General features: G+C 70.4%; 54 protein-coding genes and 1 tRNA gene. 28 read left to right on the top strand and 27 right to left on the bottom strand.

The window, feature by feature from the left end; translation table 11 throughout:
• Positions 1-99: 99 nt before the first annotated feature.
• The 5 genes from IEY82_RS36035 to ligD (IEY82_RS36015) form a co-directional block, all read right to left on the bottom strand.
• On the bottom strand, positions 100-333 hold the full coding sequence (locus IEY82_RS36035; protein ID WP_263648873.1) for a DUF3107 domain-containing protein: 234 nt from the start codon (positions 331-333) through the stop codon (positions 100-102).
• 118 nt (positions 334-451) lie between these two features.
• Positions 452-1,072, bottom strand: a complete 621-nt coding sequence (locus tag IEY82_RS36030) for a TetR/AcrR family transcriptional regulator (protein ID WP_189128764.1) — start codon at positions 1,070-1,072, stop codon at positions 452-454.
• Positions 1,073-1,126: 54 nt separating this feature from the next.
• Entirely contained in the window at positions 1,127-1,333 is a 207-nt protein-coding gene (locus IEY82_RS36025) for a hypothetical protein (RefSeq protein WP_225264316.1), read from the bottom strand.
• Positions 1,334-1,368: 35 nt separating this feature from the next.
• Positions 1,369-2,247, bottom strand: a complete 879-nt coding sequence (gene ligD / locus IEY82_RS36020) for a non-homologous end-joining DNA ligase (protein ID WP_189128763.1) — start codon at positions 2,245-2,247, stop codon at positions 1,369-1,371.
• A 19-nt stretch (positions 2,248-2,266) separates the two neighbouring features.
• Positions 2,267-3,148, bottom strand: a complete 882-nt coding sequence (gene ligD, locus IEY82_RS36015) for a non-homologous end-joining DNA ligase (protein WP_225264314.1) — start codon at positions 3,146-3,148, stop codon at positions 2,267-2,269.
• Between the two features lie 83 nt (positions 3,149-3,231).
• Between ligD (IEY82_RS36015) and ku the strand changes: the two genes are divergently transcribed.
• A complete protein-coding gene (ku, locus tag IEY82_RS36010; RefSeq protein WP_189128761.1) occupies positions 3,232-4,116 on the top strand; it encodes a non-homologous end joining protein Ku in 885 nt (294 codons plus the stop codon).
• A gap of 424 nt (positions 4,117-4,540) precedes the next feature.
• Here ku and IEY82_RS36005 read toward each other — a convergent pair whose 3' ends face one another.
• The gene (locus tag IEY82_RS36005; protein ID WP_189128760.1) at positions 4,541-4,948 is read right to left on the bottom strand and encodes a hypothetical protein; all 408 of its coding nucleotides are present in this window, start codon (positions 4,946-4,948) and stop codon (positions 4,541-4,543) included.
• Positions 4,949-5,300: 352 nt separating this feature from the next.
• On the opposite strand from IEY82_RS36005, the gene IEY82_RS36000 reads away from it, so the two are divergent.
• From IEY82_RS36000 to IEY82_RS35965, 9 genes are all read left to right on the top strand, one after another.
• Positions 5,301-6,200 carry an alpha/beta fold hydrolase gene (locus IEY82_RS36000; protein ID WP_189128759.1) on the top strand — a complete coding sequence of 300 codons (900 nt, stop codon included), beginning with the start codon at positions 5,301-5,303 and terminating at the stop codon, positions 6,198-6,200.
• Positions 6,201-6,244: 44 nt separating this feature from the next.
• Positions 6,245-7,426, top strand: a complete 1,182-nt coding sequence (gene moeZ, locus IEY82_RS35995) for an adenylyltransferase/sulfurtransferase MoeZ (protein WP_189128758.1) — start codon at positions 6,245-6,247, stop codon at positions 7,424-7,426.
• A gap of 66 nt (positions 7,427-7,492) precedes the next feature.
• Positions 7,493-8,212 carry a hypothetical protein gene (locus IEY82_RS39650; RefSeq protein WP_225264312.1) on the top strand — a complete coding sequence of 240 codons (720 nt, stop codon included), beginning with the start codon at positions 7,493-7,495 and terminating at the stop codon, positions 8,210-8,212.
• The gene (locus IEY82_RS35990) at positions 8,200-9,417 is read left to right on the top strand and encodes a S8 family serine peptidase (protein WP_225264309.1); all 1,218 of its coding nucleotides are present in this window, start codon (positions 8,200-8,202) and stop codon (positions 9,415-9,417) included. Before IEY82_RS39650 ends, IEY82_RS35990 begins: the two co-directional genes overlap by 13 nt.
• Before the next feature lie 155 nt (positions 9,418-9,572).
• Positions 9,573-10,373 carry a hypothetical protein gene (locus IEY82_RS35985; RefSeq protein WP_225264307.1) on the top strand — a complete coding sequence of 267 codons (801 nt, stop codon included), beginning with the start codon at positions 9,573-9,575 and terminating at the stop codon, positions 10,371-10,373.
• Positions 10,367-11,530: a S8 family serine peptidase gene (locus IEY82_RS35980; protein WP_189128756.1), complete on the top strand. Its 1,164-nt coding sequence runs from the start codon at positions 10,367-10,369 to the stop codon at positions 11,528-11,530. Before IEY82_RS35985 ends, IEY82_RS35980 begins: the two co-directional genes overlap by 7 nt.
• Positions 11,531-11,553: 23 nt before the next feature.
• Positions 11,554-11,913 carry a hypothetical protein gene (locus IEY82_RS35975; protein ID WP_189128755.1) on the top strand — a complete coding sequence of 120 codons (360 nt, stop codon included), beginning with the start codon at positions 11,554-11,556 and terminating at the stop codon, positions 11,911-11,913.
• Complete coding sequence (locus tag IEY82_RS35970; protein ID WP_189128754.1) at positions 11,901-12,221, top strand: MGMT family protein; 321 nt, start codon at positions 11,901-11,903, stop codon at positions 12,219-12,221. The genes IEY82_RS35975 and IEY82_RS35970 overlap by 13 nt, the downstream gene beginning before the upstream one ends.
• A gap of 92 nt (positions 12,222-12,313) precedes the next feature.
• The gene (locus IEY82_RS35965) at positions 12,314-15,166 is read left to right on the top strand and encodes a CDP-glycerol glycerophosphotransferase family protein (RefSeq protein ID WP_225264305.1); all 2,853 of its coding nucleotides are present in this window, start codon (positions 12,314-12,316) and stop codon (positions 15,164-15,166) included.
• A gap of 9 nt (positions 15,167-15,175) precedes the next feature.
• On the opposite strand, the gene IEY82_RS35960 is transcribed toward IEY82_RS35965, so the two are convergent.
• On the bottom strand, positions 15,176-15,802 hold the full coding sequence (locus tag IEY82_RS35960; RefSeq protein WP_189128753.1) for a Uma2 family endonuclease: 627 nt from the start codon (positions 15,800-15,802) through the stop codon (positions 15,176-15,178).
• Positions 15,803-16,149: 347 nt separating this feature from the next.
• Here IEY82_RS35960 and IEY82_RS35955 point away from each other — a divergent pair, with 347 nt between their 5' ends.
• Positions 16,150-19,419 (top strand): ATP-dependent helicase, encoded by a 3,270-nt coding sequence (locus tag IEY82_RS35955; protein ID WP_189128752.1) that lies wholly within the window; start codon positions 16,150-16,152, stop codon positions 19,417-19,419.
• Positions 19,413-22,685, top strand: a complete 3,273-nt coding sequence (locus IEY82_RS35950) for an ATP-dependent helicase (RefSeq protein ID WP_189128751.1) — start codon at positions 19,413-19,415, stop codon at positions 22,683-22,685. Before IEY82_RS35955 ends, IEY82_RS35950 begins: the two co-directional genes overlap by 7 nt.
• Here the strand turns inward: IEY82_RS35950 and IEY82_RS35945 are convergent.
• From IEY82_RS35945 to IEY82_RS35930, 4 genes are read right to left on the bottom strand one after another with little or no spacing between them, the layout of a single operon-like run.
• Positions 22,676-23,743: a type III PLP-dependent enzyme domain-containing protein gene (locus IEY82_RS35945; protein ID WP_189128750.1), complete on the bottom strand. Its 1,068-nt coding sequence runs from the start codon at positions 23,741-23,743 to the stop codon at positions 22,676-22,678. The two genes, IEY82_RS35950 and IEY82_RS35945, sit on opposite strands and share 10 nt — an antisense overlap.
• Positions 23,740-25,299 (bottom strand): IucA/IucC family protein, encoded by a 1,560-nt coding sequence (locus IEY82_RS35940; protein ID WP_189128749.1) that lies wholly within the window; start codon positions 25,297-25,299, stop codon positions 23,740-23,742. Before IEY82_RS35940 ends, IEY82_RS35945 begins: the two co-directional genes overlap by 4 nt.
• A complete protein-coding gene (locus IEY82_RS35935) occupies positions 25,300-26,781 on the bottom strand; it encodes an IucA/IucC family protein (RefSeq protein ID WP_225264303.1) in 1,482 nt (493 codons plus the stop codon). It lies immediately after the preceding gene.
• The gene (locus IEY82_RS35930) at positions 26,778-27,914 is read right to left on the bottom strand and encodes an ATP-grasp domain-containing protein (RefSeq protein WP_189128748.1); all 1,137 of its coding nucleotides are present in this window, start codon (positions 27,912-27,914) and stop codon (positions 26,778-26,780) included. Before IEY82_RS35930 ends, IEY82_RS35935 begins: the two co-directional genes overlap by 4 nt.
• Positions 27,915-28,057: 143 nt before the next feature.
• On the opposite strand from IEY82_RS35930, the gene nudC reads away from it, so the two are divergent.
• Both nudC and IEY82_RS35920 read left to right on the top strand, forming a co-directional pair.
• The gene (gene nudC, locus IEY82_RS35925) at positions 28,058-29,032 is read left to right on the top strand and encodes an NAD(+) diphosphatase (protein WP_189128747.1); all 975 of its coding nucleotides are present in this window, start codon (positions 28,058-28,060) and stop codon (positions 29,030-29,032) included.
• 63 nt (positions 29,033-29,095) lie between these two features.
• Positions 29,096-29,473 carry a hypothetical protein gene (locus IEY82_RS35920; RefSeq protein ID WP_189128746.1) on the top strand — a complete coding sequence of 126 codons (378 nt, stop codon included), beginning with the start codon at positions 29,096-29,098 and terminating at the stop codon, positions 29,471-29,473.
• A gap of 98 nt (positions 29,474-29,571) precedes the next feature.
• Here the strand turns inward: IEY82_RS35920 and IEY82_RS35915 are convergent, their stop codons facing one another.
• Together IEY82_RS35915 and IEY82_RS35910 are read right to left on the bottom strand one after the other, a co-directional pair.
• Entirely contained in the window at positions 29,572-29,820 is a 249-nt protein-coding gene (locus IEY82_RS35915) for a glutaredoxin family protein (RefSeq protein ID WP_189128745.1), read from the bottom strand.
• 71 nt (positions 29,821-29,891) lie between these two features.
• Positions 29,892-30,794, bottom strand: coding sequence for an alpha/beta hydrolase (locus IEY82_RS35910; protein WP_225264301.1), 903 nt, complete (start codon positions 30,792-30,794; stop codon positions 29,892-29,894).
• 152 nt (positions 30,795-30,946) lie between these two features.
• On the opposite strand from IEY82_RS35910, the gene IEY82_RS35905 reads away from it, so the two are divergent.
• From IEY82_RS35905 to IEY82_RS35885, 5 genes are all read left to right on the top strand, one after another.
• The gene (locus tag IEY82_RS35905) at positions 30,947-32,989 is read left to right on the top strand and encodes an ATP-dependent DNA helicase UvrD2 (protein ID WP_308016022.1); all 2,043 of its coding nucleotides are present in this window, start codon (positions 30,947-30,949) and stop codon (positions 32,987-32,989) included.
• A 113-nt stretch (positions 32,990-33,102) separates the two neighbouring features.
• Positions 33,103-33,987 carry an acyl-CoA thioesterase gene (locus tag IEY82_RS35900; RefSeq protein WP_189128742.1) on the top strand — a complete coding sequence of 295 codons (885 nt, stop codon included), beginning with the start codon at positions 33,103-33,105 and terminating at the stop codon, positions 33,985-33,987.
• Between the two features lie 96 nt (positions 33,988-34,083).
• Positions 34,084-34,341, top strand: a complete 258-nt coding sequence (locus IEY82_RS35895; RefSeq protein ID WP_189128741.1) for a hypothetical protein — start codon at positions 34,084-34,086, stop codon at positions 34,339-34,341.
• Between the two features lie 128 nt (positions 34,342-34,469).
• Positions 34,470-34,739 carry a WhiB family transcriptional regulator gene (locus IEY82_RS35890; protein ID WP_189128740.1) on the top strand — a complete coding sequence of 90 codons (270 nt, stop codon included), beginning with the start codon at positions 34,470-34,472 and terminating at the stop codon, positions 34,737-34,739.
• Positions 34,740-34,773: 34 nt separating this feature from the next.
• Positions 34,774-34,968 carry a hypothetical protein gene (locus IEY82_RS35885; protein WP_189128772.1) on the top strand — a complete coding sequence of 65 codons (195 nt, stop codon included), beginning with the start codon at positions 34,774-34,776 and terminating at the stop codon, positions 34,966-34,968.
• Between the two features lie 149 nt (positions 34,969-35,117).
• Here IEY82_RS35885 and IEY82_RS35880 read toward each other — a convergent pair whose 3' ends face one another.
• The 4 genes from IEY82_RS35880 to IEY82_RS35865 are packed head-to-tail and all read right to left on the bottom strand — an operon-like array spanning position 35,118 to position 38,721.
• A complete protein-coding gene (locus IEY82_RS35880; RefSeq protein ID WP_189128739.1) occupies positions 35,118-35,723 on the bottom strand; it encodes a GTP-binding protein in 606 nt (201 codons plus the stop codon).
• Positions 35,704-36,054: a DUF742 domain-containing protein gene (locus tag IEY82_RS35875; RefSeq protein WP_189128738.1), complete on the bottom strand. Its 351-nt coding sequence runs from the start codon at positions 36,052-36,054 to the stop codon at positions 35,704-35,706. Before IEY82_RS35875 ends, IEY82_RS35880 begins: the two co-directional genes overlap by 20 nt.
• Positions 36,051-36,476, bottom strand: a complete 426-nt coding sequence (locus IEY82_RS35870; protein ID WP_189128737.1) for a roadblock/LC7 domain-containing protein — start codon at positions 36,474-36,476, stop codon at positions 36,051-36,053. Before IEY82_RS35870 ends, IEY82_RS35875 begins: the two co-directional genes overlap by 4 nt.
• On the bottom strand, positions 36,457-38,721 hold the full coding sequence (locus tag IEY82_RS35865; RefSeq protein ID WP_189128736.1) for a sensor histidine kinase: 2,265 nt from the start codon (positions 38,719-38,721) through the stop codon (positions 36,457-36,459). The genes IEY82_RS35870 and IEY82_RS35865 overlap by 20 nt, the downstream gene beginning before the upstream one ends.
• A gap of 272 nt (positions 38,722-38,993) precedes the next feature.
• On the opposite strand from IEY82_RS35865, the gene IEY82_RS35860 reads away from it, so the two are divergent.
• The 3 genes from IEY82_RS35860 to IEY82_RS35850 all read left to right on the top strand — a co-directional run bounded on the left by IEY82_RS35860 (position 38,994) and on the right by IEY82_RS35850 (position 40,396).
• A complete protein-coding gene (locus IEY82_RS35860; RefSeq protein WP_189128735.1) occupies positions 38,994-39,467 on the top strand; it encodes a hypothetical protein in 474 nt (157 codons plus the stop codon).
• Between the two features lie 84 nt (positions 39,468-39,551).
• The gene (locus IEY82_RS35855; protein WP_189128734.1) at positions 39,552-39,863 is read left to right on the top strand and encodes an EthD family reductase; all 312 of its coding nucleotides are present in this window, start codon (positions 39,552-39,554) and stop codon (positions 39,861-39,863) included.
• 74 nt (positions 39,864-39,937) lie between these two features.
• Positions 39,938-40,396: an SdpI family protein gene (locus tag IEY82_RS35850; RefSeq protein ID WP_225264318.1), complete on the top strand. Its 459-nt coding sequence runs from the start codon at positions 39,938-39,940 to the stop codon at positions 40,394-40,396.
• Between the two features lie 164 nt (positions 40,397-40,560).
• On the opposite strand, the gene IEY82_RS35845 is transcribed toward IEY82_RS35850, so the two are convergent.
• The 5 genes from IEY82_RS35845 to IEY82_RS35825 form a co-directional block, all read right to left on the bottom strand.
• Positions 40,561-40,634 (bottom strand) — tRNA-Met (locus tag IEY82_RS35845).
• 71 nt (positions 40,635-40,705) lie between these two features.
• The gene (locus tag IEY82_RS35840) at positions 40,706-43,687 is read right to left on the bottom strand and encodes a UPF0182 family membrane protein (RefSeq protein ID WP_189128732.1); all 2,982 of its coding nucleotides are present in this window, start codon (positions 43,685-43,687) and stop codon (positions 40,706-40,708) included.
• A gap of 129 nt (positions 43,688-43,816) precedes the next feature.
• Positions 43,817-44,863 carry a YlbL family protein gene (locus IEY82_RS35835; RefSeq protein ID WP_189128731.1) on the bottom strand — a complete coding sequence of 349 codons (1,047 nt, stop codon included), beginning with the start codon at positions 44,861-44,863 and terminating at the stop codon, positions 43,817-43,819.
• Between the two features lie 10 nt (positions 44,864-44,873).
• Positions 44,874-45,299 (bottom strand): molybdenum cofactor biosynthesis protein MoaE, encoded by a 426-nt coding sequence (locus IEY82_RS35830; protein ID WP_189128730.1) that lies wholly within the window; start codon positions 45,297-45,299, stop codon positions 44,874-44,876.
• Between the two features lie 38 nt (positions 45,300-45,337).
• A complete protein-coding gene (locus IEY82_RS35825; RefSeq protein ID WP_189128766.1) occupies positions 45,338-46,411 on the bottom strand; it encodes an NAD-dependent epimerase/dehydratase family protein in 1,074 nt (357 codons plus the stop codon).
• A 79-nt stretch (positions 46,412-46,490) separates the two neighbouring features.
• Between IEY82_RS35825 and IEY82_RS35820 the strand changes: the two genes are divergently transcribed.
• From IEY82_RS35820 to IEY82_RS35810, 3 genes are read left to right on the top strand one after another with little or no spacing between them, the layout of a single operon-like run.
• Positions 46,491-47,747, top strand: a complete 1,257-nt coding sequence (locus IEY82_RS35820; RefSeq protein ID WP_225264299.1) for a zinc-dependent metalloprotease — start codon at positions 46,491-46,493, stop codon at positions 47,745-47,747.
• The gene (locus IEY82_RS35815) at positions 47,744-48,304 is read left to right on the top strand and encodes an NUDIX hydrolase (RefSeq protein ID WP_189128729.1); all 561 of its coding nucleotides are present in this window, start codon (positions 47,744-47,746) and stop codon (positions 48,302-48,304) included. The genes IEY82_RS35820 and IEY82_RS35815 overlap by 4 nt, the downstream gene beginning before the upstream one ends.
• Before the next feature lie 28 nt (positions 48,305-48,332).
• The gene (locus tag IEY82_RS35810) at positions 48,333-49,331 is read left to right on the top strand and encodes an endonuclease/exonuclease/phosphatase family protein (protein ID WP_189128728.1); all 999 of its coding nucleotides are present in this window, start codon (positions 48,333-48,335) and stop codon (positions 49,329-49,331) included.
• Here the strand turns inward: IEY82_RS35810 and IEY82_RS35805 are convergent.
• From IEY82_RS35805 to IEY82_RS35795, 3 genes are all read right to left on the bottom strand, one after another.
• Positions 49,318-49,902 carry a glycosyltransferase family protein gene (locus IEY82_RS35805; RefSeq protein WP_189128727.1) on the bottom strand — a complete coding sequence of 195 codons (585 nt, stop codon included), beginning with the start codon at positions 49,900-49,902 and terminating at the stop codon, positions 49,318-49,320. The genes IEY82_RS35810 and IEY82_RS35805 overlap by 14 nt on opposite strands.
• Positions 49,899-50,414, bottom strand: coding sequence for a M48 metallopeptidase family protein (locus IEY82_RS35800; protein WP_189128726.1), 516 nt, complete (start codon positions 50,412-50,414; stop codon positions 49,899-49,901). Before IEY82_RS35800 ends, IEY82_RS35805 begins: the two co-directional genes overlap by 4 nt.
• Before the next feature lie 68 nt (positions 50,415-50,482).
• Positions 50,483-51,265 carry an enoyl-CoA hydratase/isomerase family protein gene (locus IEY82_RS35795; protein ID WP_189128725.1) on the bottom strand — a complete coding sequence of 261 codons (783 nt, stop codon included), beginning with the start codon at positions 51,263-51,265 and terminating at the stop codon, positions 50,483-50,485.
• Positions 51,266-51,371: 106 nt separating this feature from the next.
• Here IEY82_RS35795 and IEY82_RS35790 point away from each other — a divergent pair, with 106 nt between their 5' ends.
• Together IEY82_RS35790 and IEY82_RS35785 are read left to right on the top strand one after the other, a co-directional pair.
• Complete coding sequence (locus tag IEY82_RS35790) at positions 51,372-52,484, top strand: ThiF family adenylyltransferase (RefSeq protein WP_189128724.1); 1,113 nt, start codon at positions 51,372-51,374, stop codon at positions 52,482-52,484.
• A gap of 59 nt (positions 52,485-52,543) precedes the next feature.
• Positions 52,544-53,878 carry an ABC1 kinase family protein gene (locus IEY82_RS35785; protein ID WP_189128723.1) on the top strand — a complete coding sequence of 445 codons (1,335 nt, stop codon included), beginning with the start codon at positions 52,544-52,546 and terminating at the stop codon, positions 53,876-53,878.
• Between the two features lie 214 nt (positions 53,879-54,092).
• Here IEY82_RS35785 and IEY82_RS40040 read toward each other — a convergent pair whose 3' ends face one another.
• Positions 54,093-54,227: a hypothetical protein gene (locus IEY82_RS40040; protein ID WP_263648871.1), complete on the bottom strand. Its 135-nt coding sequence runs from the start codon at positions 54,225-54,227 to the stop codon at positions 54,093-54,095.
• Positions 54,228-55,099: 872 nt separating this feature from the next.
• On the opposite strand from IEY82_RS40040, the gene IEY82_RS39645 reads away from it, so the two are divergent.
• Entirely contained in the window at positions 55,100-55,303 is a 204-nt protein-coding gene (locus tag IEY82_RS39645; RefSeq protein WP_225264296.1) for a hypothetical protein, read from the top strand.
• Here IEY82_RS39645 and IEY82_RS35770 read toward each other — a convergent pair.
• Positions 55,300-55,698, bottom strand: a complete 399-nt coding sequence (locus IEY82_RS35770) for a hypothetical protein (RefSeq protein ID WP_189128721.1) — start codon at positions 55,696-55,698, stop codon at positions 55,300-55,302. The two genes, IEY82_RS39645 and IEY82_RS35770, sit on opposite strands and share 4 nt — an antisense overlap.
• Between the last annotated feature and the right edge of the window lie 395 nt (positions 55,699-56,093).

Raw genomic sequence — 56,093 nt, 5'->3', positions numbered from 1 at the left:
TACTTGGCTCTTCTTGGTCGTTGAACCAACTACCGGAGACCTCGTCGGTTATCGATCACCGCCACGCCGCAAGTTTCAAAGATCCTTTTGAAACGCGGCCTAGAGGGTGCCGCCGAAGCCGACGGGCCTGGACTCGTCCTCGCCGATCTCGACGAAGCCGAGGGAGGCGACGGGCACCAGCACGCGCCTGCCCTTGGTGTCGGTGAGGGTGAACACGCCACGATCGACGGCGAGTGAGTTGCGGATCTCCTCTTCGACCTGCTCGGCCGAGAGGTCGGTCTCGACGACGAGCTCGCGGTGCACGGATCGTACGCCGATCTTGACTTCCATCATGCTCCCTTTCGTGCCTGTGGACGCGGCGGCTACGGAGCTTCCGCTGGACGGCCGGACATACCCCATGGTCGTCGCTGGGGATGGGGAAAAGGTCGTTGATCGCCCCGAGCGAACGCTGTTATGCCGTACGCGGAAAACCGCTGATGCCGCGCCAGGCGAGCCGGGCCATGAGCTGCTCGGCCGCGTCCTTGGGGATGGAGCCGTGGGTGGTGACCCAGTAGCGGGCGCTCACCTCGGCCATGCCCACCAGGCCCACGCCCAGCAGGTGGGCCTCGTCGCTGGCGCAGCCGGTGTCCTCCTGGATCACCGCGCTGACCATCTCGGCGCACTCGCTGAGGGACCGCTCCACCCGCTGGCGGACGGGGGCCACGTTGCGCAGGTCTGACTCGAAGACCAGGCGGAAGGCCTCACCCTGGGTGGAGACGAAGTCGAAGAACGCGCTGAACGTCGCCTGAACCCGCAGTTTGTTCTCGTTGGTGGAGGCGAGCGCCTCGCGGCAGCGGTTGACCATGTCGTCGACGTGCAGGTCGAGCAGGGCCAGGTAGAGCTCCAGCTTGCCGGGGAAGTGCTGGTAGAGCACGGGCTTGCTGACCCCGGCCCGGTCGGCGATCTCGTCCATGGCGGCCGCGTGGTAGCCGTTCTCGACGAACACTTCCTGAGCGGCGCTGAGCAACTGCCGTCGGCGGGCGAGTCGGGGCAGCCGGGTGCCCCGGGGCTTGGCGTCCGGGGTAGCGGTCACGCGGGTCTCCAAGAGGTATGGCGGCGGGCCGGATGACATCCTACGTGCGCGACCTCAGCGATAGTCGTCATCGTCGAGCTCTACGACCCGCTCCTGGTCCGCCGCGTCGGCGGGGTCGGCCTCCAGCGGGAGAGACCAGTGCGGCTCGTCGCCCGCGTCGGCCTCACGACGCTGCTCGGCGACGTCGGCCTCCGGCGCCTCCACGGACAGCCCACTCTCGTCGAAGGGGCCGTCGTCCCCGCGTACGTCCATCTCCGACATGTGAAGTCCCCTTCCAAGGTGTGGACGGCACCAGCCTACGCCTGGCCGAAAAGATCACCGTGTTCTTCCACTCTGGCGAGTACGTCCGGCGCGGTGAAGATCAGATCGTCGGGGTGCTCACAGCTCTCGACCTCCTTCCACAGCAGCGGGGTGGACACCGTGGGGTGGTGCCGGGCCCGCAGTGAGTAGGGGGCGACGGTGGTCTTGGCCGGGTTGTTCTGGCTCCAGTCGATGAGCACCTTGCCGGGACGGGCCTTCTTGGCCATCACGCTGACGACCTGCTCGGGGTGCTCCTTCTCCAGCAACTGGGCGAGCCGCTTGGCGTACACCGACGCCTCCTCGCGGCCGTCCCACGCGGCGTACAGTTGCATGCCCTTGTTGCCGCTCGTCTTCGGCCGGGCGGTGAGCCCGTCGGCGCGCAGCACCTCGCGCAGCGTGACGGCGACGCGGCAGCACTCCACGACGGTGGCGGGAGCGCCCGGATCGAGGTCGAACACCAGCGTGTCGGGCGGCAGCGCCTCGCCGTCGGCGGAGACCCGCCACTGCGGCACGTGCAGCTCCAGGGCCGCCAGGTTGGCGTAGTAGACGAGGGTCGGCAGGTCGTCGACGACGGCGTAGTCGATGGTCTCGCGGTTCTTGGTGCTGCCCACCGCCGGGAGCCTGACTCTCCTGACCCAGTCCGGGGTGTGCTCGGGGGCGTTCTTCTCGAAGAAGGAGGGGCCGTCGACGCCGTCGGGGTAGCGCTTGACGGTCAGCGGCCGGCCGGCGAGGTACGGCAGCAGCACCGGCGCCACGCGGCTGTAGTAGTCGATGACCTCGGCCTTGGCGAAGCCGGCGGCCGGGTAGAGCACCTTGTCGAGGTTGCTCAGCACGAGCTCGCGCCCGTCGACTCTGACCGGGACCTTCTTCCTCATCTGCCGGGTTCCGGACACTTCACAGGACGACCTCCGCGGGGAGCTGGTCGGGGCGGAGCCCGCGCCACACGGGATGGCGCAGTCTCAGCTCGTCGGTCCACATCGTGTAGGCCACCTCCCCGACGAGATCGGGTCTAACCCAGCGGTTGCGCCAGGGCACGTCGTTGGCGAACGGGCTGCGGGGGATCTCCAGCGGGCTCAGCGCGGCGTACAGCTCGTCGAGCGTGGCGTCGGTGAAGCCGGTGCCCACGTGACCGACGTACGTCAGCCCGTCGCCGGTGAACACACCGACGACGAGCGACCCGATGCCGCCCGACCTGCGGCCCTTGCCGGGTTTCCAGCCGCCGATCACGACCTCTCTGGTGCTCAGGTTCTTGACCTTGACCCACCAGGGGGAGCGCGTGCCCGACCGGTAGGGGGAGTCGAGCCGTTTGGCGACCACGCCTTCCAGTCCCTGCGTGAGCGTCGCCGCGAGCAGGTCGGAATCTCCCGGAAAGTACGGCGGCGCGCCGATGTCCAGCTCGTCGAGGAGGCTGCGCCGGTCGCGGTAGGGCAGTTCGAACAGTGCGGTGCCCTCAAGGTAGAGCAGGTCGAACGGCAGGTAGGTGATCGGGTACAGCTCCAGCATGGCCGGTTCGGGGTCCGTCAGGTGCATCCGCCGTTGCAGGCGCTCGAAGCTGGGCCTGCCCCGTCGGTCCAGGGCGACCAGCTCGCCGTCGAGGATGGCGTTCTTGACCCCGAACCCCGAAATTTCGGGGTAACGGCGCGTGTAGTCCACTCCGTGGCGGCCCGTCACCCGCAGCCCGTCGTCGAGATGGATGAGCGCCCGGATGCCGTCCCATTTGACCTCCAGGCCATACCTTTCCCGATCCGTGGGTAGTTGCCCAGGTACGGCCAGCATTGGTGCGATCGGGTATGGCATCGCTTGCCCCATGACGGGTATGTGCCCATTGGCGAGCTGCCCGCTACAGCTGAGGAGTGCACATGCGCAGCATCTGGAAGGGTGCGATCTCCTTCGGGCTGGTCACGATCCCGGTCAAGCTGTTCTCCGCGACCGAGCAGAAGGACGTCAGCTTCCATCAGGTGCACCGTGCGGACGGCGGCAGGATCCGCTACAAGCGCGTCTGCACCAAGGACGGCGAAGAGGTCCCCTACTCCGACATCGCGAAGGGCTACGAGCTGGCCACCGGCGAGATCGTGGTGCTCACCGACGAGGACTTCGAGGGCCTGCCGCTGAGCACCTCGCGCCGCATCGACGTGCTGCAGTTCGCGCCGGCCGATCAGATCGACCCGATCTACTTCGCCAAGTCCTACTACCTCGAACCCGACGCCCAGGGCGCGAAGCCGTACGTGCTGCTGCGGAACGCGCTGGAGAGCTCGGGGCAGGTCGCGGTCGTCAAGGTGGCGTTGCGCCAGCGCGAGTCGCTGGCCACGCTCCGGGTGCGCGACGGGGTGTTCGTGCTGGAGACCATGCTCTGGCCGGACGAGATCCGCCGGCCGGACTTCGAGTTCCTCGACGAGGACATCGAGGTGCGGCCGCAGGAGCTCAAGATGGCCGAGTCGCTCATCGCCACGATGGAGTCCGACTTCGACCCGGCCGCCTACCACGACTCCTACCGCGAGGCGCTGCAGGAGGTCATCGAGGCGAAGGTGGCGGGCAAGGAGGTCATGGCGCCCGCCGAGGCCGAGGAGGAGGGCGGTCCGGCCGTCGACCTCATGGCCGCGCTGCGGGCCAGCGTCGAGGCGGCCAAGCGAGAGCGTTCGGGCGAGCCCGCCAAGGCTGGAAAGGCGACCAAGGGAGCCAAGGGGGCGAAGGAGAAGGAGGCCGAGAAGGCCGCTCCCAAGCGGAAGGCTCGCAAATCGGCCTGAGACCCGCCCTGAGGACGCGTGCGGACCGTGCCCCAGCGGGGCACGGTCCCGTCTGTCCCGGCGGGGGCACGGTCCCGTCTGTCCCGGCGCCCGGAGCACCTGGCCGGTAATTCGGCCGGAAACGCAGAATGCGCCTCCGGCGATAATCCGCCGGAGGCGCATTCTTCTTTGACAACTGCTCCGTCGGTGAATTCCCTTGAACGGCCCGGTGATTTCTGAGGGCGCATTCTCGGGGACGGAGACCGGTGCGGCCCTTTTCCGAATGCCTGTGTCCGCGCAGTCCAATCGCGTTGCCTTAGCGAACGATTCTCCTGGAGAACACAGGCACTCGGCTTCGGGCCGGCACCTCAGGCGGGCCGGGATCCGGTCGCCTGCCCACACCTCTACTACCGGACGCTCCGACTGCGAGCGTCGCGAGCCTCAGCTACTGCTGGATGGGCGCCGCGGTGCCGTAGTAGTAGTACGGCGGGTAGTTGCGGTTGTCGTTGTCGTTGTCGTTGTCATTGTCGTTGTCGTTGTCGCCGCGGTTGAAGTTGCGCGCGCGGGCGTCAGCGTCGTTGTCGTTGTCGTTGTCGGTGTCAAGGTTGTTGTGGTTGAACACGTGCACCTTGACCTTGACCTTGTGACGCTTGTGGCCGCCGCGGTGGCGCCAGCCGCCCCAGCAGCTCCGACGCCAGCAGCCCGTGGTGAAGCTGGCGGTGGGCGTGGCGGTGGAGGCGGTGGTGCCGGCGGCAGCGCTCGACGCGGTGGTCAGCGCGCCCAGGCTGATGACTCCGCCGGTCATGGCCGTGCCGACCGCAAGCCCTGCGATGAGACTCTTGAACTTGGGCATTGAATTCCCCCCTAAAGGATCGGTTGCCCCGTTCACGATATTCTCCGGACTGATCGGAAAATATCGTGGATGACAGTTAATGCGCCATCCGACCGTTTTCATTTCCGGCGGACGAGCAATACAAACGGCCCTAGGGGTGTTTTACGATAGACTAACGCTCTCATTGCTAATGTTAACCTTTTATGAAATGAAATGGCATGATTTGTCCGTTTTCAAGGCGGCGGTCGGGCGCGGTGAATCCACCGCTCTCCCGCTCGCCTTATCTGCATAAGTCCCAATAAAGGTGGATTTGTCCGATATGAGATAGTGTGATAGTCCAAGGTGGCTGTCATCAGGGGAGCGAGGAGGACCGATGGCAACAGAGCCGATCCCGCACTGGCCAGGACGCATGGTGGGCTCGGTGCACGTCAGATCGACCCCCGAGGGCGCGCCGGAGCGGGCCGTGTTCGTGCACGGCCTGGCGGGGGCCGCCACCAACTGGACCGACCTGATGGACGAGCTCAAGGACGTCGTGACCGGTCACGCCATCGACCTGCCGGGCGCCGGCCACTCACCCGCGGCCGCCGACGGCGACTACAGCGTCGCGGGCCACGCCCGGGCCGTGATCGAGCTGATGGAGCACACCGGCCCCGCCCACCTGTTCGGCAACTCACTGGGCGGCGCGGTCTCCGTCAAGGTCGCCGCCGACCGCCCCGACCTGGTCCGCTCGCTGACGCTCGTCTCGCCCGCGCTGCCCGACCTGCTGCCGAGGTACGGCCCGTTCCGCGTGGCCGCCGCCGCGACGCCGTGGCTGGGGGAGTGGGTCACCGGAAAGCTCCGCCTGGTCTCCGCCGAGCAACGCGTCAACGCCAGCTTCGCGATGGTCTGGGCCAACGCGCGGGCGGTGCACCCCGATCGCCTGCGCGAGGCGATCGAGGAGCTGCGCCGGCGAGACGACCTGCCCTACGCCGCCGCGGCCATGCTCGGGTCGGCCCGGGGCATCGTGGCCGAGTACTTCCGCCGCGGCGCCGACAACCTGTGGAGCCACGCGGCCAGGGTCCAGGCGCCCACCCTGATCATCCACGGCAGGCATGACCGGCTGGTGCGGCCCGCCATGGCCGCCAAGGCCGGCCGTACGTTCCGGCAGGTCAGGCTGGTGCTGCTGCCGAGAGCCGGGCACGTGGCGATGATGGAGATGCCCGGCGTGGTGGCCTTCGAGGCGCGCCGTCTGATCGCTGAGACCCGATTGGGGAATGCCCCGCTGGCCAGCTAGGTTTCACACAGGGAGATAGGTCCCCCTGAAACGGGAGCGTAGAAGTGTCGTTGCCACCGCTGGTCGAGCCGGCCGCCGAGCTGACCGTTGACGAAGTGCGCCGCTACTCGCGGCACCTGATCATTCCCGACGTCGGGATGGCCGGGCAGAAGCGGCTGAAGAACGCCAAGGTGCTGTGCGTGGGCGCCGGCGGTCTCGGCTCGCCCGGGCTGCTCTACCTGGCGGCCGCGGGCGTCGGCACGCTCGGCGTCATCGACTTCGACGTCGTCGACGAGTCCAACCTGCAGCGCCAGGTCATCCACGGGCAGTCCGACGTGGGCCGGCCCAAGGCCGAGAGCGCCGCCGCGTCGGTCCGCGAGATCAACCCCCTGATCGACGTCGTGGTCCACAACACGGCGTTGACCACCGAGAACGTCATGGAGATCTTCTCCGGCTACGACCTCATCGTCGACGGCACCGACAACTTCGCCACGCGCTACATGGTGAACGACGCCGCGGTGCTGCTCGGCAAGCCGTACGTCTGGGGTTCGATCTACCGCTTCGACGGCCAGGCGAGCGTGTTCTGGGCCGAGCACGGCCCCTGCTACCGCTGCCTCTACCCCGAGCCCCCGCCTCCCGGCATGGTGCCGTCGTGCGCCGAGGGCGGCGTGCTCGGCGTGCTGTGCGCGTCGATCGGCTCCATCCAGGTCAACGAGGCCATCAAGCTGCTCACCGGCATCGGCGAGCCGCTGGTCGGGCGGCTGATGATCTATGACGCCCTGGAGATGAAGTACCGCGACCTCAAGGTCCGCAAGGACCCCGAGTGCGTGCTGTGCGGCAAGAACCCGACGGTCACCGAGCTGCTCGACGACTACGAGGCGTTCTGCGGGGCCATCTCCGACGAGGCCGCCGAGGCCGCCAGCGGCTCCACGATCACCGCTCTGGAGCTCAAGGCCATGCAGGACGACGGCGAGGACATCTTCCTCGTCGACGTCCGCGAGCCCAACGAGTACGAGATCGTCTCGATCCCGGGCGCCACGCTGATCCCCAAGGGCGAGTTCCTCAACGGCTCCGCCCTGGAGAGGCTGCCGCAGAACAAGCGGATCGTGCTCCACTGCAAGTCCGGCGCGCGGTCGGCCGAGGCGCTGGCCGTCGTCAAGAACGCCGGGTTCGCCGACGCAGTCCACGTCGGCGGTGGCGTGCTGAGCTGGGTCAAGACCGTCGACCCGAGCCTGCCGTCCTACTGAGTCCGATACGGTCCGGCGCCCGGTTTCCAAGGATGTCACCGGGTCGCCCGCATTAAGGTCGGTGCCGTGGACACCGCTCGCCCCTGGCCGCCCCTGGTAGTGGCCTCCGTGCTGACCATGGTCTGCGCGGTGGCCGCCGGGGTCGCCACGAGCGCGGCCGTCACCGAGCTGACCAGGGGCCCGACCGGAGCCGAGCTGCACGCCGCCGCCGAGCGGGAGGTGGCCGGGCGATGGCGCACCTGGGCGTCCGGGCGCGTCTTCCCGGCCACGCTGCCCTACTCCGCCGAGCAGGGCGGGCGCGAGCGGGCCAGCAGGATCGGCATCTCGCCGCAGGCGGCCTGCGCCGGCGCGGTCGACTCCAGGGCCGCCGCGGCGCTGCGCCGGGCCGGCTGCGAGGGAGTGCTCCGCGCCACCTACATCGACGCCCTGCGGGGCGTGCTCGTCACCGTGGGCGTCGTCGCCCTGCCCGACGAGCTGAGCGCCGCCCGCGCCAAGTCCGCCTTCCCCGAGGGCGGCGAACCCGTGCCCGGCCTGCTCCCGCTGGCCTTCAAGGGCACGCTCTCCGAGCGTTTCACCCCTTCCGTACGCCAGGCCGGCACCGTACGACAGGCCGGCCCCTACCTCGTGCTGACCACGGCCGGGCAGGTCGACGGGCGGCCCGCGCGGGCGGCGGGGGAGCAGCGCCCGGCCATCTTCGCCTTCGCGAGCGAGATCTCCGAGCGGGTCCTGGCCGACCTGAGCACGCCGCGGATGCCCGACTGCGGGGCGGCGCAGTGGCAGTGCTGAGGCGCGCGGCCGCGCTGGCGGTGGCCGGTGCGGTGCTGCTGGGCGGCGGCCCGGCCCTCGCCGACGACGTGCGCGCGGGGCAGCAACCGGTGCTCGACACGCTGGCGCTGCCCGAGGCCTGGCGGACCAGCAAGGGCGAGGGGGTCCTGGTGGCCGTGCTCGACTCCGGCGTCGACCCGCACCACCGCGACCTGGACGGCTCGGTGACCGTCGGCGAGGACTTCACCGAGGGCGCCAATCCGCCTGGGGTGGCGCCGCGCCGCCTGCACGGCACGTACATGGCCTCGCTGATCGCCGGGCACGGCCACGGTCCCGGCGGCAGGCGCGGCGTGATCGGCGTCGCGCCCAGGGCCGGGCTGCTGTCGGTCCGCGTGATCCTGGAGGACGAGGAGCCGGGGTTCCGGGACTTCAACTCCGCCGAGCGCTTCGAGGACGTGGTGGCCAGGGGCATCCGCTACGCGGTCGACCAGGGCGCCCACGTGATCAACATGTCGATCTCCAAGGAGCTGGCGACCAGGGAGGAGCGGTCCGCGATCCGCTACGCGATCTCCAAGGGGGTGGTGCTGGTGGCCGCCGCGGGCAATGACGGGGCCCGCCGCCCGGGCCACGCGGCGTCGGCCCCCTACTCCTATCCCGCGGCCTTCCCCGGGGTGGTGTCGGTGGGGGCGACGGACCGGCGGCTGCGGCGGGCGACGTTCTCCAACTGGAACTCGTCGGTGCTGGTGTCCGCTCCCGGGGTCGACATCATGGGGGCCGGGCCCGGTGACGAATACTGGGTGGGCAGGGGGACGTCGCAGGCCACGGCGCTGGTCTCCGGGGTTGCCGCCCTCATTAAGGCAAAATTTCCGGAAATGTCGCCCGCGCTCGTCGCGCAGGCCATGACCGCCAGCGCCACCGACCGCCCACCCGGCGGCTACGACACGGGCACCGGGTTCGGCGTGGTCAACGCGGCCAGGGCGCTGACCGAGGCGGCCCGGCTGGCCGGGCACACCGAGCGCGCGCGGGGCAGGCAGGCGCAGGATCCGTCGGCTCCGGTCGGCGGCGGCTCCGCGGGCCCGATCAGGGTCGTGGTCAGGGACCAGACCCGGGTCACGGTCTACGGCACGATCGCCGTGGCGGCCGGCACCGGGGCGCTGGCATCCTTGATGTTGATATATGTCCTGGTCAGGCGCGTACGCCGCGCCCAGGGTCCTCAAGACGCATGATCTGCGTATCTAGGGGGACGAAATAGACACGAGCCGAGCCTGGGAACGAGGCGGTGGTGAAGGCACGTAGGACCACCTCAGGGCTGCCACGCGGCACCGGAGCCACACCGGGACGGAGAAATCCACTCGGTGCGCCCGCGGGCCGCGGTTCGCGTGTGCGCGCCTGGCCTGCGGCCTCCTCCCGCCGCGGCGCGGCCGTCCGCGAACGCGCGGAGGCGGCGGCGCTCCAGCAGGGCGTCCGCTACCGCCGCTGGTTCGTGCTGCTGGTGGTGGCCGCGCTGGCCATGTCGGCGCTCGTCGTGCTGGTCGGCATCGCCGGTCTGGTCGCCGAGACCAGGTCGAGGCCGCTGACCGGGGCCGAGCAGAACCGCTACAAGCAGGAGGAGATCGCCCGGCGCTGGCAGACGTGGCCGGCGACGGGAGTCTTCCCCGAAGAGGTGAAGTACGTCGGGCTCGACCGGGCCCAGCAGTACGCCAGGCGCGTCGGCATCGCCCCCGAGACCGCGTGCCGCGACGCCGTGGACACCTCGGTGGGCGGCATCCTCGGCGACCACGGTTGCGTCACCATGCTCCGGGCCACCTACGTCGACCAGACGTCGACGTTCGTCTTCACGGTCGGGGTGGCCGTGCTGAAGGACGAGGACTCCAGGCTCTCGGCCACCGAGCAGCTCAGCCAGGACGACCGGGTCGGCGTGCTGCCCGTCGCCTTCCCCGGCACGGTGACCGAGCGCTTCGGCAACAGCCAGCGACAGCGCACCGGCTGGGTCGGCGCCGGGCCGTACATCGTCTTCTCCACCGGAGGCTACGCCGACGGGCGCACCCGGGCCGCCGTCCCACAGGAGGAGATCCTGCACAGCGAGCTCTGGCCGGCGGCCAAGTCGATCGGCAACCAGATCGCCTACTTCCTCGCGGATCCGCCCAAGGTCCCGCCGTGCACCCAGGGGAACGTGTGCTGACCGTCGTCGCGCGCGCGCTGACCGCCGTGACCTTCCTGCTGCCCGGGCCCGCGATCGACGAGCCCGTACGCGAGCGGCAGCAGTGGGTCCTCGACGCGCTCAACGTCGAGCAGGCGTGGACCGTCACCAAGGGCGCGGGCGTCACCGTGGCCGTGATCGACAGTGGCGTCGACGCCGAGGTCAGTGAGTTGCGTGGCCGGGTGACCCTCGGCCCCGACATGAGCTCGGCCTCCCTCGACCGCGAGGTGCGGCCCGGCAGGCACGGCACCGCCATGGCCGGGCTCGTGGCCGGCTCCGGCGCCGGCAAGGGGCTGGTCGGCGTCGCGCCCGAGTCGCGCATCCTGTCGTTGCCCGTGGCCGTGACCGAGGATCCGCCGGTCGACAGCCTCGACCCCCCGAGGGAGGAGGAGGGCGCGCCGGAGAGCCCGCTGGCCCGGGCCCTCCGCTACGCCGCCAACCACGGCGCCCAGGTCGTCACCATGTCCATCGGGACGTACGGACCGGTCAGGTCCGAGCGGGAGGCGGTCTCCTACGCGCTGAGCAAGGGCGTCGTCCTGGTCGCCGCCGTGGGCAACGACGGGCAGACCGGCTACGCCAAGGAGAAGGGCACCTCCTACTGGAGCTTCCCCGCCGGCTATCCCGGGGTCATCGGAGTGGCGGCCGTCGACAGACAGGGCCGGGGCGCCGCGTTCAGCAGCGACAACCTGTCCGTGCTCGTCGCGGCGCCCGGAGTGGACGTCCCGGTCGTCAGGCGCTCCGGCGGCTACGAGCTGGCCAAGGGCACCAGCCCGGCGGGCGCGCTGGTGGCGGGCGTCGCCGCGCTGATCAAGTCGCGCCACCCGGCCATGCCGCCCGAGCAGGTCGCGCAGGCGCTGATCGACGGCGCCCGGGGTCGTCCGGCGGCCGGATACGACGACAAGACCGGGTTCGGCGTGGTCGACGCGGGCGCGGCGCTCAATGCCGCCGCGAAGCTCGCCGGCGTCAGATCCGAGGTGGCCGTCCCCGGAAACCTGCACTTCGGAGTGGGTAAGGAGTCACCGCCGCTGTCACAGCCGGGCCCCGATCCCTGGCGGCTCTGGCTGTACGGCGGAGGTGTGCTGCTCGCGCTGGTGATCTTCTCCGGGGCCATCATCGTCCTCAATCAGCGCAAAGGTTGAAAGATCCGCTATGGTCGCGCCTCATGGGATACGAGCTCCGCGTGGTTCGGGAGGCACCGATCGCCTTCCCTGACCTCGCGAAGGCGATCTCGCCGGCCGGATTCGAGCTGCGCGAGACGCACGAGATCGTCGCCAGGCATGGCGGCGGCACACACGCCGTGGGGCGCTGGCAGGGCCAGTTGATCGGCGAGCCCGGCTCCGACTGGCAGGTGGCCCAGCTCGTCAGGCTGGCCACCCTGCTCAGCGCCAGGCTCGTCGGCGAGGACGGCGAGATCTACGCGCTGCGCGACGGCGTCCTCGAGGTGCTGGCCGACGGCACCGCGATGGAGATGGGCAAGTTCGACGAGATCATCGAGGCCGGCCCGGCCGAATGGCGCCCGTGAACCCCTACGCCGAGCGCGTGCTCGAGGTGGTGGAGTCCATCCCCCCGGGCATGGTGATGTCCTACGGCGACATCGCCGAGTATCTCGGCGAAGGCGGCCCCCGGCAGGTGGGCCGGGTCATGTCGACGTGGGGCGGCGGGGTCCCCTGGTGGCGGGTCGTCCACGCCGACGGCACGGGCGCCCCTGACCACGAGCGACGCTGCCTGGCCCACTGGACGGACGAAGGAACCCCGCTCCGCGGCGACCGCGTCGACATGCGGCGGGCCCGGTGGGGCGGGCGTTCAGCGGATTCTCAGGAAAGCGTTTAACCTGCAGGTTTGTCCGCTTAGCGGATCCATGGCAGATGACTCCCCTTAGCATGGGCTGAACAGTGATGGCGGTCCGAAAGGCGGTCCCCCCAATGGCCACCGGCGTTACAGCCCAGAGCCAGGGCGGCGAGCAGGCCGCCGACCGCCTGAAGGCTGTCCAGGACCTCTGCGACCGCGGCGAGCCCCTCGACGCGGTCATGCGGGCCGTGGGCCCAGGCGGTCGCGACGCGGCGTTCGACAGCGAGGTGCTCAGCGGGCCGCTGGGCGCCCGGATGGACCTCGCGGTCAAGCGCGGCGTCCCGCGCAGGCGCGAGCTCCTCACGCTGGTCCGCCCCTACCTGGCGGCCGTCGACCCCGGCGTCAAGCGCGAGCTGCCCGTCGCCCGCCGGCTCATCTGCCATCTGATCGAGCACCGGCCCGACGCCGAGCTGGTCGAGGGCGACACGCTGACCAAGGTCGTGGCGGCCGCGGCCGAGCCGTCCAGGCGGATCCGCAAGGGCCTGCGCTGGTACGCCGAGCTGCCGTTCCGCGACGAGCTCCCGCCCGCTCTGTTCCGGCTGCGGCGTGCGGACATGGTGCCCGTCACCCACATCGACGACATCCAGTGGATCGACGGCCGGCTGCGCGTCACCGGGTTCGCCTACCTCGCCGGCCTCTCGGTGCGCAGCCGCCGGTTCAACCGGGCGACCGTGGTGCTGCGCGGCCCCCGCTGGCTGCCGCCCGTACGCCTGCGTACCCGCCGCGTGCTCGCCCCCGAGGCCACCCACGGCGCCCGCGAGCCGGGCTGCAACTACGACTGGTCGGGCTTCTCCGCCGACCTCAACCCGTGGGCGCTGCGCTGGCGCGGCGCGCTGCGGGGCCTGGTCTCCGCTGTCCGGCGGCGCATGCGCCACCGGCCCGCGGTGCGCGACGCGACGACCTGGCGGGCCGAGATCGTGTTCTGGAGCCGCGGCGCCCGCGCGACCGGCCTGCTGCGCGGCTCGTCGATCGGCCGGCCCGAGCGGCCCGCCGGGCGCAAGCTGCGGCCGGGGCTGTGGGCCAGGCCGGTCTGGACCTCCGACCGCGCGCTGCAGGTCGTGCTCCAGCCCAACCGCGCCGAGCTGGCCGACGCCGCCGTCCGTGACGACCATCTCGACCTCAAGATCTTTCTGCCCGGCCGTACGGTCACCAAGGGCCACGCCCGCCTCGGCGGGCATCGCATGGCCGCCGAGTTCACCCCCGTGGCCAACGGCACGGAGGTCCTGGTCAGCCTCGCCGTTCCGGCGTTGCTGCAGGAGAAGGACGGACGGCGGCTCTGGGTCGAGCCCAAGGGCGACCCCGCCGCGTCCGTCATGCTCGCCGACTCGGGCGAGATCCGCGCGCCGTCCGGCGACCGCGAGATCACCGTGCTCGGCGACCGCCGCGACCGCGTGATCGTGTCCGCCCACCGCATCCGCCCGGTGATCACCTCGGCGGTCTGGGAGGGCGGGGCACTGGTCCTGCGTGGCCGCTACCCCGACGCCGCCGGGCCGCGCGTCGTCACCCTGCGGCACCGCTCGGGGCTGTGCTACTGGATCCCCATGGACCGCTCGGGCGACGAGTTCTCCGTGCGGCTCACGCCCTCGACCATGGACCGCTTCGGCGAGGCGGTGCCGTTGTCGTCCGGCACCTGGAACATGTCCATCCGCCACCCGTCGGGCGAGATCGTCCCGCTGCGCATGGACCACTCCGCGCTGCCCGGCCTCGACGAGGACCCGCGCACACTCGACGGCCGCGTCTACCGCATGGTGTCGACCCGCTTCGACGTGCCGGTGGTCACGGTCGAAGAAGACCGTCCGGCGGGCGAGAAGGGCGTGGCCGGCACCCATGTGCTGCGCCGCGTCTTCTACCCCGCGCAGCGCGCGGAGCCGCTCAACGACGCCACCGTCTACGTGGTCAACGACGGGCGCCTGTACGCCGACAGCGTCCGGGCCGTCTACGAGGAGCGGCTGCGCCGGGGTGACGACCGCGAGCACATCTGGATCGTCAAGGACGGCGCGTTCGTCCCGCCGGGCGGCGCGACCGCGGTGCGCGCGGGCAGTCGCGAGCACCACGCCGCGTTGGCCAGGTCCCGCTACATCGTGACCAATTCCTTCCTGCCCGTGTGGTTCCGCTCCCGCGAGGACCAGGTCGTGGTGCAGACGTGGAACGGCACTCCCGTCAAGCACATCGGCAACGACCAGCCCCACATGACCCGCGACCCGCGCCCGCCGGTCTACCACCGGCAGGTGGCCGAGGTGCGCGGCTGGGACGTGCTGCTGTCGCAGTCGCCGTGGGCCACGCCGGTGCTGCGCCGGGCGTTCGGCTACCAGGGCGAGGTGCTGGAGAGCGGGCTGCCGCGCAACGACGTGCTCTCCTCACCCGACCGCGACCGGCTCGCGGCCTCGGTGCGCGAGCGGCTGGGGCTGGCCGAGGGCAAGCGGGTGATCCTCTACGCGCCGACCTGGCGCGACTACGACCGCAAGAACGCGATGGTCAAGCTCGACCTGGCGAAGGCGCGCGAGGCCCTGGGCGGCGACCACGAGCTGCTGGTGCGCGGGCACGCCATGCAGGCGGTGCCAGCGGTCCCCGACATCGCCCGCGACGTCACGACTTATCCGGATATGGCCGATCTGCTGCTCGTGACCGACGTGCTGGTCACGGACTACTCCTCGGTCATGTTCGACTTCGCCGCCACCGGCCGGCCCATCGTCCTCTACGGCTACGACCTGGCGAAGTACGCCTCGAAGCGAGGGCTCTACATCGACCTGCCGGAGATCGCTCCAGGGCCGTTGCTGTCGACCTCGGCCGAGGTGATCGAGGCGTTGCGGTCGATCGACGAGGTGGCGGCGGCCCACTCCGACCGCTACGACGCCTTTCGGGCCACCTTCGCCCCCCGCGACGACGGCAAGGCCACGGCCCGTGTCGTCGACCGCGTCTTCTCCTAGCCGCCCGCCTCAGACCTCCAACGCCGCCCAGTCGATGACGACGGGGATGGGGTTGCTGATCAGTGGGGACTCGCCCGGCTCGTCCTTCATGAAGGTTCCGGTGTGCTTGTACGACCTCGTGGCGCTGTCCAGCCGGTAGCGCTCGATGATCGACACGCCGGTGCGGTCGAGCCGGACGATCCAGTAGTGCGGGATGCCGGCCTTGGCGTACTCGCCCAGTTTGTCGGTCGTGTCCTGAGTCTCTGACCCGGGAGAGACGATCTCCACGACGAGGAGAGCGTGCTCGGCCCGCAGGCGTTCGCCTCGCTCGCGATCGAGGCACCGGTAGAGCACGACGTCCGGCCGCCGGTTCAGCAGGGGCAGATCCCGGAGGCGCAGGTTCACGTCGTTGTTCACCGAGAGGCAGGGGTGGCCCTCGCGCATCGCGGCGTCGGCGTAGCGCTCCAGGAGGTTGGTCAGGCGCCTGCCGGCGGTCTGGTGATCAGGGGTGGGAGCCGCGCAGAAGACCACATAGCCGTCGACGATCTCTATGGCTCTGGCGATCTCCTCGGGTAGCGCCTCGTACTCCTCGGCCGTGACGCGGGACGGTTGGGGGCGGATGTTGAGGAGCCAACTGTCATCTGGCAGAGCTGTCATCGGGCATCTCCCCGGTCAGTGTCCACTCGCGCGCCAAGCCTATGGTCTCCGGCATCGCCTCAGGATGTATCCCGGTCGGGCGTATCCGCCGGTCCGGCCGACATCGAGTGCGGTGCCCTGTCGGTCGCCGCGTTGGCTGGTTCGGGCAAGACGAGGAATAGGCGAACGGTTCGGGGCGGCGTGTCGGCGCGAACTTGGAAATTTGCCCCGATATCGTGGGCGGTTTCGGCGGGGAGAGCGGTCAACTCGGCACGATCTACCCCTGTGGTCTGGTGGAATCTAGTGTTGTGAGTGGTCAGACCTGGCGATTGGTGCGGCGTGGGGGCGGGGGCCCTGTTGAGGCCCCTGTGCTCGATGAGCACCAGCGTGCCGTGGTCCGGCACGGGAGCGGCCCGTTGCTCGTCCTCGCGGGCCCTGGCACCGGCAAGACCACGACCGTGGTCGAGTCCGTGGTCGAGCGCATCGAGCGGCGCGGGGTCGATCCCGAGCGGGTGCTGATCCTCACCTTCGGTCGCAAGGCGGCCGGTGAGCTGCGCGAGCGCGTCACCGGGCGCCTGCGCCGCACGACCAGGACCCCTCTGGCGCTGACCTTCCACAGCTACGCCTACTCCCTGCTCCGGCGTGAGGCGGTGCTCGCCGGGGAGCCGCCGCCGCGCCTGCTCAGCGGCCCCGAGCAGTTGCTGGAGATCCGCCGGCTGCTGCACGGCGAGTTGGAGGACGGGGCGACCGACTGGCCGGTCGCGCTGCGCGAGCCGCTGAAGACGCGCGGGTTCGCCGAGGAGCTGCGTGACTTCCTGTCGCGGGCGTACGAGCGCGGGCTCGACGGTGAGCGCGTGGAGGAGCTGGGCAGGCGGTACGGCAGGGCCGACTGGGCGGCCGCCGGCCGGTTCGCGCTGCGCTATCAGGCCCGGTTCGACCTCGACCCGGAGCCGGCTCTCGACTACGCCGAGCTGATCAGGGCCGCCGCGGCACTGCTGACCGACCCCGACGTGCGTCGCAGGGAACGCGCGGCGCACGACGTGGTCTTCGTGGACGAGTACCAAGACACGGATCCGGCGCAGGAGCTCCTGCTGCGGCAGTTGGCCGGTGACGGGCGTGACCTGGTCGCGGTCGGTGACCCGGACCAGTCGATCTACGGGTTCCGGGGGGCCGACGTGCGCGGGATCCTGAAATTTCCGGAACGGTTCCGCACCCTCGACGGGCGGGACGCCCCGGTCCTGGCCCTGCGCGTCTGCCGGCGCAGCGGGCCCGACCTTCTGGAGGCCTCGCGCCGCATAGCCACCCGCCTCCCCGCGGCCCCCGCCCCCTCACTGGCCGGAGGGCGAAGGACGTACGGGCATCGGGAGTTGGTGCCGGTGGACGACGCCGAGGCCGGTGAGGTGCGGGTGCTGCTGGCCGACAGCACCAGCCAGGAGGCGGCCGTCGTCGCCGACACGCTGCGCCGGGCTCACCTGATCGACGGGGTGCCGTGGCATCGGATGGCGGTGCTCGTGCGATCCGCCACCCGGCAGGTGCCTCTGCTGCGGCGGGCCCTGGTCAGTGCCGGGGTGCCCACGATGGTCGCGGGCGACGAGGTGCCGATCGCGCAGGAGCCCGGCGTACGGCCCCTGCTGACGATGCTCCGGGTGGCGCTCGATCCCGAGGCCCTCGACGAGGGCGTGGCCGAGGAGCTGCTCACCGGCCATCTCGGCGGCACGGACATGATCGGCGTCCGGCGGCTCCGCCGGGCCCTGAAGATCGCCGAGAACGAGGCGACCGGGGGCGCGCCGCCCACCGCCACGTCCGAGGCAAGCCCATCGGACGCGGAGCACGACGCCGTCCCGTCCGCCGCGCCCGCCGCTCCGGAGGACGTCGTGCCGGATGACGGGCAGGTCGCCGAGGACCCTGGTGAGGACGGCGCCGGGCCGCGCTCGTCGAGACCCCGTTCGTCCGGGGAGCTGCTGGTGGCGGCCGTACGAGACGTGCGGGAGCTGACCCGGGTGGAGCCGCACGTCGCGCTGCCCGCCGAGCGGGTGGCCAGGCTGCTGACCACGGCCCAGGAGGCCGTGCGCCGGCAGGGCAGCGCCGAGGACGTGTTGTGGGCCGTCTGGCAGGGCAGCGGCCTGGCCGAGCGGTGGACGGAGCAGAGCCTGGCGGGAGGCGCCAGAGGGGCGCAGGCCGACCGCGACCTCGACGCGGTGGTGGCGCTGTTCGATCACGCGGCGAGGTTCGTGGACCGGATGCCGAAGGCGGGGCCCGAGGTGTTCCTGGACGATCTGGCCGCGCAGGAGATCCCGGGTGACACGCTGGCCGAGCGGGCGCCCGACGGCGACGCGGTGCGGGTGCTGACCGCGCACCGCTCCAAAGGGCTCGAATGGGACGTGGTCGTGGTCGCGGGGGTGCAGGAGGGCGTCTGGCCCGACCTGCGGCTGCGGGGTTCGATGCTGGGAGTCGAGGATCTGGCCGAGGTGGTGGAGGGGGCGCGGCCGAACGCGGCGTCGCTGGCGTCCAAGCTGATGGCCGAGGAGCGCCGGCTGTTCTACGTGGCCGCGACGCGGGCCAGGAAGAGGCTGGTCGTCACGGCGGTCGGTGGCGAGGACACCGACGAGCGGCCGTCCCGGTTCCTGAGCGAGCTGATGCCGGGGGCCGTCGACACGGCCACGGTGGACGACCGGGCACGGTGGCTGAACATGTCGGCCCTCGTCGCCGACCTGCGGAGCGCGGTCACCGACCCCACGAGGCCGGCCACAGTACGGCAGAAGGCGGCCCAGCAGCTCGCCCGGCTGGCCGCCGCCGGAGTTCAGGGCGCGCACCCCGGCGACTGGTACGCCCTCACGACCATGACCGACGACCGCCCGCTGAGCTGGCCGGACGACATCGTCAGGATCTCCCCGTCGGCGGTCGAGAGCTTCAGCAAGTGCGGCCTGCGCTGGCTGCTGGAGACGGCCGTCGGGGCGGCCGGCACCAGCTCCGCCCAGGGGCTCGGCACGGTCATCCACGCGCTCGCCGTGCTGGCCGCGACCGACCTGCCGAACGAGGACCTACTGGGCGAGCGCCTCGACGAGATCTGGAACGAGCTCGACTTCGGCGGCGTGTGGTTCAACCGCAAGCAGCGCCAGGTGGCCGAGCAGATGATCGGCAAGTTCCTGCGCTGGCACAAGGAGAATCCTCGCGAGCTGGTCGCGCTGGAGGAGGCCTTCATCGCGACCGTGAGCGACGGCGTCCAGATCAAGGGCCGGGTCGACCGTGTGGAGCGCGACTCGGAGAACCGAGCGGTGATCATCGACCTCAAGACCGGCGGCGCCAAGCCCAAGGCGGGCGAGCTCGACCGCCATCCCCAGCTCGGCGTCTACCAGCTGGCCGCGCTGCTCGGCGCGTTCGCCAGGCATGGCATGACCGAGCCGGGGGGCGCCGCGCTGGTCCAGCTGGGCAAGGCGGCGGGCAAGAAGGAGGCCGTCGAACAGCGGCAGGGCGCGCTGGCCGACGACGCCGACCCCGGCTGGGCCAGGGACCTGGTCGACACCGTCGCGATCGGCATGTCGGGGCCGTTCTTCCAGGCCAAGGTCAACGACGGCTGCCGCACCTGCGCGGCCAGGGCGAGCTGCCCGGTCAACGACAACGGGGGTCAGGTGTGCTGAGTCCCGCCGAGCTGGCCGCGAAGCTCGGTGTCCTGCCGCCGACCCGTGAGCAGGGCGAGGTCATCGAGGCCCCGCTCGAACCGATGGTCGTCATGGCGGGCGCCGGCTCCGGCAAGAGCGAGACCATGGCCGGCCGGGTGGTCTGGCTGGTCGCCAACGGCCTGGTCAAGCCGGAGAACGTGCTCGGCCTGACGTTCACCCGCAAGGCCGCGGCCGAGCTGGCCACCAGGGTCAGGGAGCGGCTCGCGGGTCTGGCCGAGGCCGGCCTGATGGAGCCGGGGCTGCTCGACGAGGAGCCGACCGTCTCCACCTACCACGCCTACGCGGCCCGGCTGGTGACCGACCACGCGCTGCGTGAGGCGCTGGAGCCGACCATGCGGCTGGTCACGCCGGCCGTCTCGTGGCAGCTGGCGTCGCGGGTGGTGGCCGGGTACGACGGCCCGATGGACCGGATCGAGCTCGGCCCGCCGTCGGTCACCGCGGCCGTGCTGGAGCTCGCCGGCGAGCTGTCCGAGCATCTGCGCACCGCCGCCGACGTGCGGCGGATGGGGCAGTGGCTGGCGGAACGACAGGCCGGGCTCCCGGGCCGCACCACGCTCGCGCAGCGCCGGCCGGGCAGTGTGCAGGCCGCGAGGGAGCAGCTGCTGCCGCTGGTGGAGGCGTACGAACGGCTCAAGCGCGCCAGGGAGGTCATCGACTACGGCGACCAGATGTCGCTGGCCGCCCGGATCGCCGCCAACCACAGGGAGGTCGGCGAGATCGAGCGCTCCAGGTTCGCGGTGGTGCTGCTCGACGAGTACCAGGACACCAGCCACGCCCAGCTGGTGCTGCTCCGGAGCCTGTACGGCAACGGTCACCCCGTCACGGCGGTGGGCGACCCCTGCCAGTCGATCTACGGCTGGCGCGGCGCGTCGGCGGGCAACCTGCGCCGGTTCCCGACCGACTTCCGCACCGGCGCCGGCGATCCGGCTCCGGTGCGTCAGCTCGGCGTCAGCTTCCGCAACGGCGACCGGGTCCTCGACGTGGCCGCCCGGGTCCAGCTGCCGCTGCGCATGGAGGCCCGCGAGGTGCCGGTGCTCGTGCCCGGCCCCAACCGGGTCGACCGCGGCCGCGTCACCTGCGCGTTCCACGAGACGGCCGAGGACGAGGCGCGATGGGTCGCCGACGGCGTCGCGGCGCTCCTCGGCCAGGAGGTCGCGCCCGACGGCCTGCCCTGGGGCGACGGCGAGCGCAAGAAGACCCTGGCCGTGCAGCCGCAGGACGTGGCGATCCTGGCGCGCAAGCGCTCGCAGTTCCCCGCGCTGCGCAGGGCCCTCGAAGAGCGTGACATCCCGGTCGAGGTGGTGGGCCTGGGTGGCCTGCTGACCGTTCCCGAGGTCAACGACATCGTGGCCACGCTGCGGGTGCTCTACGACCCGACGGCGGGTGACGCGCTGGCCAGGCTGCTGGCCGGGCCGCGCTGGCGCATCGGGCCCGCCGACCTCCGGGTGCTCGGCGAGTACGCCCGGGAGTTGACCCGCGAGTCGCGCGGCGGCCACCGGGAGCGGGATCCGCTCGACCAGGTGGTGGCCGACCTGGCCGAGGAGCGCGGCAGCCTGGTCGACGCGCTCGACGAGCTGCCCGACCGGGAGGCGTGGCTGGAGGCGTTCTCGCCGCTGGCCAGGACCCGGCTCGTCACGCTCGCGTACGAGCTGCGTCAGCTCAGGGCGCACACCGGGCAGCCGCTGCCCGACCTGATCACCGAGGTGGAGCGGAGGCTGGGCCTCGACATCGAGGTGGCGGCGCGAGGCGGAACGGTCAGCGCCTTCGCCGCCCGGGCCGATCTCGACGCGTTCCTCGACGCGGCCTCCAGGTTCGCGGGCGACTCCGAGGATCCGACGCTCGGCGCGTTCCTGGCCTACCTGCAGGCGGCGGAGAGCGAGGAGTTCGGGCTGGAGGCGGGCCGGGTCGGTGAGAGCAACAGCGTCAAGCTGATGACCGTCCACGCGTCGAAGGGCCTGGAGTGGCCGGTGGTGGTCGTGCCGGGCCTGTCGCAGCTGGTCAGCTCGAAGGGCACGATCGCGACCGGCAGCGTCTTCCCGGCCACGCCGGTCACCAACAGCCGCTGGACCGAGAACCCCCGCAAGCTGCCCTATCCGCTGCGCGGCGACGTGGGCGACCTGCCCCGGCTGACCGGGCTGACCAAGGAGGAGCTGGCCGCGTTCGACGAGAGCTGCCGCGAGCGCGACCTCATGGAGGAGCGGCGCCTCGCGTACGTCGCCGTGACCAGGGCCCACTACCACCTGATCGCCTCCGGCTACCGCTGGGGCACCGCGTCCAAGCCGCTGGAGCCGTCCGACTTCCTGCTGGAGATCGCCGACACCGCCGACCGGGTGGCCTTCTGGGCGCCCGCCCTGGCCGAGGGCGCGACCAACCCGCTGCTCGCCGAGCCCGCCGCCGCGGTCTGGCCGGTCACGCCGGAGGGGCTGCGGTACGAGTCGGTGCTCGACGGCGCCCGCCTGGTGGAGGACGCCCTCGCGGGCGACCTGGTCCCGGCCGAGGAGGAGCCGCTGCGCTCGTTCGAGGAGGAACGCGTACGGGCCTGGGAACGCGACACCGACCTGCTGCTCCGCGAGCGGGAGCTGCACCGGCGGCGCGGCTCGACGACCGTCGAGCTGCCGTCCAGGCTGACCGTGTCGTCGCTGGTCACGCTGGCGGCCGACGCCCGTGAGCTGGCTCGCAGGATCCGCCGTCCGGTGCCGGTCAAGCCGGCGCCGCTGGCCCGCCGGGGCACCTCGTTCCACAAGTGGCTGGAGTCGCGCTGGGACCAGCAGCGGCTGCTCGACGACTTCGAGCTCCGCGATCTGGACCTGGTCGAGGAGGTCGAGGAGGCCGACGTGCGCCTGGCCGACCTGCAGCGCCTCTTCGAGCAGAGCGAATGGGCCGAACGCCGGCCGCTCGACCTGGAGGTGCCGTTCGAGACCATGATCGCCGATCGGCTGGTGCGGGGCAGGATGGACGCCGTCTTCGAGCTGCCGGACGGGCGCTACGAGGTGGTCGACTGGAAGACCGGCGAGCCGCCGAAGGGCAGGGCGGCAGAGGCCGCCTCGGTGCAGCTGGCGGCCTACCGGCTGGCCTGGTCGCACCTGGCCGGGGTGCCGCTCGACCGGGTGGGCGCGGCCTTCCACTACGTGCGCGCCAACCGGACCGTCCGCCCGGTGGACCTGCTCGACGCCGACGGCCTGGTGGCGCTCATCGAGGCGGTGCCGGTCGGCCCTCAGACGTAGTGGAACGCCGGATGCGGGTGCATCAGGAAGTCGTGGTGGGAGATGTTCCAGGCGTAGGCCCCGGCCATCGCGAAGACCACCGTGTCCCCTACTCGCACTGAAGTCACGATATTTCGGGCGAAGACGTCCTTGGGAGTGCACAGCTGGCCGACCAGCGTGACCGGCTCGTCCGTCACGCCCGGCCCGCCGCCCGTGGGCAGGACGGTGAACGGCTGGTCATGCCCCTTGGTGACCGGTGTGCGCAGATGATGGGTGCCGCCCAGCAGGACGGCGTACGCCTGGCCGCGCACCCGCTTCACGTCCACGACCGTGGTCACATAGTGGCCGCAGTAGGCGGTCAGCGCCCGGCCCGGCTCCACCCGCACCCGCTGCCCCGCCCGGCGCAGCTTGGCCAGGCCCGCGCCGTAGCCGGCCCAGTCGAACCTCTCGTCCGGGGCCGCGTAGTCCACCGCCATGCCGCCGCCCAGGTTGACCTCGGCGTGGTCGGTGTCCAGCAGCCGCTCGGCCAGGCCCAGCAACCGGTCGGCGTCGAGGCCGCTGGCCAGGTGGGCGTGCAGGCCGCGCAGCCGTACCTGGTCGGTGAAGAGCGGCAGGCACTCCTCGACGCCGGCCTCGTCCATCCCGAACGGCCCGTCCATGGTGAGCGCCGCCCCCTCGACGGGCAGGTCGGGGTTGATCCGCAGCAGCACGTCGGCCTCCCGGCCGGTGGCGAGGAGACGGCGCAGCTCGCCCGGCGACTCGACGTGCAGCCGGTGGCAGGGCAGCCGCAGCTCGGCGTCGGTCTTGCCGGGCCCGCCGAGGGCCAGCGGCATGCCCGGGAAGAGCGCGGCGACGTGCGCGTGCTCGCCGCCCGAGGAGACCTCGAAGCCGTCGACGTGCCGGGCCAGCACGCGCAGCAGCTCGGGGTCCGGGTTGGCCTTGACGGCGTAGTAGAGCTCGATGTCCGGCAGCGCCCACCGTACCGAGGCGGCGTGCTCGTCCAGCGCGGACAGGTCATAGACATAGGCCGGCATACCGGACGTTCGGCGGGCGGCGGTCCGTACTCTCGGGGTGATCATGCGAGCGGGTTGGCGATCGGGACGTACCCGGCGGACCGGTCGGCCGCCCTGGCCCAGCGGACACTCAGGTTGGCCTTGGCGGGCAGCGGGTCGCCGGCCAGCAGATTGGACAGGGGGAGTGGCCAGCCGAGGTCGGCGGCGTGCCGGGCGAGGATCTCGCGGGCCGCCCGCCACAGCTCGCGCAGCATCTCGTCGCCGTGCGGCGCGGCGAGCGTGGCGGCGATCTCGGTGAGGTGGTTGACCAGCAGGCAGTAGACCACCCGGTCCCAGCCGCGCTCGGCGTCGTAGGTCAGCGCCTGCGCCACCCGCGACGGCACGCCGCCGAGGTCGTGGTGGCCCGAGACCAGCTTGGTGCCCTCCAGGTCGCGGAACACCGCCTCGACGGGCAGGCCCGTGCCGTCGTCGAGGCCCACGAGGACGTTCTGCAGGTGGGGCTCCAGGATCACGCCGTGCGCGAAGTACAGCTCCAGCACCGGCAGCGCCACCACCGACACGTACGCCGTCCACCAGGCGAGCGGGTCGCGGGCCGACGCGCGGAGGGCCAGCGCCGCGGCCACGACGGGCACGACGCCCGCCGAGCACACGGACCACGGGCTGGCCCGGACGATCACGCCCAGTCCTTCGAGCAGCCGGGTGCCGAGCGCTGCCGAGCGGTAGCCGGGCTCGGGCAGCCATCGCGTGCCCGGCAGCCTGGCCGACACCTCGTCGAACACCGGGCCCAGCCGCGAGGTCAGCTCCACCGCCCCGGCCAGTTCGTACCAGGCGTTCTTCCGTACGCAGTTGGTGATGCGGACGTCCAGGCTGAACTTCAGGCACGCCTCCGCCCGCGCGGCGTAGACCGTGCGGACCGACGAGGTGGGCACCACGTCCGGCCCCGGGCCCAGATCGACCAGCTCCGCGCCGAGCGCCGGGCGCAACAGGTCGAGCTGCCACGGATGCGCCGGGAGCAGCCGGTAGCCGGACGGCGCCTCGCCCAACGCGTCGAGCGCCGACGGGTCCCCCTCCTGCGCGAGCACGTCCTCGCGCACCCCGAGCAGCCGCACCGGGAACTCCGCGTGCGCCTCGGGCGCGTAACGCAGCCAGTCGTGCTCGTCACCCCCGCGCGCCTTCGGGGTGGGGTGGAACGGGTGCCCGTAGACGAGCGCCTGCTCCGACTCCAGCCACGGGTCGGCGGGCGGCTCGGCCCCGGCCCGCGCCGCGAGGATCGCGGCCACCGCCGCCCTGCTGGCCGCCACCTGCCGGGCGAACTCCCCGTTGCGGGCCGCGGGCACCCCGCCCGACAGCTCGGCCTCGGCGAGGCGTACCAGCTCGTCGGAGGTCAGCGGCCGCCAGGCGCCGTTGTCGAGGCGCTCGGCCGGCCCGTCGAATCGCAGCGCCGCGCCGCCGTGCGTGCGGACGCGCAGCAGCCGCTCCGCCACTCTCAGCAGAAGGTACGGCGGAGCGGGCCAGACCAGCCCGCGAGGGCCGGCCACCTCCCGCACGCAGCAGCGGAGCAGGGCCGCCAGCGTCGCCTCCTCGGCCAGCGTGGCGGGCGCGTCGAGGACCAGACCGTGCATTCAAGCTCTCCTCAGGTAGTTGGGCCCGCTGGTGCCGTAGAACTTGTTGACGTCACGCGCCCCGGACCGTTCCTTGGCCACGAGGGTCCCGGCGGTGATCATGGACTTGCCGGTGAGCCTGGCCGCGTCGAGGGTCCTGGCCCGGAGCAACCTGGCCATGGGGTCGCCACGGTGCTCGTCGAGCGCTTCGGCGAGGGTGGCGCGCAGCAGGGCGGCGGCCCGCCGGTGGGGCAGCGCGCCGAAGACGACCGCCGCGGCCGCCAGGTGCAGGGTGATGGTCACGAACACGTCGGCCAGCGCGTGGGGGTCGTCGGTCAGCATCCGCCGGTCGGTGAAGTCCGGCGGCTCGACCCCCGCCGCGGCCAGCCGGGCGGGGGAGGCGAGCAGCCCGTCGTTGTCCTTGACCAGCAGGCGCATGCGGCCTTCGTGGAGGACCAGCGCCAGGTTCTGCTGGTGCGCCTCCAGGGCCACGCCGTAACGCACGAACAACCGTACGTGCCAGCGCAGCAGGAGACGCAGGTAGGCGGGGAGCACGTCGCCCAGCTCGGCCCGCACGCCGGGCACGTTGAGCGCCGCCACCGGCACGATCCTCCCCTCGGGCAGCCGGCGCACCATCCAGGCGAGGTACTCGTGGCCGGCGTGCGCGTAGGTCTGCTCGTCGGCCACCAGCACGTCGCGATCGGCCAGCCGGCGCAGCAGGAGCTCCGCCCTCGCGCCGTCCTCGAGCGTGCCGGCCTTGATGGAGCGGCGGTTGCGCGCGCCGAGAGTGCTGGTGGGCAGAGGCAGCTTGAGATGGGTACGGGGGCCGACCTCCACGGTCCGCATCGACAGCGTCGGCCGTACGGTGAGCCGGGCCTCGTCCAGCACCCGCACCCCGCTGATCTTCCGCACCTCGTCCACGGCCAGGGGATGCACCGGGAACAGCACCCCGTCGGCGGCGAGGCCCGGCGCCACGTCGGGCGGAAGTTCGGTGGCCGAACCCGGCGCCAGCGCCGCCCGCGGCACCACGGCCCACCTCAGCTCGAACGAGGGCGCGAACTCCGGCGCGTACGCGACCAGCTCCGCCGCCGACAGCCCGAGCCGGGCCCGGGACGTCGGGTAGACGGGATGGTCCACGAAGGCGGCCAGCGACTCGTAGGACGGCCGCGTCGCCAGCACCGAGGCGAGCCGCTCGTCGTGCAGTCGTGAGGCGGCCAGCGCCTGCGCGCACTCCTCGGAGAACGCGGCCACCCCTTCAGAGTCCGCCGGATCGGCCACCTCGGCCAGGGTGTCGAGCACCTCGCCCAGCCGCAGCCGCTCCTCCGGCGCCACCACGAAGTCCTGGAACAGCAGGCCCGGCGCCAGCCGCACCGTCCGTCCGCCGGTCAGCGTCATCCGGACGCCCTCCCGGCTCCGGCTCACGCGCGACGACAGCCCGCCATAGTCCTCCCGCAGCAGCGCGTCGAGCACGCGTGCCGCGAGACGGGACTCGCGCTCGTTCACCCGACCACCCAGGGCCGGGCCGCCCGGTAGGCGCCCACGGCCGCCTCGACCCGCGCCCGGTCGGGCCCCACGGCTCGGATCACGCCCAGATAATCGCGGTTGGTGTGGGTCTGCCGGACGACGTCGCCCACGGACCGGAGCGGCCGGTGCCACAGCCGGACGTCGCCTGACTCCACCGACTCCGCGCCGGGCGCCGACGTGATCGTTCCGGACCGGTCGGCGACCAGGCTGACCGCGCTGCCGTACCGGGAGATCTCCGGCACGGCGGGCACCGGCTCGCCGAGGTGCACCCGCAGGATCCACTCGAACAGCGGCACGCCGAGCACGTCGGCCAGCAGGAAGTCGCAGTGGTCGCCGATCACGCGATAGTTGACCTCGACGATGCGCGGCCCGCCGGGCGTGAGGACGTATTCGGTGTGGCAGGCGCCGAAGCCGACGCCGAGCGCCCGCAGCGCGGCCAGCACATGCTCGCGGGGCCCTCCAGGCGCCCAGTCGAGCCGCTCCTCGACGAAGTGGGGCGGCGGCCCCAGCGTGGTCTCGAACCCGCCCAGCACCCGCAGCTCGGTGCCGTCGCCGAGGGTTTCGAGGGTGCGCAGCGGCCCCTCCAGGTACTCCTCCACGACCAGCGCCTCACCGGGGCGCCGCCTCCTGACCTCGGCCACCGCGCCGGCCAGGTCACTCTCGACCAGCATCACGTCCTCGCTGGCCACCCCCTCGCGCGGCTTGACGACCAGCGGGTAGGGGAGGCCGCCGGGCACCGGGTCACCGGGCGCCAGTCGTACCGAGCGGACCTGTTCGACGCCCGCCTCGGCGAGCCGGCGACGGGTCAGGAACTTGTTCTTGGCGGCCAGGCAGGCCCGCCAGTCCTTGCCGGGCAGCCCGAAGTAGTCGGCGGCCAGCGCGGTCTCGGCCTGCAGATGGTCGGAGTTGGTGAAGATCGCGTCGGGCCGGCCGAGACCGGCGATCACGTCGATGACCGCCCGGGGGTCGCGAACGTCGCAGGCCACGCCGTCGGGATGCCGGTCGGGCCGGTCGGTCAGCATGGTCACCTGGCAGCCCAGGGCCCGCGCGGCGGGCAGGAACCCGTCGGTCACCGAATCGGTCGGCTTGATCGCGGTCATGTAGAGCCGCAACGCGTGACACCCCCGGGTGATCAGGTAAGGCTAACCTAACCGGATGATCCTAACTCGCGAGAGATCACCTCGCCGCCCGGATACCGTAACCGGTGGCTAACTCTGAGGTCATAGGATGGCATGTGATTTGGGAAGGCGGGCCCGTGGACACCAGGGCGGCAGAGCAGCTCATCGGACCACTGCTCCTCGCGCGCGGCACCATCGACAGATCGGCCGCGCTGCGGGCCGACGGCGCATGGCTGGAGCGGGTGTGGGCCCAGCCGACGACCAGGGTCCTGGTCGTCCACGACGGTCAAACGCTGGTCAGACGGGTCGGCGACGAGGTGCGGGCGGTGCTGTTCACCACCGAGGAGGCGCCGCCGGGCGAGCGCTACCTCCTGGGCGCCGACGGCGACGTCGTCTACTTCGCGGTGGCCGCGCCGCTGCCGGGCGGGCCGGCCGCCGACGCCAACGGCCGCGTGACGGTGCCGCTGAGCCTGCGTGACACGCCCGACGGCGCGACGGTCCCCGCGGGTCTGCGCCAGGCGGGCGGGCTGCTGGGCGACCGTGACGCGGGGCTCCTGGTCTACGCGGTGGCGCTGGACGCCTGGCACTCCACCCACGAGTTCTGCCCGCGCTGCGGCGGCCCTACGAACGTGATGGCGGGCGGCCACATCCGGGTCTGCCCACGCGACTCCAGCCAGCACTTCCCGCGCGTCGACCCCGCGGTGATCATGCTGATCCGCGACGAGCGCGACCGCTGCCTGCTGGCCCGAGGCCCCCAGTGGCCGGAGGGGCGCCTGTCGATCCTGGCCGGGTTCGTCGAGCCGGGTGAGTCGCTGGAGCACGCCGTGGTGAGGGAGGTCGCCGAGGAGGTCGGCATCACCGTCGTCAACCCGCGCTACCTCGGCAGCCAGCCTTGGCCCTTCCCGCGCAGTCTCATGCTCGGCTTCTTCGCCGACGCCCTGACGACGACGCTCACCCCCGACGCCCATGAGATCGCCGAGGCCCGCTGGTTCTCCCGGGAGGAGCTGTCCGACGCGCTGCGCTCGGGAGAGATCCGGCTGCCGCCCGCGGTCTCGATCGCCCGTCGGCTGATCGAGACCTGGTACGGCGGCCCCCTGGCCGGAGACTGGTGATCCGATGTCACTTACCGTAAATTCGAAGACACCTTCGGTAGCGAAAGCGGTAAACTCATGCCCATGAACGAGTCTCACATCGTCGAGATCCTGGATCTCGAGCGTCAGAAGCTGGCGATCCAGCACGCGGCCATCGAAGTGCTGATGGACGACAAGATCAAGGCCTCGGAGAGGCGGGTCATCGACGCCGTGACGGGCGCCATCACCAACGCCGTGGTCGAGCTCAAGGGCGACATCATCGACGTCCGCAACGAGCTCAAGCGAGACATCGGCAATGTCCGCACCGAGCTCAAGGCCGAGATCAGCAGTGTCCGCACCGAGCTCAAGACCGAGATCGGCAATGTCCGCACCGAGCTCAAGTCCGACATCAGCGATCTGCGGATCGAGCTCAAGGGCGACATCGCGCGTCTGGAGCAGAAGCTCGACAGTCACGTCCACTGAGATGAGGACCTGAGTGACTCAAGCACCCAGGTCCTCGTGGGCATAGTAAACCAACCGACAGAGCCTCCGGCGGGAAGCCGGAGGCTTCTCGTTGGTCGTCAGGCCGCTTCGAGCAGAGCCTTGACCTCACGGGCGGAGGGATTGGTACGCACCACGCGGCCCCGAGGGGTCTCGATCACCACGGTCGGCACCACCTGGTTGCCGTTGTTGACGCTCATCACGAACTGAGCCGCGTCCGGGTCGCGTTCGATGTCGATCTCGTCGAAGCTGATCCCCTCACGGGTCAGCTGCGACTTCAGCCGCTTACATGGGCCGCACCAGGTGGTGCTGTAGACCGTGAGCGCCATGTCGGTGGATCCCTCCAAAGGACAACGGAAACAGGCGCTCGGTGCAACAACGGGGAGCTGCCCGGTAATCCCTAGCCGATGCGGTCGGCTATCCACCGCTGCACGCGCTCGGTCACGCCCTCCTCGCGGTAGAGGGCCGAGCTGTGCGCCACGCCGGGCGTCGTGATGATCGTCACTGGCACGCCGACCTGCCCGAGCATCTCCTTGAGCACCTGGCTGTGCGTGGCCGGGACGAACTCGTCCTGCGAATGGATGGTCAGCATCGGCGCGTCCTTGCGGCTGGCGTGCCAGGCGATCTCCATGCTGGCCCAGATCCGCGAGCACTTGCCCTTGGGGGCGCAGCCGCCGGCCAGCTTGATCGCGGACGTGCGGAGCTTGCGCTTGTAGGGATCGGTGCTGGCGGCGCCGTCGGAGTAGGCGCGCAGGGGAGAGACGATCGGCGACAGGCCGACGACGCCCTTGAGCCCGCTGAGGCCGTTGCCGTAGGTGCCGACGGCGCCCGCGATGTGCCCGCCCGCGGAGAATCCCACCACCACGTAGTTCTTGGGATCGAACGACCAGCGCTCGGCGTGCTTGCGGGCCGTCGCGATCGCGGCGAGGGCGTCGGTGCGTTGCGCGGGCCAGGCGGCCTGGCTGGTGAGCCGGTAGTTGATGTTGAAGACGGTGTAGCCCAGCTCGGCGTAGCCGCGGGCGATCTGGCTCATGCCCTTCTTGTCGCCGCTGGACCACCAGCCGCCGTGGATGAGGAAGACGCCGGGGCGCTGGGTGCCGTCGGAGGTCCACCAGACGTCCATGTCCTGGCGGCGCTGCGAGGCGTAGGAGACGGTCTCGAACGACAGGCCGCCCAGTCCGTATGGGTCGGTGGGGGTCGTGACCTCCGGCCCCGGTGTGGGCCCTGTGGTCGCGTGTGCGGTCACCGGTGTGAGCGCGATGGTTGCGAGCGCCAGCGCGCCGGCGAAAACCGCAAATCGCACAGCCTTGCCTTTCCCGATGGACATGGTCGGGCCCCATTGTGAAGGAAGTGACCGGTTCTCGCATCTTGGCGACCGGAACGGGCACCGGGCGGCATGTTGCCAGAATGGAGCACCGCACCGCCACCGGCTGGGAGGATTGACAGGTGAGCGACGTGAACGACGTGCTGGCCGGGCTCGACCCGGAGCAGCGCGAGGTGGCCGAGGCCGTGCGCGGGCCGGTGTGCGTTCTCGCGGGCGCCGGCACCGGCAAGACCAGGGCCATCACCCACCGCATCGCCCACGCGGTGCGCAGTGGCGTCGTCGACGCGCCGAGCGTGCTCGCCGTGACGTTCACCACGCGGGCGGCGGGGGAGCTCAGGCAGCGGTTGCGCGCTCTGGGCGCTCCGGGGGTGCAGGCGCGCACGTTCCACGCGGCCGCGCTGCGGCAGCTCACCTACTTCTGGCCGCGGGTGATCGGCGGCGAGGCGCCCTCGGTGATCGAGTCCAAGTTGCCGGTGCTGGTGGAGGCCTGCCGCCGGATCCGGAAAAATCCGGATCGGTCCGAGCTGCGGGACATCGCGGCCGAGGTGGAGTGGGCCAAGGTCACCCAGATAGGTCCGGAGGACTACGTCGCGGCCGCGGGCAAGCATCACCGCACGCCTCCGGTGCCCGCCGATCAGGTGGCCGTCCTCTATGAGGCGTACGAGCAGATCAGGCGTGAGCGGCACCTGGTCGACTTCGAGACGATCCTGGAGCTGACCGCCGCGGTGATGACCGAGCACCAGGAGGTGGCGACGCAGATCCGCCGGCAATACCGCTACTTCGTGGTCGACGAGTACCAAGACGTCAACCCGCTGCAGAAGCTCCTGCTCGACACCTGGCTCGGCGGCCGCGACGACCTGTGCGTGGTCGGCGACCCCAACCAGACCATCTACTCCTTCACCGGCGCCACCCCGCGCTACCTGACCGGCTTCGCCGTCGAGCACCCCGACGCCGCCGTGATCCAGCTGGTCCGCGACTACCGCTCCACCCCCCAGGTGGTCGACCTCGCCAACCTGGTCATCGCCAAGGGCAGGTCCCCCCACCGGCTGCGGCTCGTCGCCCAGCGGCCCGACGGGCCGAGGCCCGTCTTCCACGACTACGACGACGAGCCGGCCGAGGCCGCCGGGGTCGCCCGCGCCATCCGCAAGCTGCTCGACCGGGGCGTCGCCTCGCGCGAGATCGCCATCCTGTTCCGCACCAACTCGCAGTCCGAGGCGTACGAGTCGGCCCTGGCCAAGGCCGAGATCCCCTACGTGCTGCGGGGTGCCGAACGCTTCTTCGAGCGGCCCGAGGTGCGCCAGGCGGTCGTCCTGCTGCGCGGCGCCGCCAGGTCCGCGTCGGGCGAGCCGCTGGCCTCGGAGGTCCACCACATCCTGGCCGGAGTCGGCCTCACCCCGCAGCCGCCCGGCGGTGGCAAGGCGCGCGAGAAGTGGGAGTCGCTGAAGGCGCTGGCCGATCTCGCCGAGGACATGGCGGCCGAGGGGGCCGAGCTGCCGGAGTTCGTCACCGAGTTGGAGCGCCGCGCGTCCGAGCAGCACGCGCCGCCGGTCGAGGGCGTCACGCTGGCCTCGCTGCACGCCGCCAAGGGCCTGGAGTGGGACGCAGTCTTCCTGGTCGGTCTCACCGACGGCATGATCCCGATCATCTACGCCGAGACGCCCGAGCAGATCGAGGAGGAGCGCCGCCTCCTCTACGTCGGCATCACCCGGGCCCGCGAGCACCTGTCGCTGTCGTGGGCGCTGGCCCGCTCGCCCGGGGGGCGCAAGAGCCGTCGGCCGTCCAGGTTTCTCGACGGCCTCACCGGTCGCGCCTCCGCCCCGCCCCGAGCCGCCTCGGCCACCCGCGAACGTCGCCAGGTCGCGGCGCCGGTGAGCTGCCGGGTGTGCGCCAAGACTCTGTCGGCGGCCGCGGAGCAGAAGCTGGGGCGGTGCGCCACCTGCCCGGCCGACTACGACGAGGCGCTGCTCGAGAGCCTGAAGGCGTGGCGCTCCGCGACAGCCAAGGAGGCCAAGGTCCCGCCGTACGTCGTCTTCACGGATGTGACGTTGCAGGCGATCGCCGAGCGGGTGCCGGTCAGCGAGCAGGAGTTGCTCTCGATCGCGGGCATCGGCCGGGTCAAGGTCGACCGCTACGGCGAGGCCGTCCTGGGGCTCTGCCGCTCGGCCGGCGGCTGACGGGCGTCGTAACTGCGCCGAAATGAAGGCCCGCCATCATACGGTGGGCGGGTTTGGTGTGTCATGAGCAACAAGTCAGACTTGCCGGTAGACGGTACTCACGAGGGGGATTCGTGAACGAGGCGCTGAAAGAGCTCATCGATCTGCTCGACCTGGAGCAGATCGAGCTCGACATCTTCCGCGGTCGCAGCCCGGAGGAGCGCATCCAGCGGGTGTTCGGGGGACAGGTGGCCGCGCAGGCGCTGGTCGCGGCCGGCCGTACGGTGCCGGATGACCGGACCGTGCACTCGCTGCACGCCTACTTCATCAGGCCCGGCGACCCGTCCATCCCGATCGTCTACAACGTCGAGCGACTGCGTGACGGGCGGTCGTTCAACACCCGCCGCATCATGGCCATCCAGCACGGCAAGGCGATCTTCATGATGTCCGCCTCGTTCCACATCTTCGAGGAGGGGGTGGAGCATCAGGCGTCCGTGATGCCGGTGGTGCCCGAGGCCGAGACGCTGCCGATGTTCCAGGACCAGATGATCGGGCTGGTCGGCGACGCGCCCGAATACCGCGACTGGCTGTCGCGGCCGCGGCCGGTCGACGCCCGCTACGCCTCTCCGCTGACCTGGGAGGCCTACCAGAATCCCGCCCTGAAGAGCGCTCAGACCAACGTGTGGTTCCGCTACCATGCCGAGCTGCCCGACGACCCGCTGCTGCACGTGGTGCTGGCCGCCTACGCGTCCGACTTCACGCTGGTCGACACGATCATGCTGGCCCATGGCATGGCGTTCGGCGCCTCCGACGTGCAGGGGTCCTCGCTCGACCACGCCATGTGGTTCCACCGGCCGTTCAGGGCCGATGACTGGCTGCTCTACGCTCAGGAGTCGCCGTGGGCGGGCGCGGGCCGTGGGCTCGCACGGGGTGAGATGTTCACCGCGTCGGGTGAGCTTGTCGTCTCGGTCGTCCAGGAGGCCTTGATCCGTACAACAAGGTCACAAAATCGCAGGTAGAAAATGTGTTGCCGGTTCCCGGTTTCCCGGTTTAGGGTCATGGTCATGCAAGTCGGACGGTCCTGTCCGACTGTCCCAGAGCGGAGGTGAGTCCCAGTGATCAGCATCCAGATGTCGGCCACGCCGTGGCTCACGTTCGCATGCCGTAACTCGGTGAGGCTCGTCGATGGGCCGGCCAGACTGCGGCAGCACGAGTCTGCCCGTAGCCAGGCCGCCGCCTATGCGCTCGCCCACCTGGGCGCCAGCGCTGATGGCGTGCCCGTCTCCGCAGGCGCCAGCCAGCCGACCCAGCAGTTCACCAAGGGTGGAATGCGTGGTCCGCAACCCTGGAGGGATGCTCCGGTCATAACCTGACCGGCACAAGAGCAGCCTCCAGGCCGCGGATCCGCACACAGGATCCGCGGCCTCTTTGTTTTCCGTGATCCCCCCACCACCTACGAGGTGCCCGACCAAGATCAAAGATCGATCAGAAGGAGAACAAGATGGGGGCGAAGACGATCATGGACCTGATCGACGAAGCCAAGATCCCCTGTCGTACCGACCCTGACCTGTGGTTCGCCGAGTCGCCGGAGGACGTCGAGTTCGCCAAGGCGCTCTGCGGCGGTTGCCCGATCCAGAAGGCCTGCCTGGACCGCGCGCTCGAGCGCGAGGAGCCCTGGGGCGTCTGGGGTGGCGAGCTGATCCTCCGGGGCGCCGTCGTACCCCGCAAGCGGCCCAGGGGCCGCCCGCGGAAGCACCCGGTCGCCGCCTGAACACGTACCAACGAACGAGAGAGCAGACAGACAGATGAGCACGAACTTCACCCGAGGCCTCGAACTGCCGTATCTCTACCAAGAACTGGTCAGCGACCGAATACAAACGCTCCACCGCGAAGCGGAGGAGCAACGCCTGATCTCGCGCATCCGACGCGTGCGACGGGCGGAACGCGGAGTGCGGCGGGCGAACGAGCGCCTCAGCCAGGCCCTGAGCCGCGGAGTCTGACGTGAGAGATCCTGCCGCCGGCGCAGGATCTCTCACGGATCCCTTCTGATCGAGCCGGGCGCGACCACCGCGCCCGGCTCTGAGCAGGAAGAACCGGCCCTGGCGGACCGGTGTGACCGGGCGGCCGGCTTCCCGCCGGCCGCCCATGGTCATGGCACGCTCTGGTACGCCGCTCCCACGGCGTGCGTGACGAGCGTGGTGAGCACGTCCTTGACCGAGGCCCGGTTGCGCGCGTCGCACATGACGACCGGGGTGAGCTCGTCCAGGCCGAGCGCTCGCCGTACCTTCGCCGGATCGTGGCGGCGGGCGCCGTCGAAGCAGTTGACCGCCACCACGAACGGCAGGCTGCGCTGCTCGAAGTAGTCGACGGCCGGGAAGCAGTCCTGCAGGCGGCGGGTGTCGGCGATGACGACGGCGCCCAGCGCGCCGAGCGACAGCTCGTCCCACATGAACCAGAACCGATCCTGGCCGGGGGTGCCGAACAGGTAGAGCCAGAGGTCCTCGCGGATGGTGATGCGGCCGAAGTCGAGCGCCACCGTCGTGGTGACCTTGGTCTCGACGCCCGAGATGTCGTCCACGCCCATGCCGCGGTCGCTCAGCAGTTCCTCGGTGTGCAGCGGCCGGATCTCGCTGATCGTGCCCACCAGGGTGGTCTTGCCAGCACCGAAACCGCCCGCCACCAGGATCTTCAGGGCGGTCGCGGCGGCGAGTGACCTCCCCGCGGGCCGGAGGCGGTCAGAGCCTGCGAATTCCATGCAGTACTTCCCTGTAGGTGCGTTCGTCGATCGTCTGGTCGGCGGTCTGGGGCGGGTCGATGGTCACCAGGCCATCGCTCCGCAGGTCGCCGAGCAGCACACGGGTGATGTTGAGCGGCAGGCCGAGCTGCGCGGCCACGTCGGCCACCGGGGTCGGCCTGCGGCAGATGGACAGGATCGTCTGGTGCTCGGGGTTCAGGCCGGCCGGTTCGAACGGCAGCCTGCTCGTTCTCACGATGGCCACCAGGTCGAACGTCTCGCCGGGCGGCCGCGCTCGGCCCCCCGTGAGCCCGAACAGCCTGACCAGTGGCCCGGGATCCTCGTCCGTCACGGTTTCGTGCCGTTCCATACCGGCGCCGGGGCCGCTCCCCTCGGCTGCGTGGACAGGTGCTCACCCACCCGCTTGACGAGCAGTGCCATCTCGTACGTGATCAGCCCCAGCTCGGCGTCACCCGCGGCCAGCACGGCCAGCCGGGCCCCCTGTCCCGCCGCCGTGACGAACAGGAAGCCACCCTCCAGCTCGACGATCGTCTGGCGGACTCCGCCGAGGCCGAAGTGGCGCCCCGCGCCCATGGCCAGGCTGTGGCTGCCGGCCGCGATGGCCGACAGGTGCTCGTTGTCCTCCCTTGTCATCCCCTGCGAGCCGCCCATCGTCAGGCCGTCGGCGGACAGCAGGATCGCGTGCCGTACGCCCGCGACGCGCTGGGTCAGGTCGTCGAGCAGCCAGCTCAGCTCAGTTCTCGGGTCGGCCATGAGGGTCCTTTCCATTCCGCAGGTCGTGGGGCCACTCGGCCTCCTCGCGTCCCTGACGCCAGCCCTGCTGCATGGAGGACATGACGCGGAGGAGTTCCTCCGGGGAACGGGTGGTGACATCGGGTTCGTCCCGTGGCTGCGGCTTTCGTAGTTGCGGTGCGAGGCTGGCCTGTCGTACGCGTACCGGCAGGCCGTCGAGGTCGTCGTCGGTGTCCGGCGGCGACGCGGTGGCCGCCCCGACGGGCGACGGCGAGGGCGGTGGTGGCGAGGCCGGCGGCGGAGCCGCGTTCAGCGTCCGTACGGCGGACGCGGTGCGGAGCGTCCCGGCGGCCGGGGGACCAGATCGGGCAGGGTGGGCAGGGAAGGACCGGCTGGCGTCGAACAGCGAGACCTCGAGCTCCGCGCCGGGGCCGCCGCATTCGGTGATCAGGCTCGACGGCAGCATCACGATCGCCGTGGTGCCGTCGTAGGGCGACGGGCGGAGCACGACCTTGATCCCGTGACGGGCGGCTAGCCGGGACACCACGAAGAGCCCCATCCGGTCGCTGCCCGCCAGGTCGAACTCCGGCGGGGTGGCCAGCAGGGCGTTGAGCTCCTCCAGCGCGGCCGGGTTCAGGCCGAGGCCGCGATCCTCGATCTCGATGGCGAAGCCGTTGGCCGCGGTGAGGCCGCGCACCTGCACCATCGTGTTCGGCGGCGAGAAGACCGCGGCGTTCTCCACCAGTTCGGCGATCAGGTGGATGACGTCGGTCACCGCGCCGCCGACCAGCAGCGGCGCGTGGGGCATCGCCTGCATGCTGACCCTGGTGTAGTCCTCGACCTCCAGCACCGCGCTGCGCACCACGTCGTAGACGGGCACCGGGTCGCGCCAGCGCCGGCCGGGGGCCGCGTCCGACAGGATGATCAGGTTCTCCGCGTGCCGGCGCATGCGGGTGGTGAAGTGGTCGAGCTTGAACAGCCCTTCCAGCGTCTCCGGGTCGTCGACCTTGCGCTCCATCGAGTCGAGCAGGTTGAGCTGGCGATGCAGCAGCGCCTGGTTGCGCCGGGCCAGGTTCAGGAAGACCTGGCCGACGCCCTTGCGCAGGACGGCCTGGCCGACGGCCGCCTCGACCGCGGTGCGCTGCACGGAGGAGAACGCCTGCGCGACCCGATCGACCTCGGCGGTCCGGGCGCGCTCCAGCTCGGGAGTCTCGGCCGGGTCGACGTCCTCGCCCTTGCGTAGTCGTTCGACCAGCTGCGGCAGCCGTACTTCGGCCAGTTCGACGGCCGAGCCCTGCAGCTTCTTCAACTCACCGATCAGGGAACGGCCGAACCGGTAGGACAGCACGATCGACAGCACCACGGCGAGCAGGCCGAGCCCGAGGACCAGCGAGATGCGCAGCAGGCCGGCCGCGACGAGATCCTCGCCCTTCGCCGTCGCGCGGGCCAGGTCCCGGTCGGAGTTGCTCTTCAGCCCGGCGACCGTGGCCTCGGCGTCGCGCTTCCAGGCGCTCGCGGACACCGGCAGCTTGCCGGTCGTCTGCCAGCTGTAGACGGCGTCCTCGGCCGTCAGGAACCGCTGGTAGGCGGGGGTCGCGACGAGCTGTGCGTGCCATTCCCGCAGATCGGGGCCGATGTCACGCTCGGCGTTGGCCAACTGGAGCCGGCGGCTGGTCATCGCCGTGACGAACGCCGCGTGCTCGGGCCGGGTCATCTCGCCACGGGCCAGCGCCGGGGTCAGGATGGCGTTCTCCCTGGCCAGGTACTCGGTGGCGGAGCTGTAGGCGGTCAGCCCGCGCAGCACCCGGTAAGAGGAGATCTCGGTGATCCGCTCCGCTCCGCCGAACTGGCGGTTGGCGACGCTGATCAGCGCGCTCAACTTCTCCGTCGCGGTGAGCGGGGTCATCTGCCCCTCGTCGGTGGCGGAGCGCACCGCGGGCAGCCCCTCCAGCGCGTCGAGGAGCGCCTGCACGGTCTCGGGCTTGGTGCCGACCGGGTGCTCCTCGCTGACGGCCGTGGCCACGTCCCGGATCCGGGACGCCGCGCTGTCCGTGCGCTGCCGCTGCGCCGCGAGTTCCGGGTCGTCCGCGGTACGGCCGGCGCTCACGGCGGTGGCCTGGCGTTCGCGCTGGATCTCGGCGATCAGCGCCCGAGTGGGGACACCGACGACATCCCATTCGCTCCGGCTCTGCGCGAATCCGGAGGTCTCGCTGACCATCGAATAGGCGATGAACCCCCACAAGGCGACCAGCGAGACGAGCGGCACCAAGAGGATCTTGAGGATTTTGGAGCGGATTGGCGGGACGGATCTCATGCGTACTGTCCAATTCCGCGCGTGTGGCTGCGCATGGTCGAACGGCCTGAGTGAGGCAAGAGCTGCCAGTTGTGCACGCTGCGACTAGCGCGTTGTGATTTGTCCCACTATGCCGGGGGGGCTGGCGCGCGACAAGATGGCGCCGCAAAAGTTGGGGTTTCGAGACGGAATCCCCGTGCCCATCGACGTTTCCGACCTCCGCGCCCACCCATGAGAATGCGTCCATGGCCGAGACCGACCCCCGACCTGTCTTGCTCAGAGCCCCTAACAGACGGCTGGGCCTCCGTCGCGTGCGCCGGACACTGGTCGTCCTCGCCTGCCTTGTCGCTCCGGCCCTTGTCGTCATGGTCCCGATGTGGGTCAACGACGCCCGGCTGAACGGCATGATGGAGCGGATCCTCGACCGGCCACCGCTTCCCGACACCATGGTCAGTCGTGTGCAAGGCACCGTCGGTCTGCTTGAGGGCAACGGCAACCACTGTGACTACCTCGTCCGGATCTCCGTCTACACCTCGCTGAGCAGCGCCGAGATCGAGGCCCACTACGGAAGCGCGACGCGCGTCCACGTCGAGGCCCCTGCCAGCGAGGGCTCTGCCAGCGAGGGCTCTGCCGGCGATGTCCCGGCAGGTGAGGCGAAGTCCATGATCCTCGAGTTTCTCGCCACCGACGACGCGGGCTGGGACCTGCGCTGCCACTGACGACACACGAGCAGAGCCTTCCACCGCGCGCCAGAGAGATGTTTCATCGAAGCAGCCGACAGTCATCGACCTTGGAGGCAGGCAGTGGCATTCCAGCTCATAGCGCTCTACAACCATCCCGAGAGCGCCGAGGCTTTCGACAAGCACTACGACGAGACACACGCTCCGCTCGCGGCCCAGTTCCCCGGGCTGCGCTCCTACACGGCCACCCGTCCCGCCGCCACCTCGGGCGAGCGGCCCGCCTACCACCTCGCCGCGGTGCTGACCTTCGACGACGAGGAGTCGTTCAACGCGGCCGTGGGCAGCGACGTGGGCAAGGCGGCCCTGGCCGACCTGGCCAACTTCGCCGGGGCCGGGGTCACGATCCTCACCGGCCCGGCGGACATCGTGCGCTGACCGCACCCCACACTGGAAGCCCTGGTCATGCCACCGTGACCAGGGCTTTCGTGAGGACGGCCGCCTTCTTGGCCGTGAACAGCGGGACGGTGCCGTTGTTGATCGCCCGGAATGGCGCATTCGGTACGATGTGGGGCATGGGGCCGGTGTTGGTGACGTCGCTGACGATGCTCCCGTCGCTCGCCCTGCTGCTGATCGCCTTTCATGACGAATCCGGCACGGTAGACACCCGAAACCGCCTCTCCGGCCTTCGCACCCGCGAAACACTCGCCTCGCCGGAGGCCTGGAACGCCGCCCACACCTGGATGAGGCGCCCGTTGCGGCGACTGGCCGGGGCGCTGGCGGTCGTGATCGGCGCCGCCGTGATCAGCGACACTGCGTTCACGCTGCCCGAAGCGCTGGAATTCGCGATCATCGGCGCCCAGCTCACGATCCTCATCGGCGGTCTCCTGCTCATCTGCCGGCGAGCCAACCGTGTGGCCACGCAGGTCAACCGGCAAGCTTCAAGCAAGACCGACACCTCGGGCACCTAGAAACTGGCAAGGGCCGTGCCGCCCGCGTGACCTGACTCGCGACTGGACCCGGTCACCCGTCTCGGACCCGGTGACTCACCTGGGAAACCGGCGACCCACTGGAACGACAGAAAACCCCCGAACCCGGAGGTTCGAGGGTTTCGATGTCTTGCAACATCACATAGTAGCGGGGGCAGGATTTGAACCTGCGACCTCTGGGTTATGAGCCCAGCGAGCTACCGAACTGCTCCACCCCGCGTCGGTGTGCGTTGTAAGAGTATCGGCCGTGCGGGGTGGGTGCAAACTGATCGGCCGGGGCCGCCCGGCCCACTAAGGGCTGGGCGCCGGTGATGGAGTCGGTGACACGGTGGGAGAGGTGGTCGGCGTGGCCGACGGGCTGACCGAAGGTGACGGGCTGGGCGTGCCGGTCGCCGCGGGCTCGGCGCCGAGGTTGCGCAGCGCCTTCAACGCGTCGTCCAGGCGCTTCTGCGCCTTGCCGTACTCCTCCCAGTTCGGCGGGTTGGCCTTGAGGGCGTTCTGGGCGTCCGCGTAGGCCTTCTCCGCCGTGGTGATGGCCTGTGTCAGCGCCGTGATCTGCTGGTTGGGCTGGGTCTGCTGGTTGGGCTGCGTCTGGGTGGTCTGCTGGTTGGGCTGGGTCTGCTGGTTGGGCTGCGTCTGGGTGGTCTGCTGGGCGTCGCCGAACACCTGCTTCAGAGCGTCTTCCAGCTTGTCACCCGACCCCACCTTGTTGCCGAACGCCACCAGGACGCGCCTGAGGATGGGGTAGGGCTCCTGCCCGGTGCCCGCCTTGGTCTGTACGTAGACGGGCTCGATGTAGATGAGCCCACCGGCGTACGGCAAGGTCAGCAGGTTGCCGTATTTGACGTTGGCCTGGCCCAGGCCGAGCGGGCCGAGCTCGCCGGAGAACTTGTTCTGGAAGTTGTTCTGGGCCTGGCCCGGTCCCGGGATGGCGGTGTTGGAAGGCATGCGCAGGATGCGCAGCTTGCCGTAGTCGTCACCCACCGTGGAACCCGCCGCCATGAAGGCCGCCAGGTTGGGGCCTTCCCTCGGCACGAACGTCGTCGTCAACGAGAACGACGGCTTGGCGTTGCCGACCGGCATCGTGGTGGTCAGGTAGTAGGGCGGCTGCTTGGTCTGCTGGTCGCCCTGCGACGGGTCGTTGGGGACGTTCCAGAAGTCCTGGCCGCTGTAGAAGGCGCCCGCGTTGGTGATGTGGTAGCGCGAGAGCGTGTAGCGCTGCACCTTGAAGAGGTCTTCGGGGTAGCGCACGTGGCTGTTGAGGTCGGGGCTCATGTCGGAGGCCGGGCGGATGATCCCGGGGAAGGCCTTGCTCCAGGTCTTGAGCACCGGGTCGTTGTCGTCCCAGCCGTAGAGCGTGACCGTGCCGTCGTAGGCGTCGACCGTGGCCTTGACCGAGTTGCGGATGTAGTTGATGTGGTCCTGGGGCTGCTGCGCGACCACGCGACGGTCGGTCGTCGTGTCGCGGGTCATGTCACCCAGGCTCTCGCTCTGCGAGTAGGGATACTCGTTGGAGGTCGTGTAGCCGTCAACGATCCAGGTGATCCGGCCGTCGATGATCGCCGGGTAGGGGTTGCCGTCGAGGGTGAGGAACGGCGCGACCTTCTCGACCCTGTCACGCGGGTTGCGCACGTACAGGATCTTGGAGTTGTCGTTCACGTCGCCCGACAGCAGGATGTTCTTCTCGCCGTACTTCGCGGCGAACATCATCCGGTTGATGAACGAGCCGACCGGGACCCCGCCCTTGCCGGTGTAGGTCGTGTTCTTCTGGCCGGTGCCGCCCGTCTCCGGGTAGTCGAGCTCCTGTGGGTTGTTGGGGTTGCCGCCGGCGATGACGTACTCGTTGGCCGCGGTGGTCTCGCCGAAGTAGACGCGTGGCTCCGACAGCTTGGTCGAGGTGGACAGCTGGCCGGTGACCGGCATGTCCTTGGCGTCGTACGCGGGCAGGCCGCCGGAGTCGACCTCGTTGCCGGGCGCGGCCACGAAGCCGTAGCCGTGCGTGTAGACGAGAGCCTTGTTGATCCAGTTGTTCTGGCCCTCGGGCGGGCCGAGCAGCTCGCGGACGCTCACCACGTGGTCGACCAACTTGCCGTTGGAGTCGGGATAGCGGTCGACGTCGAGCTGGTCGGGGAAGCCGTAGAAACCGCGGATGCGCTGCGTCTGCTCGTACGTCGCGGACACCAGAGCCGGGTCGAGCAGCCGCACACCGGACACGGAGGCGTCGCCGTCGTTGGTCTTGACCTTGGCCGGGTCGGCTTCGGCGGTGTATTCGATCATTTCGGCGCCCGAGATGCCGTACGCCTCGCGCGTCGCGTCGATGTTGCGATCGATGAAGGCGGCTTCCTTGAGCTGCTGGTTGGGCTTGACCTGGAACTGCTCGACCAGCAGGGGATAGACGCCGCCGATCAGCACGGCCGACAGCACCAGCAGGCCGAAGGACACGCCGGGGAGCATGCCACCCGGCCTGATCACGCCCGCGAAGAACAGCGCGGCGCAGATCAGCGCGATGATCGCGAGGATCGTCTTGGCCGGCAGCACCGCGTTGACGTCGGTGTAGGACGCGCCGTTGACGAAGCCGCGGTCGGAGAAGACCAGACCGTAGCGGTCGATCCAGTAGGCGACGGCCTTGAGCAGCACGAACACCCCGAGCAGCACCGACAGGTGCGCCCGCGCGGCACGGGAGGCGTGCACGCCCGGCGACTGCAGCCGGAATCCGCCGTACAGATAGTGCGTGATCGCCGACAGGATGATCGAGATGATCACCGCGGTGAACAGGAAGTTCAGCACCATCCGGATGAACGGATAGTCGAACATGAAGAACGAGATGTCGAACCCGAACAGCGCGTCCGCCTTGCCGAACGACGCGCCGTTGGCGAACTTCATCCACGTCTGCCACTGCCCGGCGAACGACGAGCCCGCGAAGAGCGCGAGCATGCCCATGCCGACGATGAAGATGAGCTTGCGGTGGGGATCGAGCGCCATCCGGTAGCGGTCGGCGCCACTGCCGCCGCCGAACATGGCGGGCCCGAACATCGGCCGCGTCCGGAAGGCCAGCAGCATGTTGCCGCCGACGATGCCCACCATCAGCACCGCTCCCGCGAGGAACAGCACGATCTCGGTCAGCAGCACACCGGAGAAGACCGACGTGTAGTCGATCGCGTCAAACCACAGATAGTCGGTATAAATGCCGGAGAAGAGGAAGAAGAACGCCACGATCGCCACAAGCGCGATCGCGACAGGCAGAAGCAGTCGCGGTCGGCGGGGCAAGCGCATCGCCCTGCCGGCTCCTGGGGTCCGGAAGCTCAAGGCCAACCCCTCGTCGTGATGAACAAACGGTCCGTGTCTGGCAACCTACACCGCAGGGCCAGCCCTACGGCTAACGTACGGCGGCCGCCAGAAGTTTCATCCGGTGCCGCACGCGGGCACTTCGCCCTTGCCGGTGCGCAGCGCGTCGAGTGCGAGCACCGCGTTGTGCAGATTGTCGGCCTTGACCAGGCGCAGCCCGTCAGGCACGGCCTGCAGGGCCTCGTCGCAGTTTTCGGCCGGGGTGAGGAACACCGAGGCTCCCGACTTGCGGGCGCCGACCATCTTCTGGGCGATGCCGCCGATCGCGCCCACCTGCCCGGCGGGGGTGATGGTGCCGGTGCCCGCGATGTCCTTGCCACCGGTGAGCTGGCCAGGAGTCAGCTTGTCGATGATGCCGAGAGAGAACATCAGCCCCGCGCTCGGCCCGCCGACGTCGCCCACGTTGATGTCTACGTCGAACGGGAACTCGTACTTGGGCTGCATGACCACGCCCACGATCGCCTTGCCGTCGGGGCCGGCCTCGGTCGGCACCGTCACGTCCAGCGTCTTCGCGCCCCGCGTGACGTTGAAGGTGACGGTCTCGCCCGGCTTGTGCGCCCTGACCGCGTCGGAGACGGTCTTGAGCTCGGTCACCCGCCGGCCGTCGACGGTGTTGATCTTGTCGCCGTCCTTCAGCTTGCCGTCGGCGGGCTTGCCCTTCTGGATGGACGCGACCAAGACGAGGGTCTCGTAGGAGATCTTGAGCTCGGTCAGCGCGGCGGCGGTGGCGTAGTCCTGGGAGTTGGTCATTTCGACGGTGTTCTCCTCCTCGACCTGCTTCTGCGAGCGGGTGTCGGGGAAGATCGTCTCCTCGGGGACGACGGCGACGCTCGGATCGATCCAACCCCGCAGCGCGGTCAGCAAATCGATCCGGCTGCTGGGGCCGCCCTGGTAGGCCACCGTGACCAGGCTCAGCGCACCGCTGGTCGGGTAGGTCGGCCGTCCGCTGATCGCGATCACGGGTTTCTTCTCGATCTCGCCGATCGTGTTCTCGGTCGGCCCGGGGCTCAGCACGACGTACGGAACCTTCGCGGTGGCGCCGAGGATGCCGAGCACGAGCACGAGAAAACCCGAAACCAGCAGGGTCAAGGCGCGTCGCGACATGGAGACGAGCTTATTCGCAGGCACCGACCCACTCGGCCGACCCGTCGGCGAACAGCTGATGTTTCCAGATCGGGACCTGGGCCTTGAGATCGTCGATCAGTCGACGGGACGCCTTGAACGCCTCGTCACGATGCGGACAGGCCACCGCCACGATCACCGCCGTGTCGCCGAGCTCCAGATCGCCGACCCGGTGGACGGCGGCCAGCGCGGTCACGGAGAAGTCGGCGGCGACCTTCTCGGCCACCTGCCTCAGCTCCTCGACGGCCGACGGATGGGCCGAATAGGACAGCCGGGTCACCGGCTTGCCGTGATCCTGCTCACGTACGGTGCCGATGAAGACGGCGGTGCCGCCGGCGGCGTGGTCGCTCACGGCGGCCAGCACCTCGTCCACGGAGAGCGCAGTGTCGCGAATGCCGAGCAACCGGATGACGTCCACGTAAGGGAGCCTACCTAGTCTGTCCGGAGATGCCGCGTTCAGAGACGCCGCTTCTTGCGCACCTGATGGACGATGGCCGCGGTGCCGATGACCGCGACGGTGGCGCCGGCGGCCGTGAGCGTCGCCTCCTTGACCGGCAGCCGCCTGCCGACCACGGTCGTGCGGTTCTCGCGGAGCTCCAGCAACTGCTCCAGCGCCGCCTCGTTGGTCCAGGCGGGCTTCCAGCCGGCCTCGCGCAGCCCCGCGCAGTCGACGACCCACGGGTAGACCACGTAGTGCAGGTCGGTCGCGGGAGCCGGGGTGATGCCGAGCCGGTGCAGGCGCTGAGCCGTGCCGAACGTCAGCCCGGCGGGCAGCTCGAATCTCCGCAGCCCCGACAGCTCCTCGACCTTCTCCTGCTCCAGCCACCCGTCGGAGCCCACCGCCAGCACGCCTTTCACCAGGCCGCGCGCGGCCAGCACCAGAGCCGACAGCAGGTCGTCGAGGTGGCAGAACTGCCAGCGCGGTGAGCAGCCCTTGACCGTCAGCAGCCTGGGCGACTCGAAATGCCGGGTGATGACCGTGTCGACGCCCGGCCCCACCACCGCCGCGGGCCGGAGCACGGTCACCTCGAGCCCCGGATGGCTGCGCAGCGCCCGGCGGACCAGCGCCTCGATCTCCAGGTAGTCGCCCACCACGCCGGTGTCGGGCTCGGCGGCGACCGCGGCGTCCTCCGGCAGCGGCACGTCGTTCTCGGGCGCGGCGCCGTACACCATGGCGCTCGTGACGAGCACCACACGGCGGACCCGCGCGGCGGCGGAGGCGGTCAGCACGGTCTGCGCCGCCCGCAGGTTGTAGGCCCGGCGCTCGCCCGGATCGGAGTCGACCGCGTAGTCACCGGCCAGATGGACCAGGACGTCGATGTCGGAGATCCGGTTCGCCAAGAGCGGATCTCGTACGTCGATCACTCTCCACGTGGCTTCCTGGATGTCGCCGCGCTCTTCGTCGATGGCCACCACTCTGCGGAAATCCGCGGAGGATACGAGTCTCGCGAGCAGCTCGCGGCCTAGGCCGGAGGCCGCGCCGGTGACGGCTACGACTGGTTGGCGCGGGCGTTTCGAGGTAGGCACCAGGTCCTCACTTTGCACTGAACCGCCGTAGGACGACTAACGTTGCGGATGTGGACTCCTCCATCCTGCACGAGGTAGAGCGGTGACTGACCTGCCAGGTCGCGAAAACGACCCTAACGAGAACCCGTTCGCCATGTTCGGCAATCCTGAGCAGATGGCTCAGGCGATGCGCCAGTTCGCCGACATGCTGTCGGCGCCGCAGGGTTCGGGCCCTGTCAACTGGGACATGGCGAAGAACATAGCCCGCCACGCCGTGGTCGCCGACGGTGATCCCAGCGTCATGGAAGGCGAACGCCGTCAGATCGTCGACGCGCTGAGCCTGGCCGACCTCTGGCTGAACGAGGCGACCTCGCTGCCCAGCGGTGTGTCCAATCCGCAGGCGTGGAGTCGTTCCGAGTGGATCGAGAACACGATCCCGGTGTGGCGCAAGCTCTGCGAGCCGATCGCCGAGCGCATGGTCGACACCATGGGCGGCGCGCTCGGCGGAGCCGGTCTGCCACCCGAGGCGCAGCAGATGGCCGGGCCGCTGATGGGCATGCTCAAGCAGATGGGCGGCATGATGGTCGGCCAGCAGATCGGCCAGGCCCTCGGCTCGCTGGCCCGCGAGGTGATCGGCACCAGCGACATCGGCCTGCCGCTGTCCGGCACCGCCGCGCTGCTGCCCGGCGGCATCGCCTCCTTCAGCCAGGGCCTCGAGCTGCCCGCCGACGAGATCAGGCTCTACCTGGCGCTGCGCGAGGCCGCTCACCACCGGCTGTTCCAGCACGTGCCGTGGCTGCGCTCGCACCTGCTCGGCGCGGTCGAGGAGTACGCCAGGGGCATCACGGTCGACACCTCCGCCCTGGAGGAGCAGATCCGCGGCCTCGACATCAACAACCCGGAGGCGATCCAGGAGGCACTGAGCGGCGGCGCGCTCCTCAAGCCCGAGGAGACCGAGCGGCAGAAGGCCGCGCTGACGCGCCTGGAGACGATGCTCGCCCTGGTCGAGGGCTGGGTGGCCACTGTGGTCGGCCAGGCCGCCGAGGGCAAGCTGCCCTCCGCCGGCGCGCTGGCCGAGACGGTACGCCGGCGGCGCGCCACGGGCGGCCCGGCCGAGCTGACCTTCGGCACGCTGGTCGGCCTGGAGCTGCGGCCCCGCCGGCTCCGTGAGGCGGCGGCCCTCTGGCAGGCGCTGAAGGACGCGCGCGGCATCGACGAGCGCGACGCTCTCTGGTCACACCCCGACCTCATGCCGCACGCCGACGATCTGGACGATCCCGAAGCGTTCGTACGCGGCGACTCGTCGTGGGACATCTCACAGCTGGAGACCAAGCCCGACGACGAGGGCGACGGGAGTTGAGCTCACACCGCGACGCGGTTGACGTGCTGACCGGCTGGGTGGCGCCGACCGTCGAGGAGAAACTGCTGCGCGAGGAGTTCCTCGACCACCTGCGCGCGCACCACGACGCGATGTGGCGCGAGTGCGTGCCCGGGCACCTGACGGCGACCACCGCGGTGCTGTCGCACGACGGTGCCCGCGTGCTGCTCACCCTTCATCCCAAGGCCGGGATGTGGCTCCCGATGGGCGGTCACTGCGAGCCGTCCGACCCGACGCTCGAGGCCACCGCGCTGCGTGAGGCCACCGAGGAGTCCGGGATCGAGGGGCTCCGACTGCTCCCCGGCCCGCTGGCGCTCGACCGGCACAAGGTGTGGTGCCATCCTCCCCACAGCTGGCACCTCGACGTCGAGTACGCCGCCGTGGCTCCCGCCGACGCCGAGGCTGTGATCAGCGAGGAGTCGCTCGACCTGCGCTGGTTCCCGGTGGACGAGATCCCCGAGCTCTCCGACGACGCCACCCGCCGGCTGGCGGCCCGTGGCCGGGCGGCCCTTACGTCGAGTTCACGTGCACACGGCTAGAGTCCGTACCGTTCCACAAGGGGGGTAGGTGGACGTCTCAGCCGAGAGTCCTGTCGGGGGCACGATCGTCACGCCCGTGCGCGGGCCTCGCCGCAAGATCGGCGGCGCCGCGCTGACCTGGCTGGCGGTCACGCCGTTCGCCGCCTGGGCCGTGGCCAGGGTGGCGGGGCTGGAGCGCGGGTCGCTGCCCACACAGCTCATGACCGCCACCCCGTACGCCGCCGCGGGCTCGCTGGTACCCCTGCTGATCGCGGCGCTCGGGCGCAGGCGGGCCGCGACCGTGGTCGCCCTGCTCACGACGACCGCGTTCGGCCTCACAGTGCTGCCCCGGACGCTCGGCTCCGCCGAGGCCACGGCGGGCAGGCCGTTGAAGGTGCTGACGATCAATCTGCTGTTCGGGCGGGCCGACGTGGAGACGGTCGTCGATCTGGTACGCCGCTTCGATCCCGACGTGCTGAGCACCCAGGAGCTGACGCCTGGCGCGGTCAGCGAGCTCGACGCGGCAGGGCTGAAGACCCTGATGCCACACCGGGTGCTCCAGGACGAGTGGAGCGCGAGCGGCAGCGGCATCTACTCCAAGCATCCCGTCGAGCCGCTCGACCCGATGGTCCCGCCGATCGGGCACAACATGCCGGCGGCCCTGGTGTCGCTGCCGGGCGGCAAGGCGATCGAGCTCGTGGACGTGCATCCCTACCCGCCGGTGGGCCGCCAGTTCACTGATTGGAACGAGGCACTGGAGGCGCTGCCGCCGGCGTCGGGCGAGAGGGTGCGGGTGCTGGCGGGCGACTTCAACGCGACGATCGACCACGCTCCCATGCGGCGGTTGATGTCACGCGGCTACAAGGACGCGGCCGGCCAGGTGGGCGCGGGCCTGATCCCGACCTGGCCGGCGAACAAGCGGGTGCCGCCGATCATCACGATCGACCACGTGCTGGTCGACCGGCGCGTGGGCGTCAAGGACGTCAGCGTGCACACCGTGCCCGGCACCGACCACCGCGCGGTGTTCGCCGAGCTCAGAGTGCCCTGATCAGGGCACGGGTGGAGTCCCAGCCTTCGAGACCGGGGTCGAGGCGGTCGAGGTCGGCGCGGGTGCGCAGGCGGTGCCAGCCTGGCCCGGTCGCGACCATGCGAGGGCCGGGGGCCCGAGCACGCAGGGTCGCCACCAGGTGGGGGTCATCGAGATCGGGATCGGCCCAGCCGGGCATCGGGAGCCCGCAGGCCAACGCCACGGCTCCGCCGTGCTCGGCCGGGCAGACCGTGATCTGGGCGCGGCCCAGCTCGCGGAACAACTTGCCGATCAGCAGCGGCGGCAGGTCGGGCGCGTCGGCGGCGACCACGGCGGCCTGGTCGCCCTTCAGCCGCCCGATGACACCGGAGAGCGGAGTGTCCTCGTCGACCACGATCACCTCGGTGCCGGGCCAGACGATCTCCTCAAGCTCCGGAACGCTCGTCACCAGGACCGGCGTGACGAACTCCAGGCTCGCGACCATCTCGTAGGTGTCCTCGGCGATCGCCTCGAGGAACATCCGGGGGGCGACGCCCTCGGGGGCCGCCCCCGCCATGCCCCGGCGTGCCAGCACCGCGACGACGCGCGTCAACACTCCTCCGGTGTGGAGTGCCCGGCGGCGGAGAACCCTTCGAGGAATCCACGCGCCCGCTCCGCCTTGGGATACTGCTCCACCAGCTTCCAGAACGCGGGGCCGTGGCTCGGCACGAGCAGGTGCACCAACTCGTGGATGATCACGTAGTTGATCACCCACTCCGGCAGGCCCTTGAGGCGCGTCGAGATGCGGATCGTGCCGTTCTCCGGGGTGCAGGAGCCCCATCGGTGCTGCTGGTTGTCGACCCAGCGCACACTCACGGGCTCGGCCTTGCCGTCGAGGAACTTCATCGACAGCTCTATCGCCCTGGCGAGGAGGTCCTCGTCGGTCGGCCGCCTTCTGCGCTCCTTGGCCGCCAGCCGATCGAGCATCCGGCTCACCCATTCGTCAGCGTCTTCACCGGTCAGCCAGGAGGGCAGCAGCACGATCGTCTTGTCGCCGTCGCGGTAGGCGGACACCGTCCGCCGGCGACGAGGACTGCGACGAACCTCGACTGTCTCGGGGGGCACATATGCACGTTAGCCGAGACTGACGAAATTCCACAGAGGGAGAGGGGTTGTTTCTGCTGGTCAGATGATTAAGACCCGGTGAATTTGGGCATGCGCCTTTCCCGATGGGCGGTCAAACCCTCGATCATGTCGGCAGAGGCCATGGTCACCGGCTGGGCGAGCGACTCCCAGCGCAGCGCGGCTTCAAGGTCCTGATGGTCCTGGTTGAGGGCAACCTTGGTGAGTTTGGTGGCGATGGGGGCGTTTGCGGCGATCTTCCGGGCGACCGTGTCGACCTCGCTCATGAGGTCGGCTCTGGGGAAGGCTTGATCCACCAGTCCCTTGCCCGCAGCCTCCGCCCCGGTGAGCGTGCGGCCGGCGAGCAGCATCTCCCGGGCCAGCCCGACCCCCACCCTCCTGGGCAGCAGGTACGTCGCCGCCATCCCCGGGTGCAGACCCAGCGAGGTGAACGGCGCCAGCAGCTTGGCGTCGTCGGCGGCGTAGATCAGGTCGCAGGCCAGCGCCACGCAGAGCCCCGCGCCCACGGCGGCCCCGTTGACGGCGGCGATCGTGGGCACCTCCAGCTCGGTGATGGACAGCCACGTGCGATAGAACCCGAGCATCCGATCCCGCAGTCGAGGCACCGGCTCCGCACCTCGCTCGCCCAGCCAGGACAGATCGCCGCCCGAGCTGAACGCCGTCCCCGCCCCCGTGACCACCACACAGCGGACGTCCTGGTCGGTGGCCAGCTCGGCCATCGTCCGGCGCCACTGCTCCGTCATGTCGTCGGTCATCGCGTTACGCCGGTCGGGCAGATTGAGGGTGACCCGGACGACACCGTCTTCCGAGCGATCGACCAAGAGCTCGTTCATGCCGGAGATCGTAACCGTCCACAGGCCGGCCGCTCAGCTACGGGGTTATCCACAGGAGCCCGCGAAGCCGCTCCGGAGGGCGGGCGCGCGTGCGAATCTTGCGGCCATGAGGCCACGTGTGAAGCCCGCGTTGAAGCGGATCCTCCGCGACGAGCAGACGTTGCAGCTGGGCGTGCATCCCGGGCGGGCGGTCCTGCTGACCGGGCTGACGCGGTCCGTCCGGCAGTGGCTCGACGGGCTCGACGGGAGCCGCGACCTCGGGCAGACGCTGCTCGCGGCGTCGGCGGCCGGCCTGGCCGAGCAGGAGGCGCGAGGGTTGCTCGACCAGCTCACCGCGCGCGGAGTCGTGCACGACGCCGCCACGGTTCTGGCGAAGGAGTTGCCGCTCGCCGAGCGTGACCGGCTTGCCCCCGACCTCGACGCCCTCGACCTGGCGTCGACCGCTCCGGAGGGCGCGGCGGCCGCGCTGGCCGTCAGGCGACGGGCCCGGGTGCGGGTCTACGGAGCCGGCCGGGTCGGAGCCCAGGTGGTCACTCTCCTGGCCGCCTGCGGGGTGGGAGACATCCGGGTGATCGATCCGGGGCCGGTCCGGGTGCGCGACCTCACACCAGGTGGGCTGACCTGGGCTGAGGCGGGGATGAGCCGACAGGACGGGGCGGTGGCCGTGGCGCGCAGGCTCATGCCCGGTGACGGGGCCACGTCGTCCAGCGGCGTGCGGGCCGGCGGCCCCTACCTGGGCGATCGGACCGAGCGCCCCGATCTCGTCATCCTCGCCCCGGTCGGGCCGCTCGACGGCGTGCTCGTCAGCGAGTTGACCACGCTCGGCATCGCCCACCTCTTGGTCTCCGCCTTCGAGGGGCACGGATCCGTGGGGCCTCTGGTGCTGCCCGGCCGCACCGCCTGCCTGCACTGTCTCGACCTGACCCGGCGCGACGGCGACCCCGACTGGCCGATCGTCACCGCCCGCCTGGGCGGCTATCCGCCCGGCGAGATCGCCTGCGACACCACTCTGGCGGCACTCATGGCCGCCTCCGTGACCGGTCACGCGCTTGCGTATCTTGATGGCCGGGAGGCTGCTGTGACCAATGGCACAGTGGACGTCATGCCTGATTGGCACTGGAAAACCAGGCCCTGGAGCCCTCATCCCGAATGTCGTTGTATGCGAAACAATCCTTATTCGCTAAGAATGGAGGATGTCAGCGACCAGGGACTGACCTGATCCGGAGACGACATCGCGAAGGGAGGAGCGGTTTCTCGATCGAGACACCGCGCATCAGTGTGAGCGATCTGCCACGCCGCGCCGTCACGCGCTCCGCAAAACTGGCCACCCTTCCGCTCGGGTTCGCCGGCCGCACCGCACTCGGCCTGGGCAAGCGCATCGGAGGCAGGCCCGCCGAGCTCGTCGCCCAGGAGATCCAGCAGCGCACCGCCGAGCAGATCTTCAAGGTGCTCGGCGAGCTCAAGGGCGGCGCCATGAAGCTCGGGCAGGCGCTGTCCATCTTCGAGGCGGCACTGCCCCAGGAGATCGTCGGCCCCTACCGGGCCACGCTGACCAAGCTGCAGGAGGCCGCGCCCCCGCTGCCCGTGGCCACGGTCCACCGGGTGCTCTCCGAGCAACTGGGCGACGACTGGCGGGAAAACTTCCGCTCCTTCGACGACCAGCCCACCGCGGCGGCCTCCATCGGCCAGGTCCACCGCGCGGTGTGGCACGACGGCCGCGAAGTCGCCGTCAAGATCCAGTACCCAGGCGCCGGTAAGGCCCTGCTCGGCGACTTCACGCAGCTGGCCCGCCTCGGCAAACTCTTCGGTGTGTTGCTGCCGGGCCTCGACATCAAGGCGGTCCTCTCCGAGCTGCGCGAGCGCATCGCCGAAGAGCTCGACTACTTCCGCGAGGCCGAGGCCCAGCACGCCTTCGCTCTGGAGTTCCGCGACGATCCCGACTTCCACGTGCCCGACGTGATCGCCGCCAACGAGATGGTGCTGGTCACCGAATGGATGGACGGCACCCCGCTGTCCCGGGTCATCGCCGAGGGCACCCAGGAAGAACGCAACCGGATGGGGCTGCTCTTCGTCCGTTTCCTGTTCTGCTCACCGGCCCGGGTGGGCATGCTCCACGCCGACCCCCATCCGGGCAACTTCCGCATGCTCGACGACGGCAGTCTCGGCATCCTCGACTTCGGCGCGGTCAACCGTCTCCCGGAGGGCTACCCCAAGGTCTTCGGCCAGCTCACCCGCATCTTCAACCAGGGCGACATGGAGAGCGTGGTCGAGGGGCTCCGCGCCGAGGGGTTCATCCTGCCCGGCATAGAGGTGGACGTCGACGCCCTCCGGGGTTTCCTCGCTCCCTACGTCGAGCCGACGGCGGTGGAGGAGTTCACCTTCAGCCGTCAGTGGCTGCAGACTCAGGCCGCCAGCGTCACCGACCTACGGCCCAACAACGTGGTACGCCAGCTCAACCTCCCTGTGTCCTACGTCCTCATCCACCGGGTGCACGCGGCGGGCGTAGGCGTGCTCTGCCAGCTCAACGCGACCGCCCGGTTCCGCGACGAGGTGATCCGCTGGGTGCCCGGCTTCGCCGACGACCCCGACGACCAACCGCTCGCCATCAGCTGAGTCCTGGCGGTCACGCGTGGCCTGAAACGGGTTCTCGCCGAAACACCAGGAGACCGCCAGAACAAGTAGTCGCGTATGTCGTCAGCACCGCATGCGACTGCTGGTAATCGGCGCTTGCGCCGACTGATCCTGAATACGTGGCGAAGTGGTCGGGCGAGGTCTTCGCGGGCGGTGATCGCTGCATGCCGAGGAGCGATTTGGTACGAGTGCTCGCTCATGACTCTTTGATGATCATCAGGATCGCTTTTCGGATGGCCCAGCAGGCCAGGAGGACGCCGAAGACGGCTTCCGCGATCCGCATCCACAGGGGAGAGGCTTCGTCCGCATAAATCACGACACCGAGCCACATTAGGCCGAATACTCCGACAAGGATGATTGCCGCCCAATTCAACCCTCGTTGCCACATATGCGAAGTCTTACAGCCGCACGCCCAAGGGCGGGTATGTGCCGAGTTGTCATCCGGTCACCGCTCTACGCACGTGACGGACATGAAGGATCGGCCCCGCGATCTCGACGAGAACAACCTGCGGCTGGTCCTACCCGAATGGGGCATCCAACCCGTCGCGCTCGCCTACGCCCCAGTCGGTCTCGGTGACTGCCACTGGATCGTGACCGGCGCCGACGACTGGCGGTGGTTCGTCACCGCTGCAGGCCTGAAACTGAAGGGCCGGCACGGGGCAGCCGCTCTGCGCCACGCCATGGACACCGCCGACGCGCTACGCGCCCCGGACTTCGTGGTGGCTCCCATACGCACGAGTCGCGGTGAGACCGTCCGACCGGCCGGAGCCCGGTACGCCGTGAGCGTCTTCCCGTACCTGGATGGCGTCCCTGGATCATCCGGTCAGGAGCCGACTCCCACGCGGCGAGGACTGGTCGTGGACCTGCTGGCCAGGCTGGACGAGGCGGAGCCACCGGCACATGCGCCGCTTCCCCACGCCGAACGTCACATCGGGCGAGCCTGGAGCAGGCCATCGGGGAGTGTGATCGGCACCGCGAGGCGGGGCCGTTCACGCGAGCCGCCGGATCGCTGGTCGCGGAGCATGCCAAGGGGCTGCGACGACGGCTGGACGAGTTCGACCGGTTGGCGAGGGAGGTCGACTGGGACGCGCGCGTGGTCACCCACGGGGAGCCGCATCCGGGCAACCTGCTGTGGCGGGGGAGCGGAGCCTGCTGGTCGACTGGGACACAGTGGGTCTGGCGCCGCCCGAGCGAGACCTCTGGATGTGTGAGGGAAATCTCGAAAGATACGTGGAGGTCTCGGGCCGCCGGCCGGAGCCGGCCGCTCTGGCCTTCTACCGCCTTCGATGGGCCCTGGACGACGTGGCCATCTTCGTCGACCAGTTTCGCCGCCCCCATGAACGGACGCCCGACACCGAAGTGGCCCGGTCGGCGTTCGCCGGCACGGTGGAAGAGCTGACGGCTTAGCGCGGCAGCCGTCGCCCGGTGCCGACGCAGCGGCGCGAGCGCATGCCGCGCGGGCGGATGGTCTCCTTCTGCTCCAGGCAGGCGAGCAGCGCCGCCGCCGTCCGGGCATCGGAGAGGATCCGTTGTACGGCCTCGCCGTCGGCGGGTAGTTGCCCCCGCTCGGCCAGTTCGTGCTTGATGAAAGCCAGGGGATCGGGCGCGTCCGCGATGTCCGCGGCGACCGTGGCCCTGGCGGCGGTGAGCAGGCGCAGGTAGTGCGTCCGCAGAACAGCCTCGCGCATGCGGGCGTGTTCGAGGTCGTCGATCAGGGTCCGGGCGACTCGCAGCAGGTCTCCAGCATGAGTCGCCTCGTCGGCGAGGTAGGCGCGGATGTCGTCGAACTCCGAGCGAGTCATGGTGGACACCTCCGTGGGCGCATGGTGCTCGTAGGTACTTCGTACCGAGACACGATTGCGGATTGCTTGCGGTCGGCTTGCCTTCACGGATGTGGGGCGGCGTGTTGGGCAGGTTTGAGTGTCAGGTGGTGAGGGGAGGACCTGAGGATTACCTATGTGGCGCCGGGTAGGGGTTCAAGGCTGCTAGAGTTGCGGAGCGCAGGGCGCCGCAGGTTCGCAGAATCTCGGAGATGCCCGCGCATCCCACTTCTTCTGGTTTGTCTGGATGGTTCGTGTCTGTCCAGATGGCTGGTAAGTTAGAGGGGTTGCCCTGGGAACGGGGTGGTGTTCGATTTCTGCTGGTCAGACTGGTTCGGGTCAATTTGACACGGGTCTGGGGGGCTGGGAGGATTTGA

The organism is Nonomuraea cavernae (genome assembly GCF_014646355.1).
Taxonomy (GTDB): Bacteria; Actinomycetota; Actinomycetes; order Streptosporangiales; family Streptosporangiaceae; genus Nonomuraea; species Nonomuraea cavernae.
Note: the sequence above shows the minus strand (reverse complement) of the source record. Positions and strands in the feature narration are given on the sequence as shown.

Excerpts from the sequence above, each read along its gene's own strand:
- IEY82_RS36035 (WP_263648873.1), bottom strand. The coding sequence starts at position 333 with ATGATGGAAGTCAAGATCGGCGTACGATCCGTGCACCGCGAGCTCGTC.
- IEY82_RS36025 (WP_225264316.1), bottom strand. The coding sequence starts at position 1,333 with ATGTCGGAGATGGACGTACGCGGGGACGACGGCCCCTTCGACGAGAGT.
- ligD (WP_189128763.1), bottom strand. The coding sequence starts at position 2,247 with ATGAGGAAGAAGGTCCCGGTCAGAGTCGACGGGCGCGAGCTCGTGCTG.
- ligD (WP_225264314.1), bottom strand. The coding sequence starts at position 3,148 with ATGCTGGCCGTACCTGGGCAACTACCCACGGATCGGGAAAGGTATGGC.
- ku (WP_189128761.1), top strand. The coding sequence starts at position 3,232 with ATGCGCAGCATCTGGAAGGGTGCGATCTCCTTCGGGCTGGTCACGATC.
- IEY82_RS36005 (WP_189128760.1), bottom strand. The coding sequence starts at position 4,948 with ATGCCCAAGTTCAAGAGTCTCATCGCAGGGCTTGCGGTCGGCACGGCC.
- IEY82_RS36000 (WP_189128759.1), top strand. The coding sequence starts at position 5,301 with ATGGCAACAGAGCCGATCCCGCACTGGCCAGGACGCATGGTGGGCTCG.
- IEY82_RS35975 (WP_189128755.1), top strand. The coding sequence starts at position 11,554 with ATGGGATACGAGCTCCGCGTGGTTCGGGAGGCACCGATCGCCTTCCCT.
- IEY82_RS35970 (WP_189128754.1), top strand. The coding sequence starts at position 11,901 with ATGGCGCCCGTGAACCCCTACGCCGAGCGCGTGCTCGAGGTGGTGGAG.
- IEY82_RS35965 (WP_225264305.1), top strand. The coding sequence starts at position 12,314 with ATGGCCACCGGCGTTACAGCCCAGAGCCAGGGCGGCGAGCAGGCCGCC.
- IEY82_RS35960 (WP_189128753.1), bottom strand. The coding sequence starts at position 15,802 with ATGACAGCTCTGCCAGATGACAGTTGGCTCCTCAACATCCGCCCCCAA.
- IEY82_RS35945 (WP_189128750.1), bottom strand. The coding sequence starts at position 23,743 with ATGATCACCCCGAGAGTACGGACCGCCGCCCGCCGAACGTCCGGTATG.
- IEY82_RS35940 (WP_189128749.1), bottom strand. The coding sequence starts at position 25,299 with ATGCACGGTCTGGTCCTCGACGCGCCCGCCACGCTGGCCGAGGAGGCG.
- IEY82_RS35920 (WP_189128746.1), top strand. The coding sequence starts at position 29,096 with ATGAACGAGTCTCACATCGTCGAGATCCTGGATCTCGAGCGTCAGAAG.
- IEY82_RS35915 (WP_189128745.1), bottom strand. The coding sequence starts at position 29,820 with ATGGCGCTCACGGTCTACAGCACCACCTGGTGCGGCCCATGTAAGCGG.
- IEY82_RS35890 (WP_189128740.1), top strand. The coding sequence starts at position 34,470 with ATGGGGGCGAAGACGATCATGGACCTGATCGACGAAGCCAAGATCCCC.
- IEY82_RS35885 (WP_189128772.1), top strand. The coding sequence starts at position 34,774 with ATGAGCACGAACTTCACCCGAGGCCTCGAACTGCCGTATCTCTACCAA.
- IEY82_RS35880 (WP_189128739.1), bottom strand. The coding sequence starts at position 35,723 with ATGGAATTCGCAGGCTCTGACCGCCTCCGGCCCGCGGGGAGGTCACTC.
- IEY82_RS35870 (WP_189128737.1), bottom strand. The coding sequence starts at position 36,476 with ATGGCCGACCCGAGAACTGAGCTGAGCTGGCTGCTCGACGACCTGACC.
- IEY82_RS35860 (WP_189128735.1), top strand. The coding sequence starts at position 38,994 with ATGGCCGAGACCGACCCCCGACCTGTCTTGCTCAGAGCCCCTAACAGA.
- IEY82_RS35840 (WP_189128732.1), bottom strand. The coding sequence starts at position 43,687 with ATGCGCTTGCCCCGCCGACCGCGACTGCTTCTGCCTGTCGCGATCGCG.
- IEY82_RS35835 (WP_189128731.1), bottom strand. The coding sequence starts at position 44,863 with ATGTCGCGACGCGCCTTGACCCTGCTGGTTTCGGGTTTTCTCGTGCTC.
- IEY82_RS35795 (WP_189128725.1), bottom strand. The coding sequence starts at position 51,265 with ATGAACGAGCTCTTGGTCGATCGCTCGGAAGACGGTGTCGTCCGGGTC.
- IEY82_RS35790 (WP_189128724.1), top strand. The coding sequence starts at position 51,372 with ATGAGGCCACGTGTGAAGCCCGCGTTGAAGCGGATCCTCCGCGACGAG.
- IEY82_RS40040 (WP_263648871.1), bottom strand. The coding sequence starts at position 54,227 with ATGTGGCTCGGTGTCGTGATTTATGCGGACGAAGCCTCTCCCCTGTGG.
- IEY82_RS39645 (WP_225264296.1), top strand. The coding sequence starts at position 55,100 with ATGTGTGAGGGAAATCTCGAAAGATACGTGGAGGTCTCGGGCCGCCGG.
- IEY82_RS35770 (WP_189128721.1), bottom strand. The coding sequence starts at position 55,698 with ATGACTCGCTCGGAGTTCGACGACATCCGCGCCTACCTCGCCGACGAG.